The 53,723-nt window shown below is 66.2% G+C and carries 65 protein-coding genes and 1 pseudogene (1 of these 66 running past the window's edge); 41 read left to right on the top strand and 25 right to left on the bottom strand.

Annotated elements, in window-relative coordinates:
* The 6 genes from rpsD to JHC81_RS03725 all read left to right on the top strand — a co-directional run.
* Window positions 1–574, top strand: partial view of a 30S ribosomal protein S4 gene (gene rpsD, locus JHC81_RS03750; RefSeq protein ID WP_292170826.1) — the 3' portion only. The gene continues 44 nt to the left of window position 1, outside the view; only the last 574 of its 618 coding nucleotides appear in the window; its start codon lies off the left edge, out of view; the stop codon is at window positions 572–574.
* Between the two features lie 129 nt (window positions 575–703).
* Window positions 704–1,798, top strand: a complete 1,095-nt coding sequence (locus JHC81_RS03745; RefSeq protein ID WP_292170823.1) for a hypothetical protein — start codon at window positions 704–706, stop codon at window positions 1,796–1,798.
* A gap of 85 nt (window positions 1,799–1,883) precedes the next feature.
* Entirely contained in the window at window positions 1,884–2,270 is a 387-nt protein-coding gene (locus JHC81_RS03740) for a hypothetical protein (protein WP_292170821.1), read from the top strand.
* A gap of 27 nt (window positions 2,271–2,297) precedes the next feature.
* Window positions 2,298–2,885: an energy transducer TonB gene (locus tag JHC81_RS03735; protein WP_292170818.1), complete on the top strand. Its 588-nt coding sequence runs from the start codon at window positions 2,298–2,300 to the stop codon at window positions 2,883–2,885.
* 125 nt (window positions 2,886–3,010) lie between these two features.
* Complete coding sequence (locus JHC81_RS03730) at window positions 3,011–3,142, top strand: hypothetical protein (protein ID WP_292170816.1); 132 nt, start codon at window positions 3,011–3,013, stop codon at window positions 3,140–3,142.
* Window positions 3,139–3,519 (top strand): hypothetical protein, encoded by a 381-nt coding sequence (locus JHC81_RS03725; RefSeq protein ID WP_292170813.1) that lies wholly within the window; start codon window positions 3,139–3,141, stop codon window positions 3,517–3,519. Before JHC81_RS03730 ends, JHC81_RS03725 begins: the two co-directional genes overlap by 4 nt.
* Here JHC81_RS03725 and JHC81_RS03720 read toward each other — a convergent pair whose 3' ends face one another.
* The 8 genes from JHC81_RS03720 to map all read right to left on the bottom strand — a co-directional run bounded on the left by JHC81_RS03720 (window position 3,520) and on the right by map (window position 8,461).
* Window positions 3,520–3,948 (bottom strand): acyl-CoA thioesterase, encoded by a 429-nt coding sequence (locus JHC81_RS03720; protein WP_292170811.1) that lies wholly within the window; start codon window positions 3,946–3,948, stop codon window positions 3,520–3,522.
* On the bottom strand, window positions 3,948–4,313 hold the full coding sequence (grxD, locus tag JHC81_RS03715) for a Grx4 family monothiol glutaredoxin (protein WP_292170806.1): 366 nt from the start codon (window positions 4,311–4,313) through the stop codon (window positions 3,948–3,950). The genes JHC81_RS03720 and grxD overlap by 1 nt, the downstream gene beginning before the upstream one ends.
* 91 nt (window positions 4,314–4,404) lie before the next feature.
* Window positions 4,405–5,340: an oxidoreductase gene (locus JHC81_RS03710; protein ID WP_292170805.1), complete on the bottom strand. Its 936-nt coding sequence runs from the start codon at window positions 5,338–5,340 to the stop codon at window positions 4,405–4,407.
* Between the two features lie 3 nt (window positions 5,341–5,343).
* Window positions 5,344–5,583, bottom strand: coding sequence for a BolA family protein (locus tag JHC81_RS03705; protein ID WP_292170802.1), 240 nt, complete (start codon window positions 5,581–5,583; stop codon window positions 5,344–5,346).
* 58 nt (window positions 5,584–5,641) lie between these two features.
* Window positions 5,642–6,169: a GNAT family N-acetyltransferase gene (locus JHC81_RS03700; protein ID WP_292170800.1), complete on the bottom strand. Its 528-nt coding sequence runs from the start codon at window positions 6,167–6,169 to the stop codon at window positions 5,642–5,644.
* On the bottom strand, window positions 6,166–6,903 hold the full coding sequence (gene radC / locus JHC81_RS03695) for a DNA repair protein RadC (RefSeq protein WP_292170797.1): 738 nt from the start codon (window positions 6,901–6,903) through the stop codon (window positions 6,166–6,168). Before radC ends, JHC81_RS03700 begins: the two co-directional genes overlap by 4 nt.
* Before the next feature lie 61 nt (window positions 6,904–6,964).
* On the bottom strand, window positions 6,965–7,558 hold the full coding sequence (locus JHC81_RS03690; protein WP_292170794.1) for a hypothetical protein: 594 nt from the start codon (window positions 7,556–7,558) through the stop codon (window positions 6,965–6,967).
* A gap of 78 nt (window positions 7,559–7,636) precedes the next feature.
* Window positions 7,637–8,461: a type I methionyl aminopeptidase gene (gene map / locus JHC81_RS03685; protein ID WP_292170791.1), complete on the bottom strand. Its 825-nt coding sequence runs from the start codon at window positions 8,459–8,461 to the stop codon at window positions 7,637–7,639.
* 139 nt (window positions 8,462–8,600) lie between these two features.
* Here map and JHC81_RS03680 point away from each other — a divergent pair, with 139 nt between their 5' ends.
* Window positions 8,601–9,182: a hypothetical protein gene (locus tag JHC81_RS03680; protein WP_292170789.1), complete on the top strand. Its 582-nt coding sequence runs from the start codon at window positions 8,601–8,603 to the stop codon at window positions 9,180–9,182.
* The gene (locus JHC81_RS03675) at window positions 9,179–9,934 is read left to right on the top strand and encodes a molybdopterin-binding protein (RefSeq protein ID WP_292170786.1); all 756 of its coding nucleotides are present in this window, start codon (window positions 9,179–9,181) and stop codon (window positions 9,932–9,934) included. The genes JHC81_RS03680 and JHC81_RS03675 overlap by 4 nt, the downstream gene beginning before the upstream one ends.
* Before the next feature lie 143 nt (window positions 9,935–10,077).
* Here JHC81_RS03675 and JHC81_RS03670 read toward each other — a convergent pair whose 3' ends face one another.
* The gene (locus JHC81_RS03670; protein WP_292170784.1) at window positions 10,078–10,815 is read right to left on the bottom strand and encodes a polysaccharide deacetylase family protein; all 738 of its coding nucleotides are present in this window, start codon (window positions 10,813–10,815) and stop codon (window positions 10,078–10,080) included.
* Between the two features lie 225 nt (window positions 10,816–11,040).
* Here JHC81_RS03670 and JHC81_RS03665 point away from each other — a divergent pair, with 225 nt between their 5' ends.
* Genes JHC81_RS03665 through JHC81_RS03655 form a run of 3 tightly spaced genes read left to right on the top strand, consistent with a single transcriptional unit; the run spans window position 11,041 to window position 15,084 of the window.
* Window positions 11,041–11,928: a glycine--tRNA ligase subunit alpha gene (locus tag JHC81_RS03665; protein ID WP_292170782.1), complete on the top strand. Its 888-nt coding sequence runs from the start codon at window positions 11,041–11,043 to the stop codon at window positions 11,926–11,928.
* The gene (gene glyS / locus JHC81_RS03660; protein WP_292170778.1) at window positions 11,928–14,129 is read left to right on the top strand and encodes a glycine--tRNA ligase subunit beta; all 2,202 of its coding nucleotides are present in this window, start codon (window positions 11,928–11,930) and stop codon (window positions 14,127–14,129) included. Before JHC81_RS03665 ends, glyS begins: the two co-directional genes overlap by 1 nt.
* Before the next feature lie 13 nt (window positions 14,130–14,142).
* On the top strand, window positions 14,143–15,084 hold the full coding sequence (locus JHC81_RS03655; RefSeq protein WP_292170776.1) for a DMT family transporter: 942 nt from the start codon (window positions 14,143–14,145) through the stop codon (window positions 15,082–15,084).
* A gap of 59 nt (window positions 15,085–15,143) precedes the next feature.
* Here the strand turns inward: JHC81_RS03655 and JHC81_RS03650 are convergent, their stop codons facing one another.
* Genes JHC81_RS03650 through JHC81_RS03625 form a run of 6 tightly spaced genes read right to left on the bottom strand, consistent with a single transcriptional unit; the run spans window position 15,144 to window position 19,828 of the window.
* The gene (locus JHC81_RS03650; protein WP_292170773.1) at window positions 15,144–16,160 is read right to left on the bottom strand and encodes a glycerophosphodiester phosphodiesterase family protein; all 1,017 of its coding nucleotides are present in this window, start codon (window positions 16,158–16,160) and stop codon (window positions 15,144–15,146) included.
* A gap of 52 nt (window positions 16,161–16,212) precedes the next feature.
* Window positions 16,213–17,361, bottom strand: coding sequence for an acyltransferase (locus JHC81_RS03645; RefSeq protein WP_292170771.1), 1,149 nt, complete (start codon window positions 17,359–17,361; stop codon window positions 16,213–16,215).
* Between the two features lie 44 nt (window positions 17,362–17,405).
* Window positions 17,406–17,570: a hypothetical protein gene (locus JHC81_RS03640; RefSeq protein ID WP_292170770.1), complete on the bottom strand. Its 165-nt coding sequence runs from the start codon at window positions 17,568–17,570 to the stop codon at window positions 17,406–17,408.
* Window positions 17,567–18,154: a Crp/Fnr family transcriptional regulator gene (locus JHC81_RS03635; protein ID WP_292170767.1), complete on the bottom strand. Its 588-nt coding sequence runs from the start codon at window positions 18,152–18,154 to the stop codon at window positions 17,567–17,569. Before JHC81_RS03635 ends, JHC81_RS03640 begins: the two co-directional genes overlap by 4 nt.
* Window positions 18,135–19,097 (bottom strand): NAD-dependent epimerase/dehydratase family protein, encoded by a 963-nt coding sequence (locus JHC81_RS03630; RefSeq protein WP_292170764.1) that lies wholly within the window; start codon window positions 19,095–19,097, stop codon window positions 18,135–18,137. The genes JHC81_RS03635 and JHC81_RS03630 overlap by 20 nt, the downstream gene beginning before the upstream one ends.
* A complete protein-coding gene (locus JHC81_RS03625; RefSeq protein WP_292170763.1) occupies window positions 19,094–19,828 on the bottom strand; it encodes a DUF4386 family protein in 735 nt (244 codons plus the stop codon). The genes JHC81_RS03630 and JHC81_RS03625 overlap by 4 nt, the downstream gene beginning before the upstream one ends.
* A gap of 328 nt (window positions 19,829–20,156) precedes the next feature.
* Here JHC81_RS03625 and JHC81_RS03620 point away from each other — a divergent pair, with 328 nt between their 5' ends.
* The 17 genes from JHC81_RS03620 (at window position 20,157) to JHC81_RS03545 (ending at window position 36,197) form a co-directional block, all read left to right on the top strand.
* Entirely contained in the window at window positions 20,157–21,584 is a 1,428-nt protein-coding gene (locus tag JHC81_RS03620; protein WP_292170761.1) for an ankyrin repeat domain-containing protein, read from the top strand.
* Window positions 21,585–21,946: 362 nt separating this feature from the next.
* The gene (locus tag JHC81_RS14420) at window positions 21,947–22,000 is read left to right on the top strand and encodes a hypothetical protein (RefSeq protein ID WP_366465554.1); all 54 of its coding nucleotides are present in this window, start codon (window positions 21,947–21,949) and stop codon (window positions 21,998–22,000) included.
* A complete protein-coding gene (fliQ, locus tag JHC81_RS03615; RefSeq protein ID WP_292170759.1) occupies window positions 21,997–22,260 on the top strand; it encodes a flagellar biosynthesis protein FliQ in 264 nt (87 codons plus the stop codon). Before JHC81_RS14420 ends, fliQ begins: the two co-directional genes overlap by 4 nt.
* A complete protein-coding gene (gene fliR, locus JHC81_RS03610) occupies window positions 22,260–23,030 on the top strand; it encodes a flagellar biosynthetic protein FliR (protein WP_292170756.1) in 771 nt (256 codons plus the stop codon). The genes fliQ and fliR overlap by 1 nt, the downstream gene beginning before the upstream one ends.
* Entirely contained in the window at window positions 23,023–24,093 is a 1,071-nt protein-coding gene (gene flhB / locus JHC81_RS03605; protein WP_292170753.1) for a flagellar biosynthesis protein FlhB, read from the top strand. Before fliR ends, flhB begins: the two co-directional genes overlap by 8 nt.
* Window positions 24,094–24,200: 107 nt before the next feature.
* Window positions 24,201–25,838, top strand: coding sequence for a flagellar basal-body MS-ring/collar protein FliF (gene fliF / locus JHC81_RS03600; RefSeq protein ID WP_292170751.1), 1,638 nt, complete (start codon window positions 24,201–24,203; stop codon window positions 25,836–25,838).
* Complete coding sequence (gene fliG / locus JHC81_RS03595; protein ID WP_292170750.1) at window positions 25,838–26,875, top strand: flagellar motor switch protein FliG; 1,038 nt, start codon at window positions 25,838–25,840, stop codon at window positions 26,873–26,875. The genes fliF and fliG overlap by 1 nt, the downstream gene beginning before the upstream one ends.
* Before the next feature lies 1 nt (window position 26,876).
* Entirely contained in the window at window positions 26,877–27,545 is a 669-nt protein-coding gene (locus JHC81_RS03590; protein WP_292170749.1) for a flagellar assembly protein FlbE, read from the top strand.
* Entirely contained in the window at window positions 27,545–27,877 is a 333-nt protein-coding gene (gene fliN / locus JHC81_RS03585) for a flagellar motor switch protein FliN (protein WP_292170748.1), read from the top strand. The genes JHC81_RS03590 and fliN overlap by 1 nt, the downstream gene beginning before the upstream one ends.
* Before the next feature lie 61 nt (window positions 27,878–27,938).
* Entirely contained in the window at window positions 27,939–29,333 is a 1,395-nt protein-coding gene (locus JHC81_RS03580; RefSeq protein WP_292170746.1) for a sigma-54 dependent transcriptional regulator, read from the top strand.
* Window positions 29,334–29,349: 16 nt separating this feature from the next.
* Entirely contained in the window at window positions 29,350–30,261 is a 912-nt protein-coding gene (gene bla, locus JHC81_RS03575) for a class A beta-lactamase (RefSeq protein ID WP_292170743.1), read from the top strand.
* A 23-nt stretch (window positions 30,262–30,284) separates the two neighbouring features.
* Window positions 30,285–32,378, top strand: coding sequence for a flagellar biosynthesis protein FlhA (gene flhA, locus JHC81_RS03570; protein WP_292170866.1), 2,094 nt, complete (start codon window positions 30,285–30,287; stop codon window positions 32,376–32,378).
* A 79-nt stretch (window positions 32,379–32,457) separates the two neighbouring features.
* Window positions 32,458–33,987: a CHASE3 domain-containing protein gene (locus tag JHC81_RS03565; RefSeq protein ID WP_292170740.1), complete on the top strand. Its 1,530-nt coding sequence runs from the start codon at window positions 32,458–32,460 to the stop codon at window positions 33,985–33,987.
* Complete coding sequence (locus tag JHC81_RS03560) at window positions 33,984–34,409, top strand: response regulator (RefSeq protein ID WP_292170737.1); 426 nt, start codon at window positions 33,984–33,986, stop codon at window positions 34,407–34,409. The genes JHC81_RS03565 and JHC81_RS03560 overlap by 4 nt, the downstream gene beginning before the upstream one ends.
* 8 nt (window positions 34,410–34,417) lie before the next feature.
* A complete protein-coding gene (locus tag JHC81_RS03555) occupies window positions 34,418–35,461 on the top strand; it encodes a histidine kinase dimerization/phosphoacceptor domain -containing protein (protein WP_292170734.1) in 1,044 nt (347 codons plus the stop codon).
* 2 nt (window positions 35,462–35,463) lie between these two features.
* On the top strand, window positions 35,464–35,916 hold the full coding sequence (locus JHC81_RS03550; RefSeq protein WP_292170732.1) for an NUDIX domain-containing protein: 453 nt from the start codon (window positions 35,464–35,466) through the stop codon (window positions 35,914–35,916).
* Between the two features lie 107 nt (window positions 35,917–36,023).
* The gene (locus JHC81_RS03545) at window positions 36,024–36,197 is read left to right on the top strand and encodes a CsbD family protein (protein WP_292170729.1); all 174 of its coding nucleotides are present in this window, start codon (window positions 36,024–36,026) and stop codon (window positions 36,195–36,197) included.
* A gap of 65 nt (window positions 36,198–36,262) precedes the next feature.
* Here JHC81_RS03545 and JHC81_RS03540 read toward each other — a convergent pair whose 3' ends face one another.
* The 4 genes from JHC81_RS03540 to JHC81_RS03525 all read right to left on the bottom strand — a co-directional run bounded on the left by JHC81_RS03540 (window position 36,263) and on the right by JHC81_RS03525 (window position 39,356).
* On the bottom strand, window positions 36,263–36,778 hold the full coding sequence (locus JHC81_RS03540) for a hypothetical protein (RefSeq protein WP_292170727.1): 516 nt from the start codon (window positions 36,776–36,778) through the stop codon (window positions 36,263–36,265).
* Window positions 36,779–36,835: 57 nt separating this feature from the next.
* Window positions 36,836–38,014, bottom strand: a complete 1,179-nt coding sequence (locus JHC81_RS03535; protein ID WP_292170725.1) for a VWA domain-containing protein — start codon at window positions 38,012–38,014, stop codon at window positions 36,836–36,838.
* Window positions 38,015–38,079: 65 nt separating this feature from the next.
* Window positions 38,080–38,754 (bottom strand): hypothetical protein, encoded by a 675-nt coding sequence (locus JHC81_RS03530; RefSeq protein WP_292170723.1) that lies wholly within the window; start codon window positions 38,752–38,754, stop codon window positions 38,080–38,082.
* Between the two features lie 71 nt (window positions 38,755–38,825).
* Window positions 38,826–39,356, bottom strand: coding sequence for a GNAT family N-acetyltransferase (locus JHC81_RS03525; RefSeq protein WP_292170721.1), 531 nt, complete (start codon window positions 39,354–39,356; stop codon window positions 38,826–38,828).
* A gap of 64 nt (window positions 39,357–39,420) precedes the next feature.
* Between JHC81_RS03525 and JHC81_RS03520 the strand changes: the two genes are divergently transcribed.
* The 6 genes from JHC81_RS03520 to dxs all read left to right on the top strand — a co-directional run bounded on the left by JHC81_RS03520 (window position 39,421) and on the right by dxs (window position 44,565).
* The gene (locus tag JHC81_RS03520) at window positions 39,421–40,341 is read left to right on the top strand and encodes a histone deacetylase family protein (protein WP_292170719.1); all 921 of its coding nucleotides are present in this window, start codon (window positions 39,421–39,423) and stop codon (window positions 40,339–40,341) included.
* Between the two features lie 36 nt (window positions 40,342–40,377).
* Window positions 40,378–41,010 carry a histidine phosphatase family protein gene (locus JHC81_RS03515; protein ID WP_292170717.1) on the top strand — a complete coding sequence of 211 codons (633 nt, stop codon included), beginning with the start codon at window positions 40,378–40,380 and terminating at the stop codon, window positions 41,008–41,010.
* Window positions 41,011–41,073: 63 nt separating this feature from the next.
* On the top strand, window positions 41,074–41,322 hold the full coding sequence (locus JHC81_RS03510) for an exodeoxyribonuclease VII small subunit (RefSeq protein WP_292170714.1): 249 nt from the start codon (window positions 41,074–41,076) through the stop codon (window positions 41,320–41,322).
* Window positions 41,322–41,672 (top strand): tRNA-binding protein, encoded by a 351-nt coding sequence (locus tag JHC81_RS03505; protein WP_292170712.1) that lies wholly within the window; start codon window positions 41,322–41,324, stop codon window positions 41,670–41,672. The genes JHC81_RS03510 and JHC81_RS03505 overlap by 1 nt, the downstream gene beginning before the upstream one ends.
* Window positions 41,672–42,592: a polyprenyl synthetase family protein gene (locus JHC81_RS03500; protein ID WP_292170710.1), complete on the top strand. Its 921-nt coding sequence runs from the start codon at window positions 41,672–41,674 to the stop codon at window positions 42,590–42,592. Before JHC81_RS03505 ends, JHC81_RS03500 begins: the two co-directional genes overlap by 1 nt.
* Window positions 42,593–42,651: 59 nt before the next feature.
* The gene (gene dxs, locus JHC81_RS03495) at window positions 42,652–44,565 is read left to right on the top strand and encodes a 1-deoxy-D-xylulose-5-phosphate synthase (RefSeq protein WP_292170706.1); all 1,914 of its coding nucleotides are present in this window, start codon (window positions 42,652–42,654) and stop codon (window positions 44,563–44,565) included.
* 1 nt (window position 44,566) lies between these two features.
* Here the strand turns inward: dxs and JHC81_RS03490 are convergent, their stop codons facing one another.
* Both JHC81_RS03490 and JHC81_RS03485 read right to left on the bottom strand, forming a co-directional pair.
* The gene (locus JHC81_RS03490) at window positions 44,567–45,082 is read right to left on the bottom strand and encodes a hypothetical protein (RefSeq protein ID WP_292170703.1); all 516 of its coding nucleotides are present in this window, start codon (window positions 45,080–45,082) and stop codon (window positions 44,567–44,569) included.
* Window positions 45,083–45,098: 16 nt separating this feature from the next.
* Window positions 45,099–45,704, bottom strand: a complete 606-nt coding sequence (locus JHC81_RS03485) for a hypothetical protein (protein ID WP_292170700.1) — start codon at window positions 45,702–45,704, stop codon at window positions 45,099–45,101.
* 310 nt (window positions 45,705–46,014) lie between these two features.
* On the opposite strand from JHC81_RS03485, the gene JHC81_RS03480 reads away from it, so the two are divergent.
* The 5 genes from JHC81_RS03480 (at window position 46,015) to JHC81_RS03460 (ending at window position 48,621) form a co-directional block, all read left to right on the top strand.
* The gene (locus JHC81_RS03480) at window positions 46,015–46,377 is read left to right on the top strand and encodes an AtpZ/AtpI family protein (RefSeq protein WP_292170698.1); all 363 of its coding nucleotides are present in this window, start codon (window positions 46,015–46,017) and stop codon (window positions 46,375–46,377) included.
* A gap of 3 nt (window positions 46,378–46,380) precedes the next feature.
* On the top strand, window positions 46,381–47,172 hold the full coding sequence (locus JHC81_RS03475) for a F0F1 ATP synthase subunit A (RefSeq protein WP_292170696.1): 792 nt from the start codon (window positions 46,381–46,383) through the stop codon (window positions 47,170–47,172).
* Window positions 47,173–47,231: 59 nt separating this feature from the next.
* A complete protein-coding gene (locus JHC81_RS03470; RefSeq protein WP_292170694.1) occupies window positions 47,232–47,456 on the top strand; it encodes a F0F1 ATP synthase subunit C in 225 nt (74 codons plus the stop codon).
* A gap of 84 nt (window positions 47,457–47,540) precedes the next feature.
* Window positions 47,541–48,104: a hypothetical protein gene (locus JHC81_RS03465; RefSeq protein WP_292170692.1), complete on the top strand. Its 564-nt coding sequence runs from the start codon at window positions 47,541–47,543 to the stop codon at window positions 48,102–48,104.
* A 1-nt stretch (window position 48,105) separates the two neighbouring features.
* Entirely contained in the window at window positions 48,106–48,621 is a 516-nt protein-coding gene (locus JHC81_RS03460) for a F0F1 ATP synthase subunit B (protein ID WP_292170689.1), read from the top strand.
* Between the two features lie 59 nt (window positions 48,622–48,680).
* Here the strand turns inward: JHC81_RS03460 and JHC81_RS03455 are convergent, their stop codons facing one another.
* The gene (locus tag JHC81_RS03455; protein ID WP_292170686.1) at window positions 48,681–49,148 is read right to left on the bottom strand and encodes a DUF6789 family protein; all 468 of its coding nucleotides are present in this window, start codon (window positions 49,146–49,148) and stop codon (window positions 48,681–48,683) included.
* Window positions 49,149–49,255: 107 nt separating this feature from the next.
* Window positions 49,256–50,191, bottom strand: coding sequence for an SDR family oxidoreductase (locus JHC81_RS03450; RefSeq protein WP_292170683.1), 936 nt, complete (start codon window positions 50,189–50,191; stop codon window positions 49,256–49,258).
* Between the two features lie 77 nt (window positions 50,192–50,268).
* Here JHC81_RS03450 and JHC81_RS03445 point away from each other — a divergent pair, with 77 nt between their 5' ends.
* The gene (locus tag JHC81_RS03445) at window positions 50,269–50,871 is read left to right on the top strand and encodes a TetR family transcriptional regulator (RefSeq protein ID WP_292170682.1); all 603 of its coding nucleotides are present in this window, start codon (window positions 50,269–50,271) and stop codon (window positions 50,869–50,871) included.
* A 56-nt stretch (window positions 50,872–50,927) separates the two neighbouring features.
* On the top strand, window positions 50,928–51,629 hold the full coding sequence (locus JHC81_RS03440; RefSeq protein ID WP_292170678.1) for an FkbM family methyltransferase: 702 nt from the start codon (window positions 50,928–50,930) through the stop codon (window positions 51,627–51,629).
* A gap of 9 nt (window positions 51,630–51,638) precedes the next feature.
* Here the strand turns inward: JHC81_RS03440 and gcvPB are convergent, their stop codons facing one another.
* Both gcvPB and JHC81_RS03430 read right to left on the bottom strand, forming a co-directional pair.
* Entirely contained in the window at window positions 51,639–53,201 is a 1,563-nt protein-coding gene (gene gcvPB / locus JHC81_RS03435) for an aminomethyl-transferring glycine dehydrogenase subunit GcvPB (RefSeq protein ID WP_292170865.1), read from the bottom strand.
* 12 nt (window positions 53,202–53,213) lie between these two features.
* Window positions 53,214–53,723: pseudogene (locus tag JHC81_RS03430) on the bottom strand (glycine dehydrogenase); the annotation flags it as partial.

The following is a 53,723-nucleotide window of genomic DNA, read 5'->3' as shown; positions in this document are numbered from 1 at the left end:
GGGTGAAAACCTGTGGGGCCGTTCGAAATCGCCGGTCAACAAGCGTTCCTACGGCCCCGGTCAGCACGGCCAGCGCCGCAAGTCGAAAGTCTCGGACTTCGGCCTGCAGCTGAAGGCCAAGCAGAAGCTGAAGGGCTATTACGGCAACATCACCGAGAAGCAGTTCTTCGCCACCTATGAAGAAGCCTCGCGCCGCAAGGGCAACAGCTCCGAGAACCTGATCGGCCTGCTGGAATCGCGCCTGGACGCCATCGTCTATCGCGCCAAATTCGTCCCGACCGTCTGGGCCGCCCGCCAGTTCGTCAGCCACGGCCACGTGACCGTCGACGGCAAGAAGGTCGACATCGGTTCCTACCGCGTCAAGCCGGGCCAGGTCATCGAGGTCAAGGAAAAGAGCCGCAACATGGCCCTGGTCCTGGAAGCCCAGCAATCGTCGGAACGCGACGTGCCGGACTATCTGGAACTGGGCGACCGCGGTTTCTCGGTCCGCTACGTCCGCGTGCCGGAACTGGCCGACGTGCCGTTCCCGGTGAAGATGGAGCCGAACCTGATCGTGGAATACTATTCCTCGTAATCGCTTCGCGATTATCGATATTTCAGAGGCCCCGGAGCGATCCGGGGCCTTTTTGCTGTGTGACAAACAGTTCACTTGCGCGAAAGCGTAAAGGACGCTTTCCATATCTTCGACATTGGGAGGGTCGTCATGGATCGCAGACAGGTGTTGGGTGCCGGCGTTGCCGCGGGTGTGATGATGGGCGGTGTGCCGGCCTGGGCACAGGCTCAGGATGCCGGACCGGCCTGGGTCAAGCTGCCGACCGAACCCTATCGCGGCAAGCAGGATGACGTGGTCTTCGTCGACGCCATGACCGGCTGGTACGGCAATGGCGCGGGCAAGCTGTTCAAGACGACGGACGGTGGTCAGACCTGGGTCAAGCAGATGGACAAGCCGGGCACCTTCGTCCGGGCCCTGGGGTTTGTGGATGCCGGCCTGGGCTTTCTGGGCAATATCGGACCGGACTATTTCCCCGGCGTGACGGATGCGACACCGCTGTACCGCACGCGCGACGGCGGCACGTCGTGGGAGGCGGTGACCATCGACGGGCCGCCCATGACAGGCATCTGCGCGATCGACGTGCACAAGGCGTCTTTCATCAATGCGGGCGTTCTGGATCACCGGGTAACGATCCGGGCCGGTGGCCGCGTCGGAGGGCCTGCGCAACTGGCGACGTCGCGCGATGGCGGCGAAACCTGGACGTCCGAGGACCTGTCGGCCCTGACGGCCATGATCCTGGACGTGCACTTCGTGGACGAGCGGATCGGCTTCATCTGCGGGGCGTCCGACACCGAGGTGACCCAGTCCCGGGCGGTCATCCTGCGTACAGGCGATGGCGGTCGCAGCTGGAGCCGCGTCCATGAGGGCACGCGGCCGTTCGAGCTGACCTGGAAGATGAGCTTTCCGTCCGAGACGACCGGCTATGTCACGATCCAGAGCTACAACCCCGATCCGACCGTGTCGCAGCGTGTGTTCGCCAAGACCACCGACGGCGGCTTGACCTGGCGGGAAATGCCCCTGATCGACAGCGCGCCCGTTCGTCAGTTCGGCATCGGCTTCGTCGATGAGAGCCGCGGCTGGATCGGGGCCGTACCCAACGGTTTCGAGACACGTGACGGGGGCACGACCTGGACTCCGGCGGCCATGGGTCTGGCGGTCAACAAGATGCGTATCGTGCCGAACGGAGCGGGTCACGCCGTCTTCGGCATAGGCACGGAATTGCACCGGCTCGATCTGCCCGGCTGATCGCTGGCTTTGAAACACGAAATCACGTGCCAGCACGGCCGAATTGGGCGATCATGTGTTCATGAGGCCGAGCAGGAGCGGGGACATGGCGCGCGTACGCACACTGGCGTTGGTGGCAATGGCGGCGGCGATGACGTCTGCCTGTGCCTTGACCAACCCCTTCGCGCGTGGCGGCGAAGTGGCGCAAGTCGTCATGCCCGGCCAGATGGAGCCGGTGCACGCCGCCGTCATCGCCCACGACCAGGCGCTCTTCCGCGTCACCTCCAACGGCTGCACGGCCAAAGCCGATCTGACCCCGATCGTTCGCCAGGTCCGGGACGAAGCCGTGATCACTGTGCGCCGGATCAAGGAAGATCGCTGCCAGCGGCCGGTCGCCGAGGGTCTTGAGGTCACATGGACCTTCGAGGAGTTGGGTCTCGCCCCGGGAGCCCGGGTCTCGGTTGAAAATCCCTATCAACTGCCTCGGACCTGATGTCCGGGTAAAGGAAATCTGCCCAACATGATCCCGCTGCTGCTCAGTCTGGTCATGGCGCAAGAGATGCCTCCCGCTGTGGAGCCGGCGGTGGTGGAGTTGCGCCAAACGCTGAATGGTCAGGCCCCTGAGGCAGAGGCCCTGGGTCACACCGGCAAGGTCAGGCTGGAGGTCACCGTTCAACCGGACGGAAGCCGTGGGCCTGTCACCGTGATCGAAAGCGCACGGTCGGACCTTCTGGATCAGGCCGCCATAGTCTTGATGGAACAGGCCAGCATTCGTGCCCCGACCAATCCGACACGCTATCGCGCGACGGTGGAGTTCACAGGCGCCGACGAGGCCATCACCTGCGCCACCATGGCCCGTCAGGTCCGCTGGTACGAACAGGCTTGGCCCGAGCGGTCGGCAAGGGACACGTCCATCTACAAGATGTCCACCGGCCTGCTGTTGCTGGCGGCAACGCCCGACACGCCCAGCCGCGCCAGCGCCCAGAGCGCCGCGGACAGGATGCTGCGGTTGCGGGACAACTTCGGTCAACTGGTCGAGGGCTGCGAGCGCGAGCCCGAGCGTCCCTATTTCCGATACCTCGGCGAGTGGTCGCGGCAGGCGCGCTGACCCTGCCTGACCCCACCTTTCGGATTGTTCACGTGCCATTCACGCGAACCGTCGGCACATTGGGATCAAGCGTCACCACAGAGGGCGCGGTCGCTCTCTCGCCTCACCCGGAAATGGAACATCCCATGCTGCGTCGTCTCGCCATCGCTGCCGTCCTGACAGCCTTCACCGCCCCCATGCTGGGTGGCTGCATCATCATCGCCACCGACAAGCCGACCACGCGGGTCGTGCATCAGTCGTCGGACGCCCCGCAGTGAAGCGGGCGCTGCTCGCAGCGGCCCTGATCGCGCCGCTTCTGTCCGGCTGCGTCATCTATGCCAATGACGAGGGCAAGACCGATGTCGTGCGCCTGTCGGATGCAGGCTCGACTTCGCTGGAAGCGGTGGGACAGCCGCGTGTCGAGAATGGTCGCCTGATCGTCCGCGTCGGTTCGAACGGCTGCACCAGTCTGGACAGTTTCGAGGTCCAGCTGACGGAAGCTTCTGACGGCTATACCGATGTGGTGCTGAACCGCCGGTCGCCGGACCTGTGCAAGGCGCTGGTGCCGGACGGGGTGGAACTGGCATGGGGCTTCGGGACCCTGGGCCTGCCGGCCGACGCGCGGCTGCGCCTGCTCAATCCGCAAACGCTGTAATCAGCGCGCCTGAAACGTCGGCAACATGTCGGCCGGTATCCTATGCGGCCGCATGGTCTTTGCATCGACCAGCACCCATTCGGACACGCCTTGGGCACAGAGCTGGCCTTGGGCGTTTTCGATGCGGACATAGCGGTTGAAGCGTGGCCCTTGCGGATCGCCGACCCAGGTGCGGGCCACGACGCCGGTCTCGTCCGGCATCAGGGGACGCAGATAGTCAATCTCGTGCCGGATACCGACCCAGGACCATTTCGTGCGCGTTGCCTCGTCGAACCGGGCCGTCCAGTGGGCCGTGCCCGCATCCTGCAGCCAGCCGACATAGACCACGTTGTTGACGTGGCCGTTCTCGTCGATGTGTTCGGGCCGGATCGTCAGGGGGACGACGAAGATCTCGCGGTCCTCGCGCGGCTCCAGGACCGGGCGGGCCATCAGGCGTCGGCGTCCTCACCCACGGGCACGCCCTTTTCGGCCATCAGGGCCTGAAGCTCGCCGGCGTTGAACATTTCGCGCACGATGTCGGAGCCGCCGACAAACTCGCCCTTCACATACAGCTGGGGAATGGTCGGCCAGTCGCTGAAGGTCTTGATGCCGTCGCGCAGCCCGTCGTCCTGCAGCACGTCCACCCCGACGAAAGGCGCACCGATGTGGTCCAGGATTTGTACCGCCAGCGAAGAGAAGCCACAGCGCGGCGCGTCCGGCGTGCCCTTCATGAACAGCACGACCGGATGGGTCTGGATCGCATCGGCGATGAAGGCATGGATGGGGTCGGCGGACGCCACGGCTTGATCGGTCACTGAGGGGGCCTTTCGTGAAGGCCGTCAGCTAGGGACCGTGGCGGTTCCGGTCAAGGGCGAGGCCCGGATATGACGCGGTGTTGAACGGGCGTCAGGCCGCGACCGACTTGGCCCCGGCCACGCGGGCCATCTCGATCTGGGCGGCCAGGCCGGGCGGCAGGTCGCGGTCGGGGATGGCGGCCAGCATGTTCAGGCGCTCGACGTCCTCGGCATGGATCATGACGCTGGAGATCGACGGATCGGTCAGCACATAGGCCAGGCAGATTTCCTCGGCCGTCCAGTTGGGCGTGCGGTGCAGGAAGGCGAAAGTGCCGGCCCCGCGCAGCGGATCCGACTTTGCTCGACCGCCGGAGCCGCCGAAGCCGAACAGGCCCTTCTTCTTCGGCTCCTCATGGATCATCTCCGCCTTCTTGGCCGTGTCGAGGCTTTCAGGGAAATAGCCGATGGCAAAGACGGCCATGTCCTTCTCGCGCGCATCGCGCAGACGCGACCGGACCTGCCAGGGCGAGTTGACGTGATAGGGCGTGACCAGAACGTCGAACGCTCCGGTCGAGACATAGGCGTCCATGACCTCGCCATCACCGGCCACGCCCAGCAGGCGCACGCGGTCGGTGGCGCGCAGGGCCTTCAGCGCATTCAGCGACGATTGGGGCAGTTCGTCGTGCATCGGCTGATCCAGCAAGGCCTGGTCGAACCAGCCCAGCGAGGAGGCGTGCAGGGCGCGGTCCATGCAGGCCGTCATGCCCTCGGCCGAGAAGTCGCGGTCCGATCCCTTGCGCCCATCCCCGGCCCCCAGGGTCAGCGAAATCTGCAGCAGGCGGCGATCCACCTCCTTGACGGCGTCACCCAGGATTTCGGCCAGCACGGGGTTGGCGTCGCGAAGGCGATAGCTGTTGATGCCCGCTTCCAGCGCCGCATAGATGATCGCGCGTGCCGCCTCCGGTCCCCGCGCGATGTCGCGCGAGCTGAGGCCCAGGGTGACGGCGGAGACGGCCTGTCCATGCTGGCCGAAGGGACGGTAACGCATGGCTCAGACCTCCGCAGGCGTCGAGGTTTCGAGCGCCAGAGCATGCAGTTCGCCGCCCATCTTGCCCTTCAGCGCGGCATAGACCAGCTGATGCTGTCGCACTCTCGGCAGGCCCGCAAAGGCCGTCGAGACGATGCGCGCCCGATAGTGGTCGCCGTCGCCCGCCAGATCGTCGATGGCGATCTCGGCGTCGGGAAAGGCCTCGACCAGATGGCCGCGAAGCTCTTCGACAGGCATGGGCATGGGGCAGAACGGCTCCGGAGTTCAGCGATGAGCCTACCGCGTAAACCTTAATGGCTGGCTACGGTGACGTGATGTCGGTGGGGCGCTCCAGCAACACCACGGGACCGCCCCTGTATAAGGTCTCTGCATACGGCCTGTAGCCCACACGCCGGGCCAGGGCGTGCGATGGGGCGTTGTCGGGGTCGATCATGCACACGGTCCGGGGAGCCTTCAGCGTCCGGTCGCAACAGTCCAGCGCCGCGCTGACGGCCTCGAACGCCAGCCCCTGACCCTGAAACCTCGGCGCGACGCCCCAGCCCAGTTCCGGCGCGTCAAAGGCGGGCGTCATCAGGCGGCGATGGTCCAATACGCTGACATTGCCGACGTAGACTCCATCGGTCGTCCGGCGGATCGTCCAGCTGCCATAGCCCCGAACCTGCCACTGCCCGATGTCGCGCAGCAGACGGAACCAGACCTCCTCAGTCGTCATGGCTTCGGGCAGGATGGCGGTGGCGAAGGCTGCGTCGCCCCAGAGAGCGCACAGGTCCTCGTAGTCATCCACGTTGACCGGCGTCAGCGTCAGCCTGTCGGTGGTCAGGACCGTCACATCAGCCCCAACTGCTTGAAGCTGGCCACCCCCTCACGCCCGACTATCAGGTGATCGTGGACCTCGATGTGCAATGACCGCGCCGCCTCGATGACCTGGCGAGTCATCTCGATGTCGGGGCGGGACGGGGTAGGATCGCCCGACGGGTGGTTGTGCACGATGATCATGGCCTTGGCCGAAAGTTCCAGCGCGCGGCGCACGACCTCGCGCGGATAGACGGGAGCGTGGTCGACCGTGCCCCGGTTCTGGATTTCGTCCAGGATCAGCTGGTTGCGGTTGTCCAGATACAGCACCCGGAACTGCTCGCGTGGCTCATGCTGCAATGACAGCCGCACATAGGCCAAGAGCGCCGACCAGGACGAGATGACGGTGCGCTTGGCGGGCTCCTCCTTGGCGACGCGGCGCGACACCTCGTGCAGAGCGGCCAAGTCCAGCGCCGTCTCGGCCCCGATGCCCTTGGTGCGTCCCCTGGTATCCTCCGCCTTGACCGTCATCAGGTCCTCCACCGACGCGGCCAGCACCGCCGCCAGCGAACCGAACCGCGCCAGCAGCGCCTTGGCGATCGGCTTGACGTCCCCCTGCGGCTGGCTGCGGAACAGGAACAGCTCCAGCAGTTCATAGTCGGGCAGGTGATGGATGCCCGCCCTCCGCGCGCGCTCGCGCAGGCGTTCGCGATGGCCCGCATGGTGGGGCACAGCCGCTTTCTGCGCAGCGATTTCTGGCTGTTCCGTCACGCGCCCCTCATGGCCTTTTACCGCTCAGAGCCTGACCCTAGCGCAATCAAGTCCGGCGAGGCTATTCCGGCGTGGCCGGGCTTTCGGCTGCTGCCTCTTGCGCCTGACGTGCTTCTTCGGCCGCGCGGGTCGAGACGCCCAGAACTCTGCGGATACTGTCGGGGATCAGGGCGTGGTCGAAGGGCTCGCGCGTCGGTGGCTCCCCGCGGCGGACCATAGTCTGGGTGCCATAGATCTGTGGCTGGCCGATCTTCTGCAGATATCGGTCCAGCGTCGCGGCCGCCAGCCAGGGCGATTCCGTCGAACCCTCGCCCAGGGCCGCCACAGCCAGGGTGTGGGCCATCAGATAGTCCTCGGCCGTATCCCCGTGCTGATAGACCAGGGCGGCGGAATAGAAGTCCGTCGCGGTGCGCAGTTCACCCGCGTCTAGCAGGGCCTTCACCTGCTGGCGACGCACAGCATCTTCGGCGTGGATACGCAGCGCGTTCTCTCGTCCACCGGCCAAGATCGCCGCGAAGTCCTGCCGCACGGCCTGATCCGCCGCATAGATCGCCGCCATGTCCGGATTGTCTACGACCGCGACGTCCGCATCCTGAGCCAGGACGGGCGCAGCCAGCGCCAGTATCATTCCCGCCGTCGCCAGAACCCGCTTCATCGACGCCACCCTGCAAATGTTCGCCGAAACGATGCAGACTTGCCACCAGGACGCCAAATGAAATCCCGGTAAGGTGGATCAGAATTTCGGTCTGAACAGTCCCGCCGGGCTGGCGCTGAACAGTTCGACGCCGTCGTCGGTCACGCCACAGGTGTGCTCGCACTGGGATGACAGGGACTTGTCGCGGGTCACGGCGGTCCAGCCGTCGGACAGGACCTTCACATGCGGCTTGCCCAGGTTCACCATCGGCTCGACGGTGAAGAACATGCCCTTCTTCAGCACCGCGCCCTCGCCGCGTCGGCCATAGTGCAGGACGTTGGGGCTGTCGTGGAACAGTCGGCCGATCCCGTGGCCGCAGAAGTCGCGCACGACCGACATCCGGTTGGCCTCGACCACCTGCTGGATGGCATAGCCGATGTCACCGAAGGTGTTGCCCGGCTTGATCATGGCCAGGCCGGCGTCGAGCGAATCGTAGGTCACGTCGATCAGCTTGCGCGCCCGGGCATTGATCTCGCCGATCGGATACATGCGGCTCGAGTCCCCATGCCAGCCGTCGACGATGACGGTGTGGTCGATGTTGACGATGTCGCCGTCCTTCAGCACCCGGTCGCCGGGAATGCCGTGACAGACGACATGGTTGATCGAGGTGCAGACCGTCTTTTCATAGCCCTTGTAGCCCAGACAGGCGGGCAGGGCGCCGTGGTCCAGGGTGAAGGTCCGGATCCGGTCGTCGATCTCCTGCGTCGTCACGCCGGGCACGGCGAACTCGGTGATCATATCCAATGCCTGGGCCACCAGCTTGCCGGCCGCGCGCATACCCTCCCAGGCCTCCTCGTCCTGATGGACGCGGATCTCGTGAGTGCGGACGAAGGCGTCCTCGTCCAGTTCGGGGGTCTCGTACATGCGTGCAGGCTTTCAGGCGGGGTCGGCGATCAGGTGGGGAGCATAGCACAGATGCTCAAGGCGAGACGATGACGTGGGTGACATCCCATCCCTTGACCGATTGGCGAGACCCGGTAGCTAGAGGCAGGGAGGACTGAATATGTCGAAACTTCATATTGCCGCGCTCGCATTGATGGCTTTGACCGCCTGCTCTGCGCCAGCAGCAACCGAGTCCGACGCGGCCAGAGACGCGGCAGAAGCGGCAGCCGATGCCGATGCCGCAAATGATGATACAGCGACCCCCAGCGCGCCCGCCGCACCCGTCTCGGCTTGGAGTTATGATGAAGACCGCGACGAGATGCGCGAGACATCTACAAAGTTCGCTTCGATCAGTTCATCGAACGAAGTAGGCGTGACATGGCCCTATACGCCGGGTCCGGCACGAATGACCTTGCGGCAGCGATCGACGGATGGCCTCAGTGTCATGGTCAACATAGAGGGTCAGTTCACCTGCCGGTCCTACCAAGGCGACACGATCGCTGTGAAGTTTGATGATGGCCCCATTCAACAGTACCGGTGCAACGAACCCGAGGGCGGGGCTCCTGGCCTTCTGTTTATTCAACCGGAGCGTCGGTTCGTGACGGCGCTGAAAGCGGCCGAGCGCGTCGTGCTGGAGTTGCCTGTCTACGAAGCGGGGCCGCAGCAGATGGTATTTCATGTCGAGGGGCTGGTCTGGGAGTGAGCACCGCATCCCCCACCGCGGCCGTCCTGATCATCGGTGATGAGGTCCTTTCCGGGCGGACACAGGACACCAATCTGAACACCATCGCCCGGTTTCTGGGCGCGCTGGGCATTGACCTTTTGGAGGCCCGCACGGTCGGGGATCGCACCGAGCAGATCGTCGACAGCCTGAATGCGCTCAGGACGACCCACGACTATGTCTTTACCACCGGCGGCATCGGACCGACGCATGACGACATCACCGCCGATGCCGTGGCCAGCGCCTTCGGCGTGGCCCTGCCGGAGCATCCGGACGCGGTGGCCATCCTGGAGAAGCGCTATGGGCCGGGCGAGTTCAATGCGGCGCGGCGGCGGATGGCGCGCATCCCCGAGGGCGGCAGCCTGATCGCCAATCCGGTCACGGATGCGCCCGGCTTCCAGATCGGCAATGTCTTCGTCATGGCGGGGGTGCCGAAGATCATGACGGCCATGCTGGAGGATGTGGCCCCGCGCCTGAAGACTGGCGCGGTCGTGCATGCACGGACGGTGCGGGTGTCGGGCGTGGGCGAGGGGACGATCGCGGAGATGCTCGGGATTGCGGCGAAAGCCAATCGGGCGCTCAGCTACGGCAGCTATCCCTTCGGCCACGGCTCGGTCGGAGAGATCGGGACCAATCTAGTCATCCGTGGGCGGGACGCGGCAGCGGTCGAACTGGCGGTCAACAGCCTGCTGGCCGATCTGGCCACGGCGGGTGTGGAAGCGAGCCTGGTCTGACCCCCACTACCGCTCATCCCGGCGAATGCCGGGACCCAGATCACAAACACAGGTCGATGGCATTGAGGACTGCGGCCCGGTTCATCCACCCGGATACGGCATCTGGATCCCGGCATTCGCCGGGATGAGCGGAGTATGTGGGTTTAGGCCGCCAGTTTCGCCCAGGCCTGGCCGATCGGCAGGATCTCCAGCCCCGCGCCCTTGGCCGCGCGCAGCACGCGATCCAGGTCGTCCGGCGTGCAGCCATAGTCCGTGGGCCGGTCCGAGACGTCGTGGCCATAGGCGGTCAGCCAGCCGTTCGACGCCGCCGCCTCGGCCATCATCGCCTCCAGATCGTAGTGGGGCAGGCGGCGGCTCTCCAGGCCGATGGACTTGATCAGGCCCCGGTCCGTGCGTCCCGCGTTGACCCCGTCACGCACCCCGCGCCCCAGGGCGAAGCGGTCGCGGATGATCCGCTTGGCCTGAAGCGTCGCATCCCCGAACGGATAGGCGAAGGTGGTCATGCGATGGCCGTCCAGCCGCGCGGCCACCCAGGCGGCATTGGCCTCGAGGCTCAGCCGCATCGCCTCGGCATCCATGCGCAGCACGCTGGTGTGGCCGAAGGTGTGGCAACCCACCTCGTGCCCCGCCGCATGCAGGGCCTGCAGATGCTCGGTGCGAAACTGCGGCCGCTCCATGTTCCAGCCGCTCTCCAGCCCGCCGCAGACATAGTAGGTGGCCAGAACCCCATGCTCGGCCAGGATGGGTCCGGCCTCGGTCCAGGCCGTTTCGGGGATGTCGTCGAAGCTCAGCGAGAAGACGCCCGTCGACGGCGCGATGGTCACCGCGTCGATGTCGAGATAGCGGGCGGCCCTGCGCCGCATCTGGTCGATGGCCTTCATGGATGCGGTTCTAGCCGTCCCCGCTTAAGGAAGCGTATGGCCTCGGCTTGCCGCGCTAAGGCCCGCCGTCTAGAGCGAAATCGGTCGAGTTGGACTACGTCCAACTCGGCTCAGATTTCGCTCCAGCATGATCTAGGACCATTTTTTGGATTCAGGTCGATTCGACCTGAAGCAAAAATGGTCTAGGGTCCGCGCCTCTCATTTTGCGACTGCGAACAGCCACCCGTGACCACCGAACCACTCGCCTTCCAGGACCTGATCCTGACCCTCCACAAATACTGGGGCGATCAGGGCTGCGCGATCCTGCAGCCCTATGACATCGAGGTCGGGGCCGGCACCCTGCACCCGGCGACGGTCCTGCGCGCCCTCGGTCCTCGCCCGTGGAAGGCCGCCTATGTCCAGCCCAGCCGCCGCCCCGGCGACGGCCGCTACGGCGAAAATCCCAATAGATTACAACACTATTACCAATACCAAGTGATCCTGAAGCCCAACCCGGACAATCTTCAGGAACTGTATCTCGGTTCGCTGGCGGCCATCGGCATCGACCCGAAGCTGCACGACATCCGCTTCGTCGAGGACGACTGGGAGAACCCCACCGTCGGGGCCTGGGGCCTGGGGTGGGAGGTCTGGTGCGACGGCATGGAGGTGACGCAGTTCACCTATTTCCAGGGCGTCGGCGGCATCGAGGTGGACGTCGTTTCCGGCGAACTGACCTATGGGCTGGAGCGCCTGGCCATGTACGTCCAGGGCGTGGACAACGTCTATGATCTGAAGTTCACCAAGGAGGGCCTGACCTATGGCGAGGTGTTCCTGGAGAACGAGCGCCAGCAGTCGGAAGCCAACTTCCACGGCTATGACGTCGACGGCCTGAAGCGCCGGTTCGAGGACATGGAGGCGGAATCGACCCGCCTGCTCGCCATGACCGGACCCCAGGGCCAGCCGCTGGTCCTGCCCGCCTACGACCAGGTCCTGAAGGCCTCACACCTGTTCAACCTGATGGACGCCCGCGGCGCCATCGCCGTCGCCGAACGCCAGAGCTACATCGGACGGATCCGGGACCTGTGTAAGGCCTGTGCCGTCGCCTATGTCGACCAAGAGCGGAAAACCGCCTGATGCCCCAACTTCTCATAGAACTCTTCTCCGAAGAAATCCCCGCGCGCATGCAGGCGGGGGCGGCGCGTGATCTGGAGCGGATGGCGGCCGAGCGGCTGAAGGCGGCGGGTCTCGCCTACGAGGCCCTGACCACCTATGCGGGGCCGCGGCGGCTGACGCTGGTGGTCGAGGGGCTGCCGTCGGCGACGCCGGACCGGTCCGAAGAGGTCAAGGGCCCGCGCACCTCGGCGCCCGATCAGGCGCTGGACGGCTTCCTGCGCAAGACCGGCCTGACCAAGGATCAACTGACCGAGCGGGACGGCGTCTGGTTCGGTGTCCTGTCGTCCACGGGGCAGGCGACGACGGCCATCATCCCCGACATGGTCGACCAGATCGTGCGCGGCTTTCCCTGGCCCAAGTCGATGCGCTGGGGCTCCGGCACCCTGCGCTGGGTGCGGCCGCTGAAGAGGATCGTCGCCCTGTTCGACGGGGCGGTGGTGCCGTTCGAGATCGACGGGATCGCATCGGGCGACACGACCGAGGGCCACCGTTTTCTCGGCTCCGGCCAGCCGTTCACGGTCAGAGATTTCGCCGACTATCGGGCGAAGCTGGAGCGCGAATTCGTCCTGCTGGACGTGAGCGACCGCAAGCTGCGCATACTCGACGGGGCCAAGGCCGCCTGCGCCGCACGGGGTCTGGCGCTGGTCGATGACGACGGCCTGCTGGATGAGGTGGCGGGGCTGGCCGAATGGCCGACGCCGATCCTGGGCGACATGGACCCGCAGTTCCTCGACCTGCCGCCCGAGGTGGTGCGCCTGTCGATGAAGGTGCACCAGAAGTATTTCGCCGTCCGCGATCCGGCCACGCACAAGCTGGCACCCAACTTCCTGGTGGTCGCCAATGTCGAGGCGTCCGATGGTGGCCAGGCCCTGGCCGCCGGCAACAGCCGGGTGCTGTCCGCGCGCCTGAACGACGCCCGCTTCTTCTGGGACGAGGACCTGAAGGTCGGCTTCGACGCCTGGAACGACAAGCTGAAGGGCGTCACCTTCCACGCCAAGCTGGGCACGCTGCACGACCGGGTCGAGCGCATCGCCGCCCTGGTCCGCGAGATCGCGCCGCTGGTGGGGGCCGACCCCGATCAGGCCGAGGCCGCCGCCCGCCTGGCCAAGGCCGATCTGGCCAGCGGCATGGTCGGCGAATTCCCGGAACTTCAGGGCGTGATGGGCGGCTATTATGCCCGCGCCTTCGGCCAACCCGACGCCGTCGCCGACGCCATCCGTGATCACTACAAGCCCCAGGGCCCCGCCGACACCGTGCCGACCGCGCCGCTGACCGTGGCGGTCGCCCTGGCCGACAAGCTGGACACCCTGGTCGGCTTCTTCGCCATCGACGAAAAGCCCACGGGCTCGAAGGACCCGTTTGCCCTGAGGCGGGCGGCGCTGGGGGTGATCCGGTTGGTGTTGGAGAACAACCTCCGCATTGGAATCCAGGATTGGGCGTACGTTGCCGGTGAGTATCTGTCTGGCGCTCGTCGAGATGCCAAGTTGTCGAGCTATGAATCGGCAAGCCGTGTGCGAGAAATTGTTCTGAGAGGCGAGACAGAACCAGATCGTCTTAGGCTGTCAGCCCAACTCGCTGGCGATGGCGTGGAATGGGAACATGGCTGGATTGATTACAAAGCCGCACTCGCTGTTCTTGGTTGGGATGTTCTCGCCTTCTTCGCCGACCGCCTGAAAGTCCTCCTTCGCGACCAGGGCAAGCGGCACGACCTCGTGGATGCCGTCTTTGCGCTCGGCGACGACGACCTGGTCCGCATCGTGCGGCGAGTCGAGGCGCTGGACGGGTTCCTGAGCACCGACGACGGGGCCAATCTGCTGGCGGGGTACAAGCGGGCGTCGAACATCCTGCGGGCCGAGGCCAGGAAGGGCGACGTTCCCACCGGCATGATCCAGACCGGCCTGCCCGGCCAGCCCGAGGAAGAGGTCGCCCTGGCCTTCGCCGTCGGGGCCGCCGGTACGGCGGTGGATGCGGCGCTGGAAACCGAGGACTTCGCCGCCGCCATGACCGCGCTGGCAGGCCTGCGCGGACCTGTCGACGCCTTCTTCGACAAGGTGCTGGTCAACTCCGACGTGGCCGAGGAGCGGGACAACCGCCTGAAGCTGCTGGGCCAGGTGCGCGACGTCATGGGCCGGGTCGCCGACTTCGGACAGGTGGGCGGCTAACACCGCCCCCCACATGACCCACCCCCTGCTCACGCGCCGCGCGTCGGTCTTTGCCCTGGCGACGCTGTGCTGCCTGTTGTGGGGCAGTGCCTATCCGGCGGTGAAGGCGGGCTATGCGATGCTGGACATCGCGCCGTCGGACATGGCCAGCCAGCTTTTGTTCGCGGGCTGGCGGTTTCTGCTGGCGGGGGTGATCCTGCTGGGCGTCACCGTGGCGATGAAGAAACCGGTCCTGAAGGTGACGGGGGCGCAGGCGCGCCAGCTGGTCCTGCTGGGCCTGTTCCAGACCACGTTGCAATACGTCTTCTTCTATATCGGCCTGGCGCATGTGACGGGGGTCAAGGCGTCGATCCTGAATGCGACAGGCACCTTCTTCAGCGTGGTGCTGGCGCACTTCATCTACACCAACGACCGCTTGAGCCACCGCAAGGTCTGGGGCTGTATCGTCGGTTTCCTGGGCGTGCTGGTGGTCAATCTGGGCCGGGGCGGGTTCGGCCTGGACGTCACCCTGCTGGGCGAGGGTTTCATCATCGGGGCCGCCTTCGTGCTGGCGGCCGGGTCCATCTATGGCAAGCGGATCTCGCGCGAGCTGGACCCCATGGTCATGACCGGCTGGCAGCTGGCGCTGGGCGGGGCGGTGCTGGTGGCGATCGGCCTGATCGGCGGCGGTCATCTGGGGGCGTTCGACGCACGCTCGGGAGCCTTGCTGCTCTACATGGCCCTGCTGTCCGCCTTCGCCTTTGCGACCTGGAGCCTGCTGCTGAAGCACAATCCGGTGGGCATGCTGGCGGCGTTCAACTTCCTAGTTCCGGTCTTCGGCGTGGCCCTGTCCAGCCTGTTCCTCGGCGAAAGCGTGATGCGCTGGACCTATGGCGCGGCGCTGGTGCTGGTGTGCGGGGGCATCTGGCTGGTGACGCGGCCGCAGAAGGTTCTGGGGCTAGGGAGTAGGGAGTAGGGAGTTTGGAGTAGGGAGTGTGCGCTAGGGACTTGCCGGGTTCTTCACTCCCTACCTCCCTATTCCCTACTCCCCCCAAGCCCCGGCTGATCCATAAACGCCGCATCCAGCCCATACCCCGCGAACCGCGCCAGCCGCTCGCGCAGCCGCCCGTGCGCCGCCGGGTCTGATCCGATCCGGTCGCCTTCAGGCAGGAAGGCGTTCTCGGCGCGAAAGGTCCAGGCGGCGACCTTCAGCCTCGCCGCCTGGGCGTCGGCGACCAGGGTCGTCGGCGCACCCGGCTCTGGCTCGATCAGGGCCGTATCGACCCCGATCCAGTCGGCATAGGTCGCAATCTCGGCCAGCCCCTGCGGCGTCGTCATGGCGTCGTAACTCAGCCCCCGATCGTCCGCCGGCCCACCGCTGGCCGCGATCAGTTGCAGCAGCGGCGTGTCGATCCGCGCGTCGAGGCGGCGCAGCGTCCCCACCTCGAAACACTGGACGATGACCGGAGCCTCCGCCCCCGTCAGCCCGTGCCGCTCCAGCACGGCGACGAAGGCGTCCTCCATCGGCAGGCCGACGCTGGCAAAATACGACGGATGCTTCAGCTCCGGCACCACCCCGATGATCCGCCCCGTCCGGGCACTCGCGTGACGCGCGATCTCCAGCACCTGTTCGAAGCTCAGGATCGGCTCCAGATCATCGAAGGCCGTGTTCTCGGGCCGCAGGTCCGGCAGGCGTTCGCGCGCGTACAGCGTCTGCAACTCGGCCCAGGTGAAGTCTTCGGTGAACCAGCCGGTGACGCTCTGGCCGTCGATGATCTTCGTCGTGCGCCGATCCGCGAATTCCGGTCGATACGCCACGTCGGTGGTGCCGCCGATCTCGTTCTCGTGCCGCACGATCAGGACGCCGTCGCGGCTCATCACCAGGTCCGGCTCGATGAAATCCGCACCCTGCTCGATGGCCCGCTCATAGGCCATGCGCGTATGCTCGGGCCGTTCTCCGGAGGCTCCGCGATGGGCGATGATCAGGGGGGATTGGGCCAGGGCCGGGCTTCCGAACAACAGCAGCAGGGTCGCCAGAATGAGACGGATCATGCGCGAATGGTAGGGGCGGGCGGTGACGCCGAGATGACGCCCCGCCGGTTCGCTAACCCTCCAGCGACACCACCGGCTGACGCGTCTCCAGTCGCCGCCCGGTCCGCCGCTTCAGCCATGTCCGGATACGGGTCTGAATCGGCGTGTCGATGACGAAGTGAAACAGGAAGGCAAAGGCGAAGGCCGCCGCCACGCCCGCGACCCACAGCCCCCACTGCACCGCGACCGGCAGGGCGAACCGCGCGATCAGCACATTGGCCACGCCGAACCAGGCGATGCGCACCACTTCATTGGTGATGAACATTGAGAATGACACCTGGGCGGCCTTCTCGACCCATTTCGACGGGCGCGGCGTCGGGATGGCCCCCGCCGCCAGTATGATCAGCGAGATACAGACCAGCGATATCAGGGCGTGCTTGTCGAAATACTGGACGAAGGCCAGCGCCAGCGCGGCCACGATCCCGACCCACCCCGCCAGACGCGGCGCGATCCAGACCTTCTGCGCGAACCAGGCCAGGGCCATGCCCAAGAAGAACAGCGGCAGGGCGCGGATGAAGCCATAGCCCATCGGCATCTGATAGACGGGATAGCCCAGCAGGCTCCAGGTCATCTGGTTGACCACCAGATAAAGCCCAACGCCCAGCGCCAGCGTGCTCCACGGCCCCAGTTTCGTCAGGCCGCGAAGGATCCACGGAAAGCAAAGATAGCAGCCGATCAGCGCCGAGATGGACCAGCTGGGTGCATTCCACCCCAGGCCGCCGGGCACGCCGAACGCCTGCGTCAGGGTCAGCTGGGCCGGCAACTGGTCCCATCGGAACCACTCCGGCGCGCGCGGCGCGATGCCCATCGCCCCGCTGATCAGGATCAGGGCGACCAGCCCCAGCCCCATCATCAGATGCGCCGGATAGACCCGCAGAAACCGCTTCAGAAAGAAGTCCGTCGCCGACAGCGATCCCTTCGCCACTGACGCGCCGTAAACCCGCATCAGCACATAGCCGCTGTCGATCAGAAAGAAGTTGGTCAGCAGGAACCCGCCCCGCTCGAACACCGGATGCACGCCATCCGCCAGATGCACCGGCCCCGCGCCCTGGAAGTGATGCAGGATGATCAGGCTGGCCACAATGAAACGCAACGCATCCAGCCACCCGCCGCGCACGATGGGCGGTGTCTCATTTCGGGTCGAAATCGCGGTCCAGGCCATGGCCGAAGCCTCCTCAAGCCTCGTCGGCGCAAGAGGCGGGCCGTTCAGGCGAACAGGCTGTCACCCGCCCGGAAAACCCACAGCCACAGGCACGATGCCAGCAGGATCAGCGGCAATACGATCTTGGTCAGGCCCTTCATCATCCCTCTCCGGCAGATGCTGTCGGCAGGATGGCCCGGCGCGGGCGGCGCCGCCTTGATCGCGATCAAGACCCGATGCGGCGACGCCGGATACGGCTCAGCGCCTCGGGCGTGACGCCCAGATAGCTGGCGATCATGTACAGGGGCGTGCGCCGCGCCACCTCGGGCCGCAAGCGAAGCAGCCGCTCGTAGTTCTCTTCCGGCGACAGTTGCAGCAGGGCAGCCGAGCGGCGCTGCGACCCGGCCATGGCCTGTTCGACCACCCGCCGCCCGAACCGCTCCATCGCATGATCGGCGTCATAGGCGGCCTTCAGCGCGGTGCCGGGAATGACGATGACGGTGGAGGCCTCGATCGCATCGACCGTCTGCACGCTGTCGGCCCCGGTCATCAGGCTGGCGACGTCGCCCAGAAACAGCCCAGCATCGAAGAACTGACCCGTGTGCTCGGCCCCGTCGGCCAGATAATAGTATCGCAGCAAGCCTTGGGTCACGAAATACAGCGCCGTGGTCGGCTCCCCGGCCCGGAACAGCGTCTGCCCCTTGGCCAGGGTCTGGGTTCGGGTGGTGGCCAGAAATGTCGACAGCGCCGCCGATCCGGGGATCAGCGGCGCGGCCTGACGCAGGATTTCGGCCTCAAGCGACGGCTCGGTCATCGCGCTCCGATCGATAGGCCTCGACCGTGATGGCCAGGGCGCGCTCCAGCGGGGTGGACAGGTCGCCGAACGCCCGGGCGAATTTGCCGTGATCGACGACGAAGGGTTCGTCGAACTCATACATCATTTCGACAATCTCGCGCGCGGCCGGCACGAACAGGCCGCCGATGGCCAGCTCCGTCCGGCCCATCCTGCGCACCTTGCCGGGCACCCCGGCCAGCCGCCCGGCCAGTTCGAAGAACCGCCGCGCCGACACCGGCGGGGCATTGGGCACATGCCAGACCTGACCCAGCGCTCGGGTGTCCTGGCCCAGGGTCGCCAGGGCGCGCCCGAAATCCTCGACGAAGGTCCAGCTGTGCAGGGCGTCGAGATCGCCGAGCATCGGCACGGCCTGACCCTTCAGCAGGGCATCGAACGCCCGCGCCCCGACCGCCGATCCATCGACGCCGGGACCGAAGAAGTCCGACCCTCGCGCCACGGCCACCTCGACCTGCCCGGCGTCGTGCGCCCGCATCAGCTGTTCGTGCATGGCCGCCCGCACGGCCCCTTTGCGGGTATTGGGGGTCAGGGGCAGATCCTCGGTCATGGGGCCATAGACCGGGCCGTAACCGTACAGGTTTTCCGCTGAGATGAGCCGGGCTCCGACATTGGACGCGGCCTGCACCGCCGCGGCCTGCAGAATGGCAAATTCCTGGCTCCAGCGGTGATAGGGCGGCTGGGCGCAGAAATAGACGGCCTCGGCATCTCTCATCGTCAGGGCCAGACCGGTGGGGTCCAGCAGGTCGGCCGTCACAGGGGTCGCGCCCTGCGGTGCCGGGCGGGGCGTGCGGCTGACCAGACGGGTGGGGCGACCGTCGGCGATCAGGGCGCGGGCGGTGGCCCGGCCCAGGGCACCGGCACCCAGGATGATGTGAACGGGCTCGGAAGAGGCGGACATGATCATTGGTCGGCTCCCCTGACGACGGAGCGACGCAGCGCGGCGGCGGTCCACAGGGCGATGAACAGCAGGGCGAACTGCCAGGCGATATTGGTCAGGGTCAGCACCGGCCCCATCTCCACACCCAATGCGCCGGGAACCGTCAGGAACAGCCCCAACCCCGTGATCACGGCATAGCCCCCGATCAGTCGGCTGCCCCAGCGGGCATGGGGCCCGCGTCGCGTCGCGATCAGCCCGCCGACGATGATGGTCCAAAGGCCGCCGATCAGCCCGACCCCCAGCCCCTCGCCGACGCCTCCGGCATAGGCGTTAAGAGCATCGAAGACGATGCTCAGCGTCGCGTGATCCGCTCCGGGCCTCGACCAGGCCTCGGCCAGCGACGGCATGACGAACAGCCATCGCCCGATGCCGATGGCCTTGAACACCGCCGACAGCACCGCCAGCCCCAGCGTCAGCTGCGACAGCGCAGGGCTGAGCCCCAGCCGCGCATTCAGCGCCGCCGTCGCCGGCACCAGCAGCAGGGCCGCCAGCATATAGAAACCATACCCCGCCATCACCGCCCCGGCGTTCTCGGTCAGTCGCGGCAGGGCGACCGTGGCGGGATCACCCAGGCTGGCGGGCCAGCCGATGGCCGATGACAGGATGAAGAAGGTCGTCCAGATCAGAGCGAACTGGACGATCAGCAGGCCCGCGGCCCATGCAGCGGATGCAGGGCCTGGCGATGGGGATCGGGTCATGGCGGCGGCCTCTCGTAAACGCGGCCTCCTCCGGCCGACACCGCCACACTCGCCCGTCCTGCGGCTCGTCGCCTTGATGCGGATCAAGATCGCTGATGAGGGCATACTCCCCGGCTATGATGAACCCGCTCAGTGGAGGCGGTGGCACCGACCCCCTGAGGTGAGATGAAGAGCAGCACTGTCATCAGCCTCATCTCCAGCGCTTAAGCATGATTGCTCATCGACTGGTGAGGCGGGTCTGACACGCTATGGGTGAACTAATCTTTGTGCCGTTCGGAGTGTTCGCGTGTCCAACCGCTTGCGCGCTGTGTGTCTCGGAATGGGCCTGATGGCTCTGGCCGGCTGCAGCAGGTCGGACTCCGCTGAGGAGGAGGCGGCTGGAATTGCGGCGGCAAAAAGCAGTTTCTCCCAACAGTTGACCGACGCCGAACGTCGCTTTGGGCTGATTGTCGGGGGTCAGTACGGGATGCAGCTTCCGCCGGGCGTCACCTGCTTTACCCCTGGGGGTCGATCTCCGCTTGTCTTGAGAACATTTGAACTCGGGGATGTTGTGGGTGAAGCTACGGCAAGAACTGAGGCCGAAGCTCGCTTGCACAATCTGGCGGTGGTCGCGCAGCCCGACTATCCCGACGCCGATGTTTGCCGGGCATCCTTGCCGGACGATCACGAACGGGACACCAGCTTCCCTCACGGTTGGGCCAAGCCGATGTCCGAGCCGGCGCGTGAGGTGGCACGTCCCGTCGGCTCGCTCCACGAAGCGGCACGGCGGGGTTCGCCAGGGGATGTTCGACGCTTTCTTCGCGACACGCCCGTCAATGCCCGTGACGGGCTGGGCCTGACCCCACTCATGTGGGCCGTTGGTCGGAACAGGCCCGAGATCGTCGACCGGCTTCTCGACGCCGGGGCCAGTCCCTGGACGCAGGGGCAGCGAGACGAAACCGCCTTTTTCTGGGCGGCCGTGCTCGGCCACCGGACGATCTTTTTCGACATGCTCGCCCGTGTACCTGGATCCCCATCTTGGACACGTCAGGATCTGCAGGCCGCTCTCGCCGGTGGCGATATCGCCATCCTTCGACAGATCCTTTCAGACCGGCACGAGATGATCCAACCCCACGACCTGCGATCGATACGATTGTCCCTTCCTGCTGCCCGCCTGCTGCTCGAAACCGATGTGCCTGGAGTGGCGGACGCCGTATTTCAGGCGAGCATAAAGGGGCGTGAGCCGCTTCGCGTGGACCTGATGCGGCTGGCGATTTCCAAGGGGGCAGATGTCAACGCCGTCGGTCCCGGTGAATATGAAACGCCCCTCGGGATGGTGGCTGACGGCATATACCCGGGCACGCCGCAAGCCGTTGGATTGCTGCTCGACGCCGGCGCCGACCCGAATGCGCTGTCCCACCGTCGTCGCCCGATCTGGGAAGCTGTCGGGACCATGAAGCTGGATGGTGAAATGGGTGCGGCCGATGCCAGGGCAATTCAGATTCTGGACCTTCTGCTGGCGGCGGGCGGGGACATCAATCTGCCGGACTATCAGGGCCGACCACCCGTCTGGGGTCTGTTCTTTCCTGTCACCTATGATCATGACGAACTGGACCCCAGCTTCGTCACCAAGGACCTTCTCACCGATCTCACGGCACGAGGGCTCGATCTGAATGCTCCATCGAAGGGGCGGCGGATTCTGTCCGTGATTGAAGAAAAGGCCGGACCGCGATCGGAATACGCTCTCTGGCTTCGAGAACTTGGCGCTCGCCCCTGATGCCAAGGCGTCGGTAAAGCATGGAGGCCACAGTGTATTCCCGACCCTGATAGTCCCGTCCATTCACGGTCAAAGTGGAGACACTGGACCCTGAAATCAGCCTCGAGTCGCCTCTTGCATCGCACTCACCATGCGCCAGATGTGATGAGGGGGACGTCATCGGTCTGGCCGCGCCCCACGGATCTTTGACAGTATGAAATCGACGCTGCGGGCCGCTGGATCGAGGCCGGGCAGCCCATGGTGCTCTCGCATTGGTCGCCGTTTTCCGACGGCCGATTTTTCCGCCGAGAACCGGAGACACTGAACCCCATCTCCGACATCGCTAACGCCGCATTAACCATGGACCCGGCATTCCTTGCCCAGTGCGGGGCCGCTTCGGCGGATGTCCAGGCGCGTGTTTGTGGAGCGTGGGATGAACGGGGCGGAAGTTCTGGATGTGGGGCGCGATGCCCTGTGGCTGACGATCCAGCTGTGCGCGCCCGTGCTGCTGGTCGGCCTGGTGGTCGGCGTGGTCATCGGCCTGGTCCAGGCCCTGACCCAGATCCAGGAACAGACCCTGATCTATGCCCCCAAGATCATCGCCATCTTCGTGTCGCTGCTGCTGTTCCTGCCGCTGATGGGGGCGCTGCTGGGCGGCTTCATGCGCACCATCGCCGTGCGCATCGCCGGGATGTAGTGGAGCCCTACGCCACATCCGATCAGGTCTGGCAGGGCGCGCTGATCTTCGCACGGATCGGCGCGGTCCTGCTGATGATGCCCGGCATTGGCGAGAGCTATGTGCCGCCGCGCATCCGCCTGTCGCTGGCCCTGGTCGTCACCCTGTGTCTGTGGCCGGTGGTGTCGGGCAGCCTGCCGGCCTTGCCGACCAGCCTGGGAGCCACCGTCGGCTGGATGCTGCGCGAGGTGCTGGTGGGGCTGGCGATCGGGACCATGCTGCGCATCTTCCTGACGTCCCTGTCGACGGCGGGGGAGGTGGTGTCGCTGCAGACGACCCTCAGCTTCGCCCAGACCGCCAACCCCTTGCAGGCCCAGCCGGGTACGACGATCTCGGCCTTTCTGCTGCTGCTGGGCACGACCCTGATGTTCGCGACCAATACCCATCACCTGTTCATCGCCGGGCTGGTCGGGTCATACCGCCTGATCGCCCCGGTCCAGCCGCTGGCGACCGGCGACTTCGCCACCCTGGCGGTACGGACCCTGGGCGAGAGCTTCCTGCTGGGCGTGCAACTGGCCGCGCCCGTCATGGTCTTTGCCCTGATCTTCAACCTGGCGTCCGGCCTAGTCGGGCGGGTCATGCCCCAGTTCCAGGTCTTCTTCGCCGCGGCCCCGCTCAGCATCATCCTGGGGTTGTCCGTCTTTGCCTTGAGCCTGGGGGTGGTGGGCACGATCTTCATCGATCGCTACCGCGCCCTGGCCGGACAGTTCACGGGAGGTGCCGGTGGCTGAAAGCGCGGATCCCGAGTCCAAGACAGAAGACGCCACCCCACGAAAACTCGAGGAAGCGCGCAAGAAGGGGGATGTCGCCAAATCCCCGGATGTCGCCTCCGCCCTGTCCCTGGCCGGTGCCGCCGCCGTCATCCTGATGGCCGGGGGCTGGTTCGCCACCTCCATGGCCGAGCAGTTCCTGCCCTTCATCGCCGCGCCCCACACCATGATGGGCGGGCTGGAGGCGGGAGCCGGCGTGGAGATCGGCGGCATCGCCCTGTGGGCCATCACGCCCTTTCTGGGGGCGGTCATGCTGGCCACCATCCTGGGCGGGGTGGGCGGCAACCTGGCCCAGTCCGGCATCCTGTTCACGGGCGAGAAGCTGAAGCCCGACTGGTCCAAGGTGAACCCCCTGGCCGGGTTCAAGCGCATCTTCGGCCCCGACGGCCTGGTCCAGTTCGTCAAGACCTTCCTCAAGCTGCTGGCCGTGGTGGTGGTCTGCTGGCTGGTGCTGAAACCGCACGCGAACGAACTGGCCAATATGGCGGCCATGTCGCCGGCCATGATCCTGCCGTTCACGCGCGACCTGGCGATCAGCCTGATGGTGTCGGCCCTCGTCTTCCTCAGCTTCACCGCGGGCGTGGACTTCCTCTGGCAGAAATACCGCTTCGCCGAGCGGATGAAGATGACCAAGGAGGAGCTGAAGGAGGACTTCAAACAGTCCGAAGGCGACCCTCACGTCAAGGCCAAGCTGAAGCAGATCCGGGCCCAGCGCAGCCGCCAGCGCATGATGCAGGCCGTGCCCACCGCCACCGTCATCGTCACCAACCCGACGCACTTCTCCGTCGCCCTGCGCTATGAGGCGGGCGACGCGGCTCCGGTCTGCGTCGCCAAGGGCGTGGACGCCGTCGCCCTGCGCATCCGCGAGGTCGCGCGCGAGCACGCCGTGCCGATCGTGGAGAACGTGCCCCTGGCCCGCGCCCTCTATGCTGCCGTGGACGTGGACGAGACCATCCCGCGCGAGCATTTCGAAGCGGCCGCCAAGGTCATCGGCTTCGTTATGAACAAGCGCAAGAAACGCTGATCGTAACGGAACTTAACTCCCCGTTTACCACGCAGGCGGCAGTTTCTGCCTAGCGACCTGTCGGGTTCGTGCGTCGGGGTGGGCCCGTTTTAACTTAGGCGGTTTGAGTGGGCGGCTTTTCGTCGGCATTGCAGAGGTTCGGGGTCGGCAAGCTGGCCGTGCTGCTGGGCGTGGGCGCCGGCGTCGCGGTCGCCCTGGTCTATCTGATGATGCGCGTCGGCCAGGCCCCCGACGCCCTGCTGTACTCCAACCTGGACCTGCGCGAAGCCTCGGAGATCACGACCGCCCTGGACGGGGCCGGGATCAAATACTCCTCGCGCGGCGACGGCTCGACCATCTTCGTCAGCCGCGATCAGGTGGGCGAGGCCCGCATGCTGGTGGCCGGCAAGGGTCTGGTGACCTCCGGCAGCGTCGGCTACGAAATCTTCGACGACCAGTCGGTCCTGGGCCAGACCGAGTTCCAGCAGAACCTCAACGAAAAACGCGCGCTGGAAGGCGAACTGGCCCGCACGATCATGAGCCTGCGGGGCATCACCTCGGCCCGCGTGATGATCGCCCTGCCGCCGCGCCAGCTGTTCCAGGCCTCTACCGCCGAGCCCACCGCCTCGGTGGTCGTGGGTGTGACGGGCGGTCAGCTGTCGGGTGCCCAGGTTCAGGCCATCCGCAATGTCGTGGCCTCCTCGGTCACCAATATGAAGCCCGAGCGGGTCACCCTGACCGACACCTCCAACCGCACGCTCGCGGCAGGGGCGGACGACGCGGGCTTCAGCGCCGCCTCCGCCGAAGAAGCCAAGAGTTCGACCGAGGCCCAGCTTCAGGCCCGGATCAAGGATATCGTCGAGGGCGTCGTCGGCGTCGGGGCCGCCCGCGTCCAGGTCACCGCCGACATCGACCACAGCCGCTCGACCACCCAGCAGCAGGTCTATGACCCCGACGGCCAGGTCGTCCGCTCGACCTCGACCAACGGTTCCGAAAGCCAGGACACGACGGGTCAGGCTGATGGCGGGGCCACGGCGACCAACAACATCCCCGGCGGTCAGGCACCCAATGTCACGCCTATCGGCTCGACCGACACCCAGAACACCGAGACGACCAACTACGAAATCTCCAACACCACGACCACGACGGTGAAGGAGGCTGGCGAGGTCAAGAAGCTGGCCGTGGCCGTGGCCGTCGACGGCAAATATACGCCCCCCGCCAGCGGCGACGGCGAGCCGACCTACACGCCTGTGTCTGAAGAGGATCGCGCCAAGATCGAGGCCTTGGTCAAGGCGGCGGTGGGCTTCAACGCCGAGCGTGGCGACATCGTCCAGGTGACGGCCGTCCGCTTCAACCGCGACACGGCGGCGGTCGGTGGCGAGGAGGCGGGCTCCTCGCTGTTCAACTTCACCAAGGACGACATCATGCGCGGTGTCGAGCTGCTGGTGCTGCTGATCACCGGCCTGCTGCTGATCTTCTTCGTCCTGCGTCCGCTGCTGAAAACGGCGACGGGAGGCGGCTCGGGTGCGCCCCAGCTGGCGGGTGCCGGTGGCGTGCCGGTGACCAGCCTGCAGACCTCGATCGTCAACGGGGCCGCCGATCCGGGCCAGCAGTTCCTGCCGCGTTCGGAGATGGACGACCGGCTCGACATCGCCCGCATCGAGGGTCAGGTGAAGGCCTCCTCGATCAAGAAGGTCGCCGAGTTCGTGGAGAAGCATCCGGAGGAATCGACGTCCATCCTGCGCTCCTGGGTGCATGAAGGCTGATGGCGGCCCGGCTGGTCAACAAGAAGCCTGCGGTCGAGGACGCCAGGAAGCTGACGGGGCCTGAAAAGGCCGCCGTCATCCTGCTGTCGCTGGGCGAGGACCACACCCGCCTGTGGCAGAGCCTGGACGATGAGGAAATCAAGGAAATCTCCCAGGCCATGGCCGGTCTGGGCACCGTCACCGCCGCCGTGGTCGAGGAACTGCTGATCGAATTCGTGGCCGGGATGAGCGGCTCCGGCTCGGTCATGGGCAGTTTCGAACAGACCCAGAAGCTGCTGGCCTCCTTCATGTCGGGGGACCGGGTCGAAGGCCTGATGGAGGAAATCCGCGGCCCCGCCGGCCGCACCATGTGGGACAAGCTGGGCAATGTGAACGAGGCGGTCCTCGCCAACTATCTGAAGAACGAATACCCCCAGACCGTCGCCGTCGTCCTGTCCAAGATCAAGCCCGAGCATGCGGCCCGGGTCCTGACCAGCTTGCCCGAGGACTTCGCCCTGGAGTGCGTCCAGCGCATGCTGCGCATGGAGCCGGTGCAGCGCGAAATCCTGGACAAGATCGAACAGACCCTGCGCAACGAATTCATGTCCAACCTGGCGCGCACGTCCAAGCGTGACAGCCACGAGATGATGGCGGACATCTTCAACAGCTTCGACCGCCAGACCGAGGCCCGTTTCATCGGTGCCCTGGAAGAGCGCAACCGCGAGGCGGCCGAGCGTATCCGCGCCCTGATGTTCGTCTTCGAGGACCTGTCCAAGCTGGACCCCGGTGGCGTCCAGACCCTGCTGCGGGCGGTGGAGAAGGACTCGTTGGGTCTGGCCCTGAAGGGCGCGTCGGAATCCCTGCGCGAAATGTTCTTCTCCAACATGTCCGAACGTGCCGCCAAGATCATGCGCGAGGACATGGAGTCCATGGGCCCGGTCCGTCTGAAGGACGTCGACAACGCCCAGATGGCGATGGTCCAGGTCGCCAAGGACCTGGCGGCCAAGGGCGACATCATGCTGGTCGGCCAGGGCGGCGATGACGAGTTGATCTACTGACATGACCGCTCAACCCCTCAGCACCCCGTTCGCCTTCGACACCGAGTTCGACTCGCTCGGCGACGTCGTACGCGCTTCCGCCTACCGCCCGGCCAAACGCGCCTGGACGGCGGGCGAGGTCGAGGCCCTGGTCGCCCAGGCCCGCGCCGAGGCTCGCCAGATCGCCATGGACGAGATCGAGAGTCTGCAGGCCATGGCCCTGTCCACCATCGGCCAGGCGCTGGCCGCCTCGGCTCCGGCTCTGACACAGGTCGCCCAGACGCATCGCGAGCAGTCCGCGTCCCTGGCCATGGCGGCGGCGCGGGTCGTCTGCGCCTCGGCCCTGGACCGCTATCCCGCCGCGCCGATCCAGGCCGCGCTGGAAGCTCTGGGACAAGAGGTCGACGCCTCGCCGCGTCTGGTCATCCGCGCCGGCGACCTGACCGATCAGACCCGCGCCCGCATCGAACAGCTATGCGCCGACGCGGGCTTTTCCGGCGTGGTCGCCTTCCGTGACGAGCCGGGCATGGCCCCCGCCGCCTTTCAGCTGGAATGGGCCGATGGGCGGGCCGAGTTCGACGTCGAGGCCACCTTCGCCCGCATGACCGAGGCTCTGAACTCGGCGCTCGCCGCCGATGCGGGCCACGCCGACATCCTCACCCCCCACAACTCGATGGAAGGGAGGCCGTAATGGCATCCGACACCATGGCTCTGGAGGAGTTTGGCGACTCCACCGCGATCACCGTCACCGACGACGCGACGGACAAGACGGCCCACGATCTGGCCCCGGTCTTCGACGTGCCGGTTAATATTTCGGCCGTGCTGGGCAAGGCGCACATGACGGTGGCGCAGCTGCTCAAGCTCAACCGCGGCTCGGTGCTGGAGCTGGACCGCAAGGTCGGCGAGGCCATCGACATCTTCGTCAACAACCGGCTGGTCGCCCGCGGCGAGGTCGTCGTGGTCGAGGATCGTCTGGGTGTGACCATGACGGAAATCATCAAGGTTGAAGACAGCAACGCCTGACGGCGTTGAACCCCGGCCCCGAACACGGGTCATCGTGCGTTGGATGTGAAGGAGAAGACCCATGCGGCTTCTGGTGGTTGGTAGGCTCAGCGGACAGCTGGCGACGGCGGTGAAGATGGCTATGGCGCACGGGGCCAAGGTCAGCCATGTCGAGCGTGGCGACCAAGCGACCGAACAGCTACGTCGCGGCCAGGGGGCCGATCTCTTGATGGTCGACTATCGTGTCGACATCGCCGCCCTGATCGCCGCCAACGAGAACGAGCGCATCCATGTGCCGGTCGTGGCCTGCGGGGTCGATGCCGATGCCAAGGAAGCGGCCGACGCCATCCGCGCGGGAGCCAAGGAATTCATCCCCCTGCCGCCGGATGCGGAGCTGATCGCGGCCGTCCTGTCCGCGGTCGCCGACGACGACCGACCCCTGATCTCGGCCGATCCGGCGATGAAGGCCGTGATCGGCCTGGCCGACCAGGTTGCGAGATCGGAAGCCTCCATCCTGATCACCGGCGAAAGCGGCGTCGGCAAGGAAGTCATGGCGCGCTACATGCACGTCAACTCGCGCCGCGCCGACAAGCCGTTCATCAGCGTCAACTGCGCCGCCATTCCCGACAACCTGCTGGAATCCGAGCTGTTCGGGCACGAGAAGGGGGCCTTCACCGGGGCCATGGCTCGCCGCATCGGCAAGTTTGAGGAGGCCGACGGCGGCACCCTTCTGCTGGACGAAATCTCCGAGATGGACGTCCGGCTTCAGGCCAAGCTGCTGCGCGCCATCCAGGAGCGGGTGATCGACCGCGTCGGCGGCACCAAGCCGGTGCCCGTGAACATCCGCATCATCGCCACCTCCAACCGCGACCTGGCCAAGTCCGTGGCCGAGGGGACGTTCCGCGAAGACCTGCTGTACCGCCTGAACGTCGTGAATCTGCGTCTGCCCGCGCTGCGTGAGCGTCCAGGCGATATCGCCGTCCTGGCCGATCACTTCGTCAAGAAATACGCCGCCGCCAATGGCGTGCCGGTGCGACCGGTCTCGGCCGAGGCCCGCCGGGCTTTGGTCTCACACCGCTGGAACGGCAATGTGCGCGAGCTGGAAAACGCCATGCACCGCGCCGTTCTGCTGGCCGTCGGGCCAGAAATCGACGTCGATGCTATCCGCCTGCCGGACGGTCAGCCGCTGAGCGCCGGGTCGCACGGCGCGGCCCCGGATGCCGGCTTTGCGGGACGCGCGGCCCAGGTGGCTGACACGGTCACTCGCGCCCATGTCGGCCAGACGGTCGCGCAGATGGAGAAGACCCTGATCCTGGACACCCTGTCGCACTGCCTGGGCAACCGCACCCATGCCGCCACCATTCTGGGCATCTCGATCCGCACCCTGCGCAACAAGCTGAACGAATATGCCGACGAGGGCACCAGCATCCCCGCGCCCCAGTCCGGCATCGCCACCGGCGGCTACGCGGCGGCCTGATCGCATGACCCTTTCGATGGACCGCAGAAGCGTCCTGACCAGCCTCGGCGCGCTGGGCGTCATGGGCTGTTCGCCAGCACCAGCGACGCCGCCCGCGCCGCAGGATCAGCCGGCGCGCCCGGGCGTGGCGATGCAGGCCTTCGACCTGTCGGCCCTGGAGCGTCGCAACGGCGGACGCCTGGGCTTTGTGGCGCTGGATACCGGCACGGGCCGCAGCCTGGGCTGGCGCGGCGACGAGCGGTTCGTCTACTGCTCGACCTTCAAGATGTACCTGGCCGCCGCCACCCTGATGCGCGTGCAGGCCGGGCAGGAGCGGCTGGATCGCGCCATCCCGGTCACCGCCGCCGACATGATCAGCCACGCGCCGATCACCGAACCCGCCGTCGGCAAAAGCCTGACGGTCGAGCAACTGATGAAGGGCACGGTCGAGGTCTCTGACAATCCCGCAGCCAACATTCTGCTGAAAGCCATGGGCGGCATCGAGCCCATGCAGGCCTTCTATCGCGGCCTCGGCGACACCAGCACGCGGGCCGACCGGTTCGAGCCCGAGATGAACCGCCTCGACGGCGACAAGGACACGATCACCCCGGCGCAGTCGGTGGCGAACATGCAGCGGCTGTTCATGGACCCGGCCTCGCCCCCGACAGCAGAGTCGCAAACCCGGCTGCTGCGCTGGATGACCGATACTCCGACCGGCATGGACCGACTGAAAGGCGGCGTTCCCTCCGGCTGGCGCGTGGCGCACAAGACGGGCACAGGCGGCTATGGTCCGACCAATGACATCGGCCTGATCTATCCGCCCAACGGCAAACCCATCGTGGTCGCGGCCTATAATCACGCCACGCGAGAGACCTCCGACGCCCGGAACGCCGCCGTGATCGCCGAGGCGACCCGGATGGCCCTGAGCGCGCTGGGCCACACCGCATGACGGACGTCCCCGCCGCCAACGGCATGATGAAGGACGGCATGGCCCGGCCGACCGGCAAGGACATGCTGGGCTGGGTCGCGCGGGGCGAGGTCGGCATGGCGGTGGGCGTCATCGGCGTCATCCTGCTGCTGATCCTGCCCGTGCCCAAAATGCTGCTGGACCTGCTGCTGGCGATCTCGCTGGTCTCGTCCGTGCTGATCCTGATGACGGCCGTGATGATGAAGCGGCCGCTGGACTTCGCCATCTTCCCGACCGTGCTGCTGGTCTCGACCCTGTTCCGGCTGGGCTTGAACCTGGCCTCCACGCGGCTGGTGCTGACCCACGGGCATGAGGGGCACGGCGCGGCGGGTCAGGTGATCCAGGCCTTCGGGGCCCTGATGATGGGCGGCAGCTTCATCATCGGCATCATCATCTTCGCCATCATCCTGGTGGTGAACTTCGTCGTCATCACCAAGGGCTCGACCCGCATCGCCGAGGTCTCGGCCCGCTTCACCCTGGACTCCATGCCGGGCAAGCAGATGGCCATCGACGCAGACCTGTCCAGCGGTCTGATCGACGAGGAGACGGCCAAGCTGCGTCGCAAGGAGCTGGAGCAGGAATCGACCTTCTTCGGGGCCATGGACGGTGCGTCGAAATTCGTGCGCGGCGACGCCGTTGCGGGCCTGATCATCGTCTTCATCAATGCCATCGGCGGCATTCTGATCGGCACCATCCAGCATGGCCTGCCGATCGGCGAGGCGGCTAACACCTATGTGTCGCTGACCGTTGGCGACGGCCTGGTGACCCAGGTTCCGGCCATCATCATCTCCATCGCCGCGGGCTTCCTGGTCTCAAAGGCGGGCGTCGAGGGCACGGCGGACAAGGCCCTGGTCCGGCAACTGGCCACCAACCCCGTCAGCCTGGGCGTCGTGGCCGCCGCCTCGGCCCTGATCGGCGTCATCCCCGGCATGCCGATCATCCCCTTCTTTGCCCTGGCCGCCGGTGCCGGCTTCATGGCGTGGAAGCTGGGCCGCGACCGGCTGAGGCCCCAGCCGACCGAGGCCGAGATCGCCGCCGCCACCGCCAAGCCCAAGGAAGACGTCGAGGAGCCCATCGGCACCGCCCTGACCATCGACGAGGTCAAGATCGAGCTGGGCTATTCGCTGTTGTCCCTGATCAACGATCTGGAGGGGCGTCGCCTGACCGATCAGGTCAAGGCGCTGCGCCGCTCCCTCGCCCAGGAGTACGGCTTCGTCATGCCGTCCGTGCGCATCCTCGACAATATGCGGCTGGGCACCCAGTCCTATGCGATCCGCATCAAGGAGATGGAGGCCGGCACCGGCGAGGTGCGTCTGGGCTCGCTGATGGCCATGGATCCGGCGGGGCGTCAGGTGGAACTGCCCGGCGATCACACGCGCGAGCCCGCCTTCGGCCTGCCCGCCACCTGGATCGACGAGTCCTTGCGCGAAGAGGCGACGTTCAGAGGCTACACGATCGTCGATCCGTCGACGGTGCTGACGACCCACCTGACCGAAATCCTCAAGGAGAACATGGCCGATCTGCTGTCCTATGCGGAGGTGCAGAAGCTGCTCAAGGAACTGGGGACGGAAGAGAAGAAGCTGGTCGACGAACTGATCCCCTCGGTCGTCACCGTCACCACCCTGCAACGGGTGCTCCAGTCGCTGCTGCGCGAGAAGGTCTCGATCCGAGATCTGGGGGCCATTCTGGAAGGCCTGGCCGAGGCCGCGCCGCATACGTCGTCCGTGACCACCCTGGTCGAGCATGTGCGCGGGCGTCTGGCCCGTCAGTTGTGCTGGCAGCACAAGGGTGACGATGGAGCCCTGCCGATCGTGACATTGTCGCCGGAATGGGAAGCCGCCTTCGCCGAGGCGCTGGTGGGGCAGGGCGAGGACAAGCAACTGGCCATGGCCCCGTCGCGGCTTCAGGACTTCATCCGCGCCGTCCGCGACGTGTTCGAACGTGCCGCCATGTCGGGCGAAAGCGCCGTCTTGCTGACCGGCCCGCAGATCCGGCCCTATGTCCGCTCCATCATCGAACGCTTCCGCGGCCAGACCGTGGTGATGAGCCAGAACGAGGTTCATCCGCGCGCGCGCCTGCGCACCATCGGCAGCGTCTGAGCGGTAAATCGTCATAACAGCCAAGCCTGTGTCGGAAACCCGACTGGACAGGACGCCGCACCCCGCTAAAGCTGCGCCGATGGCTCCTGCGTTCCGACCCAATATTTCGGCCCTGAGCCAATTCCTGCGCACGCCATCGGTGGGCCGCACGGTCGTGGCCCTGTTGTCGTTCGCCCTGATTCTGCTGCTGCTGGTCAATCTGACGGTGTTCGTCATGACCCGTCGCACGGCGGAGTTCAACGAAACGGTGGAGCATGCCCAGCAGGCGCGGCTGGTGTCACAGCAAGTGCTGAACCGGCTGGTCGATGCGGAAACCGGCCAGCGCGGCTTCATGCTGACGGCCCAGCCCAGCTATCTGGCCATTCACGACGAGGCGATCGCCGCCCTGCCGGACCTGTTCAGCACCTTGTCCGGGCTGACCGTAGCCGATCCGGAACTGGCTCCCCGCGTCGAGCGCATCCGCGACCTGTCCGATCAGCGCCTAGGTGTCATGGAGCGCAGCATCAGCCTGGCGCGGACCGGGCGGATCGGAGAGGCTGTGTCTGTCGTGCGCGGCGGCGAGGGTAAGGTCCTGATGGACCAGATGCGGATCGAGATCGCCGCTATCGATACCCTCCAGGCCGGACGGATTGAACGCCTTACCCGCGAGACAGAGGCAGCGGCCAATTTCACTCTTGGCGTCAATGTCTTCGCCGGTCTGCTGATTCTGATCCTGGCCGGTATCGTGGGCTGGATCGTGCGCCGCTATCTGATGGACATGCGCGACGCGCAGATGGCCATGGACCGCCTGAATGCCGGCCTTGAGAACCAGGTCCGCGACCGCACCGCAGCCTTGTCCCGCGCCAACGACGAGATCCAGCGCTTCGCCTATATCGTCAGCCACGACCTGCGGGCCCCGCTGGTGAATGTCATGGGCTATACGTCCGAGCTGGAGCAGGCGGGCAGGATCATCGATCGCCAGATGACGGCGGTGGAAACCAAGGTTCCTGAGATCGTCGAAAACGATGCCCTGATCGCCGTGCGCGAGGATGTGCCGGAAGCCATCGGCTTCATCCGCGCCTCCACCGCCAAGATGGACCGGTTGATCAACGCCATTCTGAAGCTGTCGCGCGAGGGGCGTCGAACGCCCGTGTCCGAGGCCCTGCCGATGACCGAGATGGTCCAGGCCATCGCCGACAGCGTCCGCCATCAGACCGATGCCGCCGATGCCGAGATCTTGGTCGAAGACCTGCCATCGATTCAGAGCGACCGCCTGTCGATCGAACAGATCTTCGGCAATCTGGTCGACAATGCCGTCAAATACCTGGAACCGTCGCGGCCCGGCCGGATCGTCGTGTCCGGCGAAGCGGCCGGCGACGAGGTGATCTATCGCGTCGCCGACAACGGGCGCGGTGTCTCGGACCGCGACCATGAGCGCATTTTCGAGCTGTTCCGACGCTCCGGCAAACAGGACCGGCCGGGCGAGGGCCTGGGCCTGGCCTTCGTCCGCAACAGCGTGCGCCGCCTGGGCGGCACCATCGATCTGGAGTCGGAATTGGGCAAAGGCTCGACTTTCGTGCTGAAATTCCCCAAACGCCTCGTCCTTTCGGAAACCGGAGACCTGTCATGAGCAGCGCAGTCAAGATCGTCATGGTCGAGGACGATCACGGCCACGCCCGGCTGATCGAAAAGAACATCCGCCGCGCCAACATCTCCAACGAGATCGTCCACTTCGACGCGGGCGGCGCGGCCCTCGACTATCTGTTCAGCGACGAGGTGCGGGCGAACGGCCCCATGCTGATCCTGCTGGACCTGAACCTGCCGGACATGTCGGGCACCGACATCCTGGCGCGGGTCAAGGGCGACGAGCGCCTGCGCCGCGCGCCTGTCGTCGTCCTGACCACCACGGACGACAAGGTCGAGATCCAGCGCTGCTACGACCTGGGCTGCAACGTCTACATCACCAAGCCGGTGGACTATGAGAGCTTCGCCGACGCCATCCGACAGCTGGGCCTGTTCCTGTCGGTGATGCAGTCGCCGGACATCGAGTAGCTGCCGCCTTGCCCAACAACGGTCAGCCCATCCGCCTGCTCTACATCGACGACGACCGCGGCCTGTCGCGCCTCGTCGAGAAGGAGTTCGGTCGCCACGACTATATCGTGACCTGCGCGCCCGACGGCGATGCCGGGCTGGAGCGGTTGCGTGCGGGCGAGGTCTTCGACGTCTGCGCCCTGGACCACTATATGCCGGGCCGCGACGGGCTGGACGTGCTGCCGGACATCCTGGCGCTGGAAGCCCCCCCGCCGGTCGTCTACGTCACCGGGGCCCAGGACGGGCGCATCGCCGTGGCCGCGCTGCGGGCCGGGGCCGCCGACTATGTCATCAAGGACGTGTCTGAGGACTTCACCGCCCTGTTGCGCAATGCGGTCGAGGACGCCGTTCGCCGCCGCCGTCTGCAGCGCGAGAACGACGAGGCGCACGAGCAGGTCCGCATGGCGCGCGACCGGGCCGAGGCGATGCTGCACGAGGTCAATCACCGCGTCGGCAACTCGCTGCAGCTGGTGTCCAGCTTCATGTCGCTCCAGCTACGCCACATGGTCGACGAGGGCGCACGTGCGGCGCTCAAGGAGGCCCAGGCGCGCATCGAGGCGGTCGCCCACGTGCACCGGCGGCTCTACACCTCGGGCGACCTGTCGTCGGTGGCCATGGACGAATATCTGGAAGGTCTGATCGACGAACTGTCCAAGTCGCTGGGTCCGGACGACGGCTCGCCGAACCTTGTGCTCGATGTGGCCCCCATGCGGGTCACCACCGACCAGGCCGTGTCGCTGGGCGTGGTGGTCACCGAACTGGTCACCAATGCGGTGAAATACGCCTATGGCCCCGGCCAGGGCGGCGAAATCCGCATCATCCTCAAGCCCGACGGAGAGGGGCGCGCCCTGCTGACCGTAGAGGACGACGGGCCCGGCCTGGGCGACGGCAAGCCCAAGGGCACGGGTCTGGGTGGCAAGATCGTCTCGGCCATGGCGTCCGGCCTGCGCTCGGCCATCGAGTTCGACGGTGCCCATAAGGGCGTGCGGGCCCGTCTGGCCTTCGATCTCTGACCATGGGCGTCGCCCTGCAATTCGGTCAGGCCCCACCGGGCGTGGATTACCTGTGGCGGCCCACGGCGTTCGGTCTGGTCGTCCATGACGGCAAGCTGGCCTGCGTTCGCGTGGATCGAGGGGAAGGCAGCTATTTCGACCTGCCCGGCGGCGCTGTGGATGGCGATGAGACCGAGGAACAGGCTTTGGTGCGCGAGTTCGTCGAGGAGACGGGCATGACGATCCGTCCAGTGACGCGGATCGCGGAGGCGGGCCAGTTCTTCCTGAAATCCGATGGTGCGCCGATCAACAACGTCGGCGGCTTCTGGATCGCGGAACAGGTTTCGCTCGACCCTGCGTCCAAGGTCGAGGCGGATCACGAACTGGTCTGGCTTGACCCGCATCAGGCCCTGGTCGCCCTGCGGCACCAGGCCCACGCCTGGGCCGTGGCGGTCTGGCTGCGACAAACCGCCTAGGTCAGACCCTCGTGGTTTCGCAGTTTTGGCGGAACCTGATGGCAGCCGAAGGGTTCACTGATCATCGCGATGCCGCAACGGCGTCCTTTTGAATCAAGGAGTTAGTCATGGCCGATCAAGATCAATTCAAGGGTGCCGCCAAGGAAGTCGGCGGCAGCATCAAGGAAGGCCTCGGCAAGATGACCGGCAATGAGCGCCTGGAAGCCGAAGGCAAGGCCGACAAGATGGAAGGCCAGGTCCAGAAAAAGGTCGGCGACGTGAAGTCGGACCTGAAATCCTAAGACCCTCTACCTCGTGATGTCGAAGACGCCGCCCGCTCCCCTCGGGCGGCGTTTTTGCGTGTGGATCAATCGTCGCCGCCCAGCCTGATCCGCAGACCCTGGCTCTCCTCCTCGCCCGGCCGCGTCGAGGTGCAGTTTTCGGTATAGGCGACCCCGCCCTGGGGCAGGCGGGTAGGCCGGGTCTCGCACCGCCGCTCCGTCAGGTCGGGTCCCGCCGGTACGGACCGGGCATTGTTGCAGTTCAGGGCGAAACCCCCGGTCTGCGGGTCGGGCCGACACTGTTCGCGGTCGGCAGCGGGTTTCAGCCCGTCTGGCAGACCTGCGCCCAGATCGGCGGCCAGCGCGCTGCGGATGCGAAACTGACAGGCCTCCAGCGTCTCGCTCGACGGGCGGACATAGGGGCTGCACTCGGCCCGCTCGTAGCCGTAAGGATCTGCCCGCGCCCCCTCGGGCAGGACAGGACGCGGCGCAGCCGGAGCCTGCACAGGCGGTGCGATCGGCGTGGTCCACTGGACCTGACCCGGTGCCGAGGCATTGGGCGCGGCCTGTTGCAGGATGATGGCGAAGACGACGGCGATCATGGTCGGGCTCTCCGAGGACGCAGCCGCTCACATCACGCCGAGGCCGCGCGTCAGGGCCTACCGTGTCAGGGCGCGCATGGCCTTGTCCAGTCCGTCGATCGTCAGGGGATACATGCGATCGTCCATCACCTCGCGGATCAGGCCGACCGAGGCGGAATAGCTCCAGTATTTCTCGGGCGAGGGGTTGAGCCAGGCCGACTTGTCCCACTGCTGGCGCGCGCGTTTCAGCCAGACAGCCCCGGCCTCCTCATTCCAGTGCTCGACCGAGCCGCCGGGCATGGTGATCTCATAGGGAGACATGGTCGCATCGCCGACGAAGATGGCGCGCCAGTCGCCGCCGTATTTGTTCAGCACCTCCCAGGTCGGGATCTTCTCGTTGTGCCGACGCCGGTTGTCCTTCCAGACGCCCTCGTACAGGCAGTTGTGGAAGTAGAAGAACTCCAGATGCTTGAACTCGGTCCTGGCCGCCGAAAACAGCTCCTCGCACAGCTTCACATGGGCATCCATCGATCCGCCGATGTCCAGGAACAGCACGACCTTGATCGTGTTGCGTCGCTCGGGCCGCATCTGGATGTCCAGCCAGCCCTGGCGCGCCGTGCCGTCGATGGTGCCGTCGATGTCCAGCTCGTCCGCCGCGCCCTGCCGCGCGAACCGGCGCAGACGGCGCAGGGCGATCTTGATGTTGCGGGTGCCCAGTTCGACGCTGTCGTCCAGATTGCGATACTCCCGCTTTTCCCAGACCTTGACCGCGCGGCCCTGCTTCGCCGGTCCGCCGATGCGCACGCCCTCGGGGTTGTAGCCGCCGTGGCCGAACGGGCTGGTGCCGCCCGTCCCGACCCATTTGTTGCCGCCCTCGTGCCGCTTCTGCTGCTCTTCCAGACGCTGTTTCAGCGTCTCCATCAGCTTGTCGAACCCGCCCAGCGCCTCGATCTGGGCCTTCTCCTCGTCGGTCAGAAACTTCTCGTTCAGCAGACGCAGCCAGTCCTCGGGCACATCGACGCTCGGCTCATCGCCCGCGCCGACGGTCTCGACCCCCTTGAACACCTTGCCGAAGACCTGATCGAACCGGTCGTAGTGTTTCTCGTCCTTCACCAGAACCGCGCGGGACAGATGGTAGAAGTCCTCGACCTGACCGCCTGCCACGTCCCTGTCCATGGCCTCCATCAGATGCAGCCATTCCTTGGTCGAAACCGGAACCTTGGCGTCGCGCAGGGCAGTGAAGAACGGCAGGAGCATCTGGAATGCTTATCAGAGCTTTCTCGCCAGCCCAATCGCGGCACAACGCTTGCTTGCGGCAACGGCTAGCGACCTGAGCTGATGATCTCCCAGCCTCCGGGGATTGCGGCACCGAAAGCAAAGGTCGCTGTCACAGAGACGTCCGGATCATTCGCTTCGCCCGTCGCACGAACCTTGAAAGACCAATCGCCAATATTGCGAAGGACCACGACGGTAGTTCGGGGTTGTCCATTGCGCTCGGCCTTAAAGACACCGACCAGAGGCGGCTCCTGTCCTTCTATGTTCGCTGTGCGTACGCTGCCCTCTACCGGCACTACGTTTTGCCAGTTTTCTCGAACGTCCCGAACTGCGCTGCCGAACAGCTGCTCTTGGGTGTATCGTTGAGGATAACGTGTGGCGAAGTTCGTCACATAGGTCGAGCCCCACCAAGCTCCACAACTCGCGTCATCTCCGCGTCGCGGCCCATCTTCTCTTGTCGGATAAAGATTTACTGCGTTGCGAGGATCGCCCATCATGAACGAGCACACCATCCCACTGGGCTTGTGACGCGCCTGGGGCGTGTCAGTGGTCGTTACGTTCTCGAAAAACTCTGCCGCCTCGCTTCGATCAATGATGGCTTGCGCTTCTGCCCGGGCGGATTCGATCTGCGTCGCTGTTGGCGGTGCCTTTGTCTGATCCGATGACGGTTCCTGAGTAGAAACTGTAGTGAGCGCAGCGGCGAAAATCAGACCTGTTAGCATGAGGCTCTCCTGACAACTTCAGATCAAGCCATCTCGGCGGCACCACATCAACCCACTATTCCTGACACCGTCTATCCCCGGCGCAGGATGAACTCATGATCCACCCAGCGACCGACGGGATAGTCATACTCCCCGGCCTTCTCGAACCCATAGGCGGCATACAGCTTTTGCGCCTTTTCGTTACCGCTCCAGACACCGATCCAGAGGGGGCCGTCGGTGTGGGCCTGCATCCAGGCCAGGGCGATCTCCAGCAGGCGAGTGCCCAGACCCATCCCCTGCGCGGCCTTCGCCACATACAGGCGTCGCAGCTCGGCGTGGCTGGCGCGGCCGTCCGGATGGGGCAGGGTGTTGGGGCCGGTGTTGGCGAAGGCCAGCAGCCGACCGTCCGCGCCTTCTGCCACCCACCAGCCACTGCCGGGCTCCTGCATCTTCTTGGCGGTCGCCTCCGGGCTGAAGCTGGCGTCCAGAAAGGCCTCGAGGTCCTCGACCGGGTAGGGGATGCCGAAGCCGGTGACGAAGGTGTCGACGAAGGTCTGGCGGCCCAGCGCGCCCAGGGCGGCGGCGTCGTCGAGGCGGGCGGGGCGGATGATGGCATCGGTCATGGTCCGGCGATAAGGCTTGCGCGGACAGGCGACAAGGGCGCGGCTGGGCCCTATCCTGCCGTCCATGAGCGTGCCCCTGTTCACCCATCCCGATATGATCGAGCACCGGCCGGGCGTCGGTCACCCCGAGCGGCCCGAACGCCTGGCGGCCGTGCTGGAGGCCCTGGCCGATGCCGGACTGGATCGCGACACGCGGGCGGCGACGGAAGCGTCGGTCGAGGATCTGGAGCGGCTTCACCCCGCCGACTATGTCGCCCGTCTGATCGGGGCCTCGCCCGCGACGGGTCTGGCGCAGCTGGATGCCGACACGATCCTGTCGCCGGGCAGCATCCGCGCGGCGCGCCTGTCGGCCGGGGCTATCGTCGATGCGGTGCGCGCCATCGCGCGGGGCGAGACGAACCGTGCCTTCGCCGCCGTGCGTCCGCCCGGCCACCATGCGGAGCCGGATCGCGCCATGGGCTTCTGCCTGTTCTCCAACGTCGCCGTCGCCGCGCGTGTGGCCCAGAGCGAGGGGCTGGCCCGGGTCGCCGTCATCGATTTCGACGTCCACCACGGCAACGGCACCCAGGCCGCGTTCGAGAATGACGACAGCCTGTTCCTGGGCTCCATCCACCAGATGCCGCTGTATCCCGGCACCGGCGCGGCGTCGGAAACTGGCGTCGGCAATATCGTCAATGTGCCGGTTCCGCCCCATTCGGCACGCGAGGCCTGGCGGGCCGGCTTCTCCGGTGGGCTGATGCCGGCGCTGGATGCCTTCCGGCCCGACCTGATCCTGATCTCGGCCGGGTTCGACGCCCACCGCCGCGATCCCTTGGCGCATCAGTCGCTGGAGGCGGAAGATTTCGCCTGGGCCACGCGGGCCGTGATCGAGGTCGCGCGGTCCCGATGCGGCGGAAAGGTTGCGGCCTCGCTCGAGGGCGGTTACGACCTAGAGGGGCTCGGCCGTTCGGCCCGGGCCCACGTCCAGGCGCTGGGGGAGGACTAAGGGTCGGATCGCGTTCGCTTTATCCGCCTGTTGCTCATGTCGAACCCCGCCGTTGATTCTCTTCCGACCGAGAGGGCGTCCGCTGTCGCTCCGGTGCGACCCGGTGCCATCACCCTGGCCCGGCACGGCGAGCCTGCGCTGTCGCGCCAGTGCCTGCTGACCTCGGACCAGTATCGCGACTGGTGGGCCAAGTACGAAGTGGGCGGTCTGAAGGCGGGCCAGACCCCGCCGCCCGAACTGCTGGCGACGGCCCAGGGCGCGGGCATCATCTATGCCTCGACCCGCCGCCGGGCCCAGGAAACCGCCACGGCCGTCTCGGCCGGGCGCGAGGTCGTGTCCGATGTGCTGTTCATCGAGGCCCCTCTGCCGCCGCCGCATTTCCCCAGCTGGTTCAAGCTGCCGCCCAAATACTGGGGCGGCGTCGCACGCTTCTGGTGGCACGCCTTCAACCACCACGAGGGCCAGGAAACGCGCCTCGAGGCCGAGGCCCGCGCCGAGACCGCCGCCCGGACCCTGATCGCACGGGCCGAAACCGGCGAGGATGTGCTGGTCCTCGCGCACGGCTATTTCAACCATATGGTCGGCAAGCGGCTGAAGGCCGACGGCTGGTCGCTGGTTCACAACCAGGGCTTTCGATATTGGAGCCAGCGGCGCTACGAGAAAAACTGATTGTCGCCACACGGTGGAAATCCCCGTTGAAGCGAAACCACACCGCCTCTAGGGTCGCCGGCGATGACCGACGTGACCCCTCTTTCCGCCGACCTCAGCTTCGAAGACGCGCTTCAGCGTCTGGAGCAGATCGTGTCCAAGCTCGAATCCGGACAGGCTCCGCTGGAGGAGTCCATCGCCCTGTATGAAGAGGGCGCGCGGTTGAAGGCCCATTGCGAGACCCGTCTGAAAGCCGCCCAGCTGCGGGTCGAGAAGATCGTCGTCGGCCCCGACGGCCAGGCGAAGGGCGTCGAACCGGCAGATTTCGGCTGATGGCCTCGGTCGCGCCCCAGATCACTTTCGACGACTTCATGAAGGTCGACATACGCATCGGCCAGGTCGTCGCCGCGGAAGCGTTCCCGGAGGCGCGCAAGCCTGCCTACAAGCTCAACATCGACTTCGGCTCAGACATCGGGGTCAAGCGGTCCTCGGCCCAGATCACGGCCCACTACACGCTTGACGAACTGGTCGGCCGCAAGGTCGCCGCCGTCGTCAACTTCCCGCCGCGTCAGATCGGGCCGGTCATGTCCGAGGTGCTGACCCTGGGCTTTCCCGACGCCGACGGAGAGGTCGTGCTGGTCGGGGTCGATCGTGACGCCGTGATCGGAGGGCGATTGTTCTGATGTCCACGCCCGCCGCCCTCCATGCCGCCAACTCGCCCGAGCAGGGCGTGATCGACCGCGTCGCCCAGATCGCCGATCTGGTCACCGTCGCCCTGGATCAGCTGCTGCCGCGCGCCGACGGCCCTGAATCCCGCCTGACCGAAGCCATGCGCTATGCGGCTCTGGGGCCGGGCAAGCGGTTGCGGCCCTTCTTCGCGATCGAGGCGGCGACGCTGTTCGACATCGAGGAACAGCCCGTCCTGCGCGCCGCCTGCGCCCTGGAATGCGTCCATGCCTACAGCCTGGTCCATGACGACCTGCCGGCCATGGACAATGACGACATGCGGCGCGGGCGACCCACGCTGCACAGGGCCTATGACGAGGCGACCGCCATCCTGGCGGGCGATGCGCTGCAGACCGCCGCCTTCGACATTCTCCTGCACCCCGACACCCACGAGGACGCCGACATCCGCTGCGATCTGGCCGCGCGTCTGTCGCTCGCCTCGGGCGCGCGCGGCATGGCCGGGGGGCAGATGATCGACCTGCTGGGCGTGCGCGACGACCTGGGCGGCGTGGCGCGGATGCAGCGGCTGAAGACCGGGGCCCTGTTCACCTACGCCTTCGAGATTCCCCTGATCATCGCCCGCGCTCGCGACAGCCATGTCCAGGCGCTGACCAGCTTCGCGCACGACATCGGCCTGGCCTATCAGATCGTCGACGACCTGCTGGACGTCGAGGGCGATGAGGACATTCTGGGCAAGGCGGCCAACAAGGATGCGGCCCAGGGCAAGACCAATTTCGTCACCCTGCTGGGCGTCGAGGCGGCGCGACAGAGGGTCGCGCATCTGGCCGATCAGGCCCGGTCTCACCTGAATGTCTTCGGCTCCGATGCCGAAATCCTCAAGGCGAGTGTGGACTTCGTGCTAAAGCGCAGGTCCTGATAGGAAACGTCCCGTTCGTCCGCGGGTTAGAAGTCCGTGCCGTCGCCCAAGGTTTTTGAATGCCCGTTACCCCGCTGCTCGACCAGGTCACCTATCCCGCCGACACGCGCGGGTTCGACATTCCACAGCTGCGTCAGCTGGCGGACGAGGTCCGGGCCGAAACCATCGACGCCGTCTCCGTCACCGGAGGGCATCTGGGCGCGGGTCTGGGCGTCGTCGAACTGACCGTCGCCCTGCACCATGTGTTCGAGACGCCCAGGGACATCCTGATCTGGGACGTCGGGCACCAATGCTATCCGCACAAGATCCTGACCGGGCGCCGGGACCGCATCCGCACCCTGCGCCAGCCCGGCGGGCTGTCGGGCTTCACCAAGCGCAGCGAGAGCGAATACGACCCGTTCGGCGCGGCCCATGCCTCGACGTCGATCAGCGCGGCGCTCGGCTTTGCCGCCGCCCGCGATCAGAAGGGCGAAAACAATCGCGTCGTAGCCGTCATCGGCGACGGCTCCATGTCCGCCGGCATGGCCTATGAGGCGATGAACAACGCCGCCGAGACGACCAACGGCCAGCTGATGGTCATCCTCAACGACAACGACATGTCCATCGCGCCGCCGGTCGGGGGCATGAGCGCCTATCTGGCCAAACAGGTGTCGGGCGGGGCCTATCAGAACTTCCGCCGCCTGGGCAAAAAGGTCGCCGAACACATGCCGCGCCCCTTCCGCAATGCGGCGCGCAAGGCCGAGGAATATGCCCGCGGCATGATCACCGGCGGCACCTTCTTTGAGGAGCTGGGCTTCTACTACATCGGCCCGGTCGACGGCCACGACATGGACAATCTGGTCCCGATCCTGAAGAACGCCGCCGCCATCACCGACCGGCCCGTGGTCGTCCACGTCGTGACGCAAAAGGGCAAGGGCTATGCCCCGGCCGAAAGCAGCGCGGACAAGCTGCATGCCGTGGTCAAGTTCGACGTCGTCTCCGGCAAACAGTCCAAGAGCGTCTCCAACGCGCCCAGCTACACCAAGGTGTTCGGTACCGAGCTTATCAAGCGGGCCCGGATCGACCCGTCCATCGTCGCCATCACCGCCGCCATGCCGTCCGGGACCGGTCTGGACCTGTTCGGTCAGGCCTTCCCCGAGCGCACCTATGACGTCGGTATCGCGGAACAGCATGCCGTGACCTTCGCCGCCGGTCTGGCCGCCGACAGGATGAAGCCGGTCTGCGCCATCTATTCGACCTTCCTGCAGCGTGGCTATGACCAGGTCGTGCACGACGTGGCCATCCAGAAGCTGCCCGTACGCTTTGCCATGGACCGCGCCGGTCTGGTCGGGGCCGACGGCGCGACCCACGCCGGCTCGTTCGACATCGGCTATATGGGCGCTCTGCCCGGCATGGTCCTGATGGCCGCAGCGGATGAAGCTGATCTGGCCGCCATGATCGCCACGTCGCTGGAGATTGACGACCGTCCATCGGCCTTCCGCTATCCGCGCGGTGACGGGGTAGGCGTGGAGATTCCGGAACTGTCCGCCCCGCTTGAGATCGGCAAGGGCCGGATCGTGCGCGAAGGCACATCTGTGGCCATCCTGTCTCTGGGCACCCGGTTGCAGGAATCGCTTAAGGCCGCCGATCTGCTGGCCGCGCGCGGCGTCTCGGCCACGGTCGCCGACGCCCGCTTCGCCAAGCCGCTGGACGCCGACCTGATCCTTCGCCTCGCTCGCGAGCACGAATGCCTGATCACGGTGGAGGAGGGGGCCATGGGGGGCTTCGGCGCCTTCGTCCTGCAACTGCTGGCCGAGAAGGGCGCACTGGATACGGGGCTGAAGATCCGCACCCTGCACCTGCCCGACATCTTCCAGGATCAGGACAACCCCGCCGCCATGTATGCGACGGCAGGCCTGAACGCGGATCACATCGCTGCTGCGGCCCTGCAGGCGATGGGCGTCGGCACCGACCGTGGCGCGGTCAGGGCCTGAGTTATCGGGCCGCGCAGGCGGCGAAGAAGCCCTCGGTCGTTGCCCACATCCGGGGTGACACGACCGCTTCATAGGTCTGCCCCCCAGCCGTCACGGCGATCCTCGCGATCTCGCGGAAGGACTGGATCACCGGGTCTTCCAGGCTCATGGCGGCCAGCATGAAGCGCCGCTCGCCCTGATCCGCACTGGGGCCTTCGCTCGCCAGGTCGTAGACCGCGCTGTGCTGGCCCGAAGACACGGTGACGGATGTCTGGTCCGGCGTCAGGGCGTCGTGGGTCAGCGTCAACTGACCCGACCCGCCCTCGCAGATGAACATCAGGCTCTGGCCCTGCGCATTCATGTTCACCAGCATGCGACCGTCTCCGTCGCCGAAGGTGAACCACTGGTCGCTGAAGTCCGGACGGGGCGTGTCCTGACCGAGGGCACCGTGCGCGATGGACCCCCTCAGATCGGGTGCCGCCGCCGTCATCAGGATCAGACCCAAGCCATAGGTCAGAAGTGTCGTGGAAAATGTCATGGGATGGTGCTCCGTCTCAGCCGTTGCAGAAGGCCATGAAGCTGATGATCTTTGTGCGCGCACCGGAGTTGGGATGGGCGACCATATCGGTGGTGCGGCCCTCCACGGTCATGCGAAGCCAGCCGCTGTCCCGGAAGGCTTCCAGGGTCGGATCGTTTCCAGCCAGTTCGACGGTCACATACTGACCACCGCCCAATTCATCGGCCACCGCCTCCTTGACCGGATAGGTTCTGCTGATCCCATCGGACTCCAGGGTGACGGTCCGCACATCTGTGCCGGACGTCTGGGTGCCCGCGAAGATGCGGCGACCGGTTTCCTCGCACGACAGGTTCAGGGGCTGATCGTCGGTATCGGGGACTTCATAGGCCAGGACCATGGACCGCTCCCGCCCCTCGGCGTTCAGCCGGGTGTCCCAGTCATAGCCCTCATTGGGCAGGGGGCGAGACGCCGTCTGCGGGGGCAGGGCGTCCGCAGCCGTCTCGACCGGTGCGGCCTCGACGGCTTCGGCGACAGGGGCTGTCGGGGCCGGCGTATCGGGCGCATCATTGCTGGCCGCAGGCCCGCAGGCGCCCAGAAGCCCCGCGACACAGGCGGCCAGGGTCAGGGACGATCGCATGGTCATGGCGGCTCCTCGGAAGAGCCTTCTTGATAACGGGCTCAGGTGTGGGGGTCATCCACCTCATCGCGCATCGTCAGAAGGCGTCAGCTTTGCGACAGGCCGATCCGGCAGGTCCTGACCCGATGCAGCCGCACAAACGCAGCGACCGTTCGCCACGTCCCGGTGCGCGCGCAACAAACGACCGCATTTTCAACGAGATATCAAATCTTGCGCCGTCTTGACCGATGGCGGTCCCGCCTATAGGTTCCGCGCCGAATTCAGACCCCGTTCCAGAGTGGTTTTGCCACCTCAGGGACCCTGATCCAGCAGGCCCATGTCAACCCAACCGGAATCGCGCGAAGAGGCAGTCGCACGCCTCAACCGAAGCGCATCCGAACTGGAGGCGCGGACCACGTCAGACAAGACCGCCGATGCGGTCGCTCAGGCGGTGGCGGGCAAGGCGTACCGGATCGTCGCCGAGCTGATCGGTGGCGTGCTGGTGGGTCTGGGGCTGGGCTTCGTCATCGACCTGCTGGTCGGGTCGTCGCCCTGGGGACTGATCGGCGGGACCCTGTTCGGGTTCGCCGTATCGATATGGATGGCGTGGCGGACGACGAAACGTCTGCAGGCCGAAGCTGATGCGGCCGGGGTGGTTCCGAAATCCATCCCGTTCGATGACGAAGACGAGGAGCGATAGGCCTTGGCCGATCCGATCAAACAGTTCGAAGTGCACCCCCTGCCGGGCATGAGTTTCGGCGAGGTGACGCTGCCTGTGCTGGGCACCCAGCAGATCGCGATCACCAATTCGCATCTGGCCATGACGGCTGCGTTCGGCCTGGTCGTCCTGTTCCTGTTTCTGGTGACCTCGAATGCCAAGGTGGTTCCGGGTCGCCTCCAGTCGGCGGGCGAGACCCTGTTCGGCATGATCGACGGCGTGACCGATTCGATCATCGGCCACGAGGGCCGCAAATATTTCCCCTTCGTCTTCACCCTGTTCACCCTGGTGCTGGGCATGAATCTGCTGGGGATGTTCCTGACCTTCACGGCGACGTCGCAGCTGGCGGTTACGCTGACCCTGGCCCTGATCACCATCCTGCTGGTGATCGGCATCGGGTTCGTGAAGCACGGCCTGGGCTTCTTCCTCCTGTTCTGGCCGACCAGCGCGCCGCTGGCGATCCGGCCGGTCGTGGGCCTGATCGAGTTCCTGTCCTTCCTGCTGCGTCCTGTTACCCTGGCGCTTCGTCTATTCGGCAACATGCTGGGCGGGCACATCGCGCTGAAGATCTTCGCCGGTTTCGTGGTGTCCATGGGTGGCCTTGCGGCCGCTGGTGGCCTGGGCCTGCTGGGTCTGCCGGTCGCCGCCCTGTCGATGGGCATGGTCGTCGGACTGACCGCGCTCGAGTTTCTGGTGGCCTTCCTGCAGGCCTTCGTCTTCGCCGTTCTGGCCAGCATCTATCTGAACGATGTGGTCAACCTGGGCCACGGGCATTAAGCCTCCGGTCCAGCCTTCACCCTTTCTCTTTCCAACCCTGACTGAATAGGAAACCCGTCATGGAAGCTGAATCCTTCAAATACTTCGGTATCGGCCTGGCCACCCTGGGCATGCTCGGCGCCGGCATCGGCGTGGGCAACATCTTCGGCAACTTCCTCGCCGGCGCCCTGCGCAACCCTTCGGCCGCCGCTTCGCAAGTCGGCAACCTGTTCGTGGGTGCCGCCCTGGTCGAAGCCCTGGGCATCCTGGCCTTCGTGCTGGGCATCCTGGCCTGGCTGGGCTGAGGCATACGCCTCGGTGATTTCGGGCGACGCAAGGGCTTCGGGCCGTTGCGTCGCCTTTGCCTTTTGAACAGCTGACAGACACTCATGGCTACTGACCCTCAAAGCGAAAGCGCCGCGCACGGCACTGCCACGACCGAAGCCGCCCACGGTGGTGGTGAGGCAGGCGGCCTGCCTCAGTTCGACACCTCGGTCTGGGGTGGGCAGATCATCTATCTGCTGTTCCTGTTCGTCGTCCTGTATCTGCTGATTTCCAAGGTCTTCGCGCCGCGTCTGCGCAAGGTCATGGACGAGCGGGCCACCACCATTTCCACCGCCATCGCGACCGCCCGTCAGGTCCAGGCCGAGGCCGCCGAACAGGCCGCCGTGGCCAAGGCCGAGGTCGAGCAGGCCCGTGCCAGCGCCCGCGCGACCGCCGTCGCCGCCCGCGCCCGCGTGACGGAAGAGGCCAACGCTCGTGCCGCCGCCGAAGAAGAGATCGTCAACGCCCGCATCGCCGAGGCCGAGACCGCCATCGGCAAGACCCGCGACGCCGCCATGGTCCACGTCGGCACCATCGCCTCGGACACCGTGGTCTCCATCGTCGATCGCCTGACCGGCAAGGCCCCGACGGCCGCCGAGGCCGCCGCCGCCGTCAAGGGAGCCGCCTGACATGAACATGTTCCTGGAAGAGGGCGTCTGGGCCTGGGACAGCGCCGAGCTGTGGGTCGGCATCGGCCTGCTGCTGTTCTTCGCCATCCTTCTATGGGCCGGCGTACACAAGCTGGTCGCGCAACAACTGGACGCCAAGGCGTCCAAGATCCAGACCGAGCTGGACGAGGCCGCGCGTCTTCGGGCCGAGGCCGAGGCCCTGCTGGCCCAAATTCGTGCCGAAAAGGCCGAGGCCGAGGCCCAGGCCGCCGAGATGATGCGCGCCGCCGAAGCCGACGCCCGCACCATGGAAGCCGAGGCCAAGGTCAAGCTGGAAGAGACCCTAGCGCGCCGTCAGGCCCTGGCCGAACGCCGCATCGCCCAGGCCGAGGCCCAGGCCACGGCCGAGGTCAAACAGGCCGCCGCCGACCTGGCCATCAAGGCCGCCGAACAGATGCTGACGGCCCGCGCCGCTGGCCAGAAGAGCGACCCCCTGCTGGACGCCGCCATCGCCCAGATCGGCACGCGCCTGAACTAGGCCGGTCTGCGGCTTCGAACGATCAAGGCCCGCCGGTGCACCCGGCGGGCCTTTTCGTATCAGTGGGCCGGGTGGGCTCCCACCACGGCATGGGCGCGCTTCTCGCGCTCCACCAGCCGGGAATAGACCGTGCCCAGCACGATGCCGAAGACGATGTGCGTCACCAGCATCCACCCCAGGGTCGCCATATTGGACCCCAGGACCTGGGAGTCTCCGATGAAGAAGACGCCCAGCATCATCACGACCCAGGCCCCCACGGCGAAGACGATGCCCTTGGTTTCGGCCGTATCGGTCGGCAGGCGCGGACACAGCACCCCGAACAGAGACCCCAGGATAAAGGTCCCCGAGAACAGGTGGATGGCCCAGCCGGCCGCCAGATTACCGTCCATGCCCAGCAGGCTTGCGACCATTCCGGGGAATGGCTGGAACATGGAGTTGAGGGCGAAGATATTGACCGCCTCCAGTATGGAGATAACCAGTGTCGCCACAAAGCCGGCGACGATTCCCTTTTTTACGCGTGACATCATGACCTTGGCGCCTCCCAACGCTCGTTCTGGTGCTTGATAACGCAAGAGGGAGCATACGCCTGTTGCGCGCGCCGGAATTCACATTCCCGTGCTTCGCGAGTGCGAGATCAGGCGAAGCGGACGCCGGTCATCTGTTCAGAGGCCGTCCAGAGGCGCGCGGCGACGTCGGCGTCCAGCGCCTGCGGCTCGGCCTTGGCTGGGCCTGGCGGTCCCTTGAGCTCGTTCAACTGTGTCGCGCCAAGATAGGCTCCGCCTTGAATAGTGGGATCGGTTGCGGCCATCAGGATCGGCAGGGCCCCGTCCGCGGCCGAATGGCTGATCAGCGGCTCGATCAGGGGCCTGAATATGTAGCGCAGGCCCGCGCGCGCGATCGGCGAGCGCACCAGCGGACCGTTCTCGATCAGGCCCGTGCGGGCATAGCCGGGATGCGCCACGACACTGGTCAGGCCCCAGCCGTTGGCCGCGCTGCGTCGATCCAGTTCCAGACCGAACATCAGCATCGCCAGCTTCGACTGCCCATAGACCGGCCAGGGCTCGTAGCCATGGGTCCAGTTCAGATCGTCCAGCCGTATCTGGCCGCGTCGGTGCGCGATACTGGATAGCTGGACCACCCGCGCCTTGCCGGCGTGGAGAAGCGGCAGAAGCCGCGCGGTCAGGGCGAAATGGCCCAGATAGTTGGTGGCCAGTTGCATCTCGAAGCCGTCTTCGGTCACCTCACGTGTCGGCAGCATCATGACGCCGGCGTTGTTGACCAGGATATTGATCGGTTTGCCGTCGTCGAGGAATCGCTGGGCGAACTCGGCGACGGAAGCCTGACGTGACAGGTCCAGGGCTTCGAAGCGGACCTTGGCGGACGGAACGGCGGCGCGAATGCGGGCGATGGCGTCCTCGGCCTTTCGGGCATTGCGCGCAGCGATGACGACCTTGGCCCCCTTCTGCGCCAGAACCAGTGCTGTCTCAAAGCCCGTGCCGCTGTTTGAGCCCGTGACGATGGCCAGCTTTCCGGTCTGATCGGGAATGTTCGCTATCGTCCAGTTCGTCATGGGGTCTATCCTGCACGCCTGATGTGACGAGGAGCCGTCGGGTTGCAATATCTGCACCCAATGCAAATATGCAAGGCATGCAAGAAAAGATTTTGCCGCTTGGCGGTGGCCTTCGCGATCGCAAGCGGGCCGAGACCCATGCGCGTATTCAGAAGGCTGCCATGGCCCTGTTCTTCGAGCAGGGCTTTGAGGCAACAACCCTGGACCAGATTGCCGCCCGAGCGTGTGTCTCGCGCCGCAGCCTGTTCCACTATTTCGCGTCCAAGGAGGAGATCGTCTTCTCCACCAAGGCTGGCCTCGGCCAATTGATCGCCGACGCCGTCGCGCTTCGCCCGGCAGATGAGCCGCTGCTGACGATGGCCGAGAACGCCCTGACCGACATGGCCGCCAACTTTCAGGGGCCGGAGCCGAGAGCCCTGGCCCGCCTGATCCACGAGACGCCCGCGCTGCGTAGTGGCGACCATGCCAAATACGAAGGTCTGGAGCGCGTTCTAAGCCAGGCCCTGGCGCAACGCTCGGGGAGGTCGTTGCAGGACGCAGAGGTCCAGGTCGTCGCAACGACGGCCATCGGCATCCTGCGCAACGCGATCGAGCGGTGGCTGGCCGCAGATGATGGCAGGGGTCCGGAAGTCTGGGGTCAGGAAGCGTTCGCGGCGCTCAGAACTGCGGCCCGTCGCTAGGGCGATCCCGCGATACAGTCTCTGGTCACCGCTCCGAACCCCCGTATATTGCCACGATGAAAGCACGTTTCCTCTGGCGGGCCCATCGGGCGCGTCTGCTCGACCAGTCGGCCGAACTGGGCCTGATCCGACGCCATATCCAGCCGGGCGATCTGGTCTGCGACGTCGGGGCCAACAAGGGCAGTTATCTGTACTGGATGGCGCGCTGGGCCGACAGGGCCGTGGCCTTCGAACCCCAGCCCGGCCTGGCCGACTATCTGCAGTCGCTCGTACGGACGCTGCCGATGCGCAATGTGACGGTCGAACAGAAGGGCGTGTCCGACCGATCCGGCGTGCTGCAGCTGTATACGCCGTCGGTCAATTCGCCGGAGGCCAGTCTGGTGCCCATCGCGGGGGCCGAGACCATCCAGGTCCCCGTCGTCTCACTGGACGCCTATTTCCAGCCCTCGCAGCGCGTGGCCCTGCTGAAGGTCGATGTCGAAGGTGCGGAGCTGGGCGTGTTTTGCGGCGCGGAACGCATCCTGACCCAGGACCGTCCCGTTCTGCTGTTCGAATGCGAGCAGAGGCACCTGCCGCAGGGGTCGGTGTTCGACTGCTTCCGACATCTGGAGGCGCGCGGCTATCGCGGATGGTTCATCCACGGCAAGGCGCTGAAGCCCGTGGCCGAGTTCGATCTGACCATCCACCAGAACGCCTCCGGCGAGCGGTTCTGGCGCTCGCCGGATTACTGCAACAACTTCTTCTTCAAGCCCGAATGAACTGAGCGCTCATTCCGCCGCGATGTTCGAGACTTGCGGCGCGGTCCAGCGCAGGACGGGCGCGCGGGCGGCGCGGGTTTCGTCCAGCCGCTTCATCGGCGCATGGAACGGTGCACCCTTGAAGCGGTCGACATCGCCGGCCTTGGCGGCCCCGGCCAAGGCCCGCATCGCCTCGATGAAGCGATCCAGCTCCTGCTTCGATTCCGTCTCGGTCGGCTCGATCAGCATGGCCCCGTGGACGACCAGGGGGAAATACATGGTCATGGGGTGGAAGCCCTCGTCGATCATCGCCTTGGCGAAGTCGAGCGTGGTGATGTCCGTGCCCTTCAGCCATTCGTCGTCGAACAGGGCCTCGTGCATGCAGGGGCCGTCGGGGAAGGCGGCGCTCATCACGTCCGACAGGCGGGCCTTGATGTAGTTGGCGTTCAGGACCGCGTCCTCGGCCACCTGACGCAGGCCGTCAGCGCCGTGGCTCATCATGTAGCTGAGCGCGCGCGTGTACATGCCCATCTGACCCTGGAAGGCGCACAGGCGGCCAAAGGCCTGAGCCGCCTCATCTTCCTCGCGCTCGATCAGACGATAGCCATTGGCGTCATGCACGACCCACGGCGCGGGCGCGAACGGGGCCAGAGCCTCCGACAGCACCACCGGACCCGCGCCCGGCCCGCCACCGCCGTGCGGGGTGGAGAAGGTCTTGTGCAGATTGATGTGCATCGCATCGACGCCCAGGTCGCCCGGACGCACCCGCCCGACGATGGCGTTGAAGTTGGCCCCGTCGCAGTAGAAGTAGGCCCCGGCCTCGTGCGTCAGGCGGCTGATCTCCAGAATATCTCGCTCGAACAGGCCGCAGGTGTTGGGGTTGGTCACCATGATGGCGGCCACGTCGTCACCCAGCTTGGCGGCCAGATCGGCCACATCGACGCGGCCGTCGTCGGTCTGGGCCACTTCCACGACCGTATAGCCCACGAAGGCGGCCGTGGCCGGGTTGGTGCCGTGCGCCGACGTCGGCACCAGCACCTTGCGGCGCTTCTCGTGCTCGCCGGACGCCTCGTGGGCGGCACGGATGGCCATCAGACCGCACAGTTCGCCGTGCGCGCCCGCCTTGGGCGACAGGGCCACGGCCGGCATGCCGGTCAGGGTCGTCAGCCAGTGCGACAGCGTATCCATCAGCTCCAGCGCGCCCTGCACCGTCGAGATCGGCTGCAGCGGGTGAATGTCGGAGAAGCCGGGCAGGCGCGCCATCTTCTCGTTCAGGCGCGGATTGTGCTTCATCGTGCACGAGCCCAGCGGATAGATGGCCAAGTCGATGGCGTGGTTCTTCTGCGACAGCCGCACATAGTGGCGCATGGTCTCAGGCTCAGACAGGCCCGGCAGGCCGATCGGATCCTTGCGGACCAGGTCGCCCAGGTCCGATCCATCCGTCTTCGGCTCCGGCAGATCGACACCCGTCTTGCCCCAGCCATCGCTCTCGAAGATCAGATGCTCGTTCTGCAGCAGGCCGCGCCCGCCGGTCAGGGTGGCGGGTTTCGAGGTGACCGCATTCGGAGTGGTCGGGCGGCCGATGGTGTTCATGGTGCTCATGGTTCAGCCCTCCGATCCGGCGGCGAGGAATTTCGTCAGCGCCTTGGCCAGTATCTGGATATCGACATCGCGCGTCGTCTCGGTCGCGGCGACCAGCAGGACGTCGTCCATACCGGCATCCGGGGCCAGGCGGCTGTAGGGCACACCGGCCAGCAGGTGATGCGACGCCAGCTGATCGACCACCTCGGCGGCGGGCTTCGGCAGGCGCACCGCGAACTCGTTGAAGAAGCGCGGGGTCAGGACTTCGACGCCCGGAATGGCGGCCAGGGCATCGCGGGTCGCCAGTGCCTTCTCGTGGTTCAGCAGGGCCAGTTTGCGCAGGCCCGTCTCGCCCAGCAGGCTCATGTGGATGGTGAAGGCCAGGGTGCACAGGCCCGAGTTGGTGCAGATGTTCGACGTCGCCTTGTCGCGGCGGATGTGCTGCTCGCGGGTCGACAGGGTCAGGACGAAGCCCCGCTCGCCATCCGCATCCACCGTCTCGCCGCACAGGCGACCGGGCATCTGGCGCACCAG

It is taken from the genome of Brevundimonas sp., assembly GCF_016463295.1.
Lineage (GTDB): Bacteria > Pseudomonadota > Alphaproteobacteria > Caulobacterales > Caulobacteraceae > Brevundimonas.
This window is presented reverse-complemented; position numbering and strand designations above follow the sequence as displayed.

Bases quoted from the DNA above. Each gene is read 5' to 3' on its own strand.
- glyS (WP_292170778.1), top strand. From the start codon at position 11,928: ATGCCCCAACTTCTCATAGAACTCTTCTCCGAAGAAATCCCCGCGCGC.
- JHC81_RS03485 (WP_292170700.1), bottom strand. From the start codon at position 45,704: ATGACCATGCGATCGTCCCTGACCCTGGCCGCCTGTGTCGCGGGGCTT.
- JHC81_RS03445 (WP_292170682.1), top strand. From the start codon at position 50,269: ATGCAAGAAAAGATTTTGCCGCTTGGCGGTGGCCTTCGCGATCGCAAG.
- JHC81_RS03465 (WP_292170692.1), top strand. From the start codon at position 47,541: ATGGCTACTGACCCTCAAAGCGAAAGCGCCGCGCACGGCACTGCCACG.
- JHC81_RS03490 (WP_292170703.1), bottom strand. From the start codon at position 45,082: ATGACATTTTCCACGACACTTCTGACCTATGGCTTGGGTCTGATCCTG.
- JHC81_RS03590 (WP_292170749.1), top strand. From the start codon at position 26,877: ATGACCGCTCAACCCCTCAGCACCCCGTTCGCCTTCGACACCGAGTTC.
- JHC81_RS03525 (WP_292170721.1), bottom strand. From the start codon at position 39,356: ATGACCGATGCCATCATCCGCCCCGCCCGCCTCGACGACGCCGCCGCC.
- map (WP_292170791.1), bottom strand. From the start codon at position 8,461: ATGTACGAGACCCCCGAACTGGACGAGGACGCCTTCGTCCGCACTCAC.
- JHC81_RS03625 (WP_292170763.1), bottom strand. From the start codon at position 19,828: ATGACCCGATCCCCATCGCCAGGCCCTGCATCCGCTGCATGGGCCGCG.
- JHC81_RS03735 (WP_292170818.1), top strand. From the start codon at position 2,298: ATGATCCCGCTGCTGCTCAGTCTGGTCATGGCGCAAGAGATGCCTCCC.
- JHC81_RS03635 (WP_292170767.1), bottom strand. From the start codon at position 18,154: ATGACCGAGCCGTCGCTTGAGGCCGAAATCCTGCGTCAGGCCGCGCCG.
- fliQ (WP_292170759.1), top strand. From the start codon at position 21,997: ATGAACGGGGCGGAAGTTCTGGATGTGGGGCGCGATGCCCTGTGGCTG.
- JHC81_RS03530 (WP_292170723.1), bottom strand. From the start codon at position 38,754: ATGCTAACAGGTCTGATTTTCGCCGCTGCGCTCACTACAGTTTCTACT.
- JHC81_RS03540 (WP_292170727.1), bottom strand. From the start codon at position 36,778: ATGATCGCCGTCGTCTTCGCCATCATCCTGCAACAGGCCGCGCCCAAT.
- JHC81_RS03500 (WP_292170710.1), top strand. From the start codon at position 41,672: ATGTCCACGCCCGCCGCCCTCCATGCCGCCAACTCGCCCGAGCAGGGC.
- JHC81_RS03440 (WP_292170678.1), top strand. From the start codon at position 50,928: ATGAAAGCACGTTTCCTCTGGCGGGCCCATCGGGCGCGTCTGCTCGAC.
- JHC81_RS03580 (WP_292170746.1), top strand. From the start codon at position 27,939: ATGCGGCTTCTGGTGGTTGGTAGGCTCAGCGGACAGCTGGCGACGGCG.
- JHC81_RS03480 (WP_292170698.1), top strand. From the start codon at position 46,015: ATGTCAACCCAACCGGAATCGCGCGAAGAGGCAGTCGCACGCCTCAAC.
- JHC81_RS03450 (WP_292170683.1), bottom strand. From the start codon at position 50,191: ATGACGAACTGGACGATAGCGAACATTCCCGATCAGACCGGAAAGCTG.
- JHC81_RS03730 (WP_292170816.1), top strand. From the start codon at position 3,011: ATGCTGCGTCGTCTCGCCATCGCTGCCGTCCTGACAGCCTTCACCGCC.
- JHC81_RS03650 (WP_292170773.1), bottom strand. From the start codon at position 16,160: ATGATCCGTCTCATTCTGGCGACCCTGCTGCTGTTGTTCGGAAGCCCG.
- JHC81_RS03535 (WP_292170725.1), bottom strand. From the start codon at position 38,014: ATGCTCCTGCCGTTCTTCACTGCCCTGCGCGACGCCAAGGTTCCGGTT.
- JHC81_RS03460 (WP_292170689.1), top strand. From the start codon at position 48,106: ATGAACATGTTCCTGGAAGAGGGCGTCTGGGCCTGGGACAGCGCCGAG.
- dxs (WP_292170706.1), top strand. From the start codon at position 42,652: ATGCCCGTTACCCCGCTGCTCGACCAGGTCACCTATCCCGCCGACACG.
- JHC81_RS03505 (WP_292170712.1), top strand. From the start codon at position 41,322: ATGGCCTCGGTCGCGCCCCAGATCACTTTCGACGACTTCATGAAGGTC.
- JHC81_RS03550 (WP_292170732.1), top strand. From the start codon at position 35,464: ATGGGCGTCGCCCTGCAATTCGGTCAGGCCCCACCGGGCGTGGATTAC.
- JHC81_RS03470 (WP_292170694.1), top strand. From the start codon at position 47,232: ATGGAAGCTGAATCCTTCAAATACTTCGGTATCGGCCTGGCCACCCTG.
- bla (WP_292170743.1), top strand. From the start codon at position 29,350: ATGGACCGCAGAAGCGTCCTGACCAGCCTCGGCGCGCTGGGCGTCATG.
- fliG (WP_292170750.1), top strand. From the start codon at position 25,838: ATGGCGGCCCGGCTGGTCAACAAGAAGCCTGCGGTCGAGGACGCCAGG.
- JHC81_RS03655 (WP_292170776.1), top strand. From the start codon at position 14,143: ATGACCCACCCCCTGCTCACGCGCCGCGCGTCGGTCTTTGCCCTGGCG.
- JHC81_RS03630 (WP_292170764.1), bottom strand. From the start codon at position 19,097: ATGATCATGTCCGCCTCTTCCGAGCCCGTTCACATCATCCTGGGTGCC.
- JHC81_RS03670 (WP_292170784.1), bottom strand. From the start codon at position 10,815: ATGAAGGCCATCGACCAGATGCGGCGCAGGGCCGCCCGCTATCTCGAC.
- JHC81_RS03690 (WP_292170794.1), bottom strand. From the start codon at position 7,558: ATGAAGCGGGTTCTGGCGACGGCGGGAATGATACTGGCGCTGGCTGCG.
- JHC81_RS03510 (WP_292170714.1), top strand. From the start codon at position 41,074: ATGACCGACGTGACCCCTCTTTCCGCCGACCTCAGCTTCGAAGACGCG.
- flhA (WP_292170866.1), top strand. From the start codon at position 30,285: ATGATGAAGGACGGCATGGCCCGGCCGACCGGCAAGGACATGCTGGGC.
- fliN (WP_292170748.1), top strand. From the start codon at position 27,545: ATGGCATCCGACACCATGGCTCTGGAGGAGTTTGGCGACTCCACCGCG.
- JHC81_RS03565 (WP_292170740.1), top strand. From the start codon at position 32,458: ATGGCTCCTGCGTTCCGACCCAATATTTCGGCCCTGAGCCAATTCCTG.
- JHC81_RS03515 (WP_292170717.1), top strand. From the start codon at position 40,378: ATGTCGAACCCCGCCGTTGATTCTCTTCCGACCGAGAGGGCGTCCGCT.
- JHC81_RS03710 (WP_292170805.1), bottom strand. From the start codon at position 5,340: ATGCGTTACCGTCCCTTCGGCCAGCATGGACAGGCCGTCTCCGCCGTC.
- JHC81_RS03680 (WP_292170789.1), top strand. From the start codon at position 8,601: ATGTCGAAACTTCATATTGCCGCGCTCGCATTGATGGCTTTGACCGCC.
- JHC81_RS03645 (WP_292170771.1), bottom strand. From the start codon at position 17,361: ATGGCCTGGACCGCGATTTCGACCCGAAATGAGACACCGCCCATCGTG.
- JHC81_RS03620 (WP_292170761.1), top strand. From the start codon at position 20,157: ATGGCTCTGGCCGGCTGCAGCAGGTCGGACTCCGCTGAGGAGGAGGCG.
- JHC81_RS03520 (WP_292170719.1), top strand. From the start codon at position 39,421: ATGAGCGTGCCCCTGTTCACCCATCCCGATATGATCGAGCACCGGCCG.
- gcvPB (WP_292170865.1), bottom strand. From the start codon at position 53,201: ATGAACACCATCGGCCGCCCGACCACTCCGAATGCGGTCACCTCGAAA.
- JHC81_RS03545 (WP_292170729.1), top strand. From the start codon at position 36,024: ATGGCCGATCAAGATCAATTCAAGGGTGCCGCCAAGGAAGTCGGCGGC.
- JHC81_RS03745 (WP_292170823.1), top strand. From the start codon at position 704: ATGGATCGCAGACAGGTGTTGGGTGCCGGCGTTGCCGCGGGTGTGATG.
- JHC81_RS03560 (WP_292170737.1), top strand. From the start codon at position 33,984: ATGAGCAGCGCAGTCAAGATCGTCATGGTCGAGGACGATCACGGCCAC.
- JHC81_RS03705 (WP_292170802.1), bottom strand. From the start codon at position 5,583: ATGCCCATGCCTGTCGAAGAGCTTCGCGGCCATCTGGTCGAGGCCTTT.
- JHC81_RS03455 (WP_292170686.1), bottom strand. From the start codon at position 49,148: ATGATGTCACGCGTAAAAAAGGGAATCGTCGCCGGCTTTGTGGCGACA.
- JHC81_RS03720 (WP_292170811.1), bottom strand. From the start codon at position 3,948: ATGGCCCGCCCGGTCCTGGAGCCGCGCGAGGACCGCGAGATCTTCGTC.
- JHC81_RS03740 (WP_292170821.1), top strand. From the start codon at position 1,884: ATGGCGCGCGTACGCACACTGGCGTTGGTGGCAATGGCGGCGGCGATG.